Source organism: Streptomyces sp. NPDC005811 (assembly GCF_040630405.1).
In the GTDB taxonomy this organism is placed as follows: domain Bacteria; phylum Actinomycetota; class Actinomycetes; order Streptomycetales; family Streptomycetaceae; genus Streptomyces.
The window spans coordinates 1-45,018 of the sequence record NZ_JBEXXK010000081.1; the positions used below are offsets into that span (position 1 = coordinate 1).

Genomic DNA, 45,018 nt, shown 5'->3' on the forward strand with positions numbered 1-45,018 from the left:
TGTTCGAGCAGGATCCAGGGGGCGCCGCCCGCGACGGAGCGGGTGAGGTGGGCGGCCCTCCTGAGCGGCTCCGGACGCGCGCTCGCCGGTATCGCCAGCCTCACGATGGTGCTGCGCTCCACCTTCGCGCAGCGCGCCGGACGCTCCGCCGACCGGGCCGTGGGCGGTGCGCCGGTCCGGGTCTTCGGCGGTACGTTCACCGCGCCGCGAAGTGGCCGCTGCGCGCCACGCGTTCCTCGACTTCACCTTCGCCCCCGACGGAGGCATCAAGGGCAGGTCCGGCACCCTTTCCATGAGCCTCGCCGGCCGACCAGTCCGGTGGCCCGGGCGGTGGTCCGGGCGGCGGCGGAGGAGGCATGGGCGGTCAGCTGGCCCGTCACCCGCGCAAGTTGTCGGTGTGGGGTCTGGACGTCCAGTCGCTGTCCACCGCCGGCAAGTGGAACTTCACCTTCACCATCCAGGGCTCCCAGGGGACGGGCACGGGCACGCTGAAGAACATCACGGTCCCTGGACCGCGTCCACCCTGCCGCCCGTCGGTGGCCTGATCGCCCTCCTGGCCGTGGCCTGGCGCCGCCACCGCGCGGGCCGCGACGCCGGGGCACTGACCTACTGACGAGCTGATGTCCAAGGGGCGTACAGCCGACCGGCGAGGGTGCGGCCGGACCCTCGCCGGTCGTTCTTCCAGCTTCGTGGGACGGGTCTCAGGTGAGGGTCCACTGCTGGTTGCTCTGGCCGTTGCAGGTCCACAGGATCAGTTTGGTTCCGTTGGCGGTCGCCGCGCCCGAGGCGTCCAGGCACAGACCGGACAGGTTGTTGGTGAGGGTGCCGTCCGCGTGCACGGTCCACTTCTGGTTGGTGGCGTCCGTGCAGTCCCAGATGATGACCTTGGTGCCGTTGGTGGTGCCGTTGTTGTCGGCGTCCAGGCACTTGGTGCCGTAGACCATCAGTTCCCCGCGTGAGGTCTGCTGGAGCGTCTGGTTGCGGCCACCTGAGCAGTCCCAGATCTGTGCCTGGGTGGCATTGACGTAGGTGTTCTTCTCGATGTCCACGCAGCGGCCCGAGGCGGAGCCGACGAGGGCCGCCCCGTCGGTGCCGGGGACTCCCTGGACGCGGAGGGCGTCGATGTCGGGCGCGGTGCCGTCGGAGACCGCGGCGAACTTCACGCTGTTCACGCCCTTGGCCAGATGGGCGAGCACGGAGACGGTGCGGTAGGTGGTGGCCGAGCCGGTCGGCGGGAAGGCCACGACGTACTTGAACTGGTTGTTCACCTGGATGGTGGCCTTGCGGGCGGTGGTGCCGCCGTTGGCGTAGGTGATGTCCACCAGCTTCGTGCCCGCTGCGGATGCGGTGACGCTGCCGAAGGCCGGCGTGGTGGCGGTGGTGGTGTCCTCGTAGGTCGTGCCGGAGGCCTCGGTGCCGGAGACGGTGAGCAGCACCGCGTCGTTCGCCGGTACGGACGTGGTGTAACCGGTGGCGAAGGATCCGGCGTCGGTGCGGGTCCAGGCGTTGCGTACGGTCGCGGTGGCCGCGGTCAGGCCGAGGTCGGCCCAGCGGACGGTGATGTTCGCGGCGGAGCCGGTGCGGTTGAACAGCATCACCGCGCGCTTGCCGGTGCCGGCGAGGACTTTGCCGTACACCTGCAGATTGCGGGTGTCCTCGGCGACCTTGACGCCTTGCAGGCCGCGTGGGTCCTGGTCGATGGCGAGGACCTCGGGGTTGGTGAGGATGTCGCGGGTCTCGGTGGTCATGGCGGCGATGTTGTTGCCGGCCAGCAGGGGGGCGCCGGCGATGGACCAGAGGCTCATGTGGAGTCGGTTGCGGGCGGCGGTCATGCCGTTGAGGCCGACCATGAGCATGTCGGGGTCGTTGGAGTAGCCGGTGTGCTGGGCAGCGGGTTGCAGGGCCTCGTCGAAGTTGCGGTACATCTTCGTCAGGCCCGGCGTCTCCTGGTACAGGAGCACGTCGTGGCTCGTGCGCCACAGGTCGCCGTAGCCCGTGGCCCAGTTCCACGGTGATCCGGTGCCCCATTCGCAGAAGGACAGCACCAGGTCGCGGCCGGTGACGGCGGTCGCGGCCTCGTTGGCGGCGGCGATCTGCTTGTACTGCGTCTCCTGGTCCAGGCCCTCCGCCTGCCCGCCGCACCAGTCGATCTTGACGTAGTCGAAGCCCCAGCGCTGGAAGGTCTCCAGGTCCTGCTGGTAGTGCCCCTCCATACCGGTGTTCGGCGCCGCCGGGCGGGTGGTCGGATAGTAGTAACCACAGCCCTGCTTGCCCGCGTCGGTGTAGATGCCGGCCTTCAGCCCTTTGCTGTGGATGTAGTCGGCGATCGCTTGCATGCCGCCCGGCCACAGGGCCTCGTCGACGACGATGGTGCCGTCCGCGTCCCGGTCGCCCTGCCACCAGCCGTCGTCGAGATTGACGTACTTGTACCCGGCGTCCGCCATGCCTGACGACACCAGGGCGTCGGCCTGCTGCTTGATGACGCTGGCATCGATGCTGCTGAAGAAGCTGTTCCAGGACGCCCAGCCCATCGGCGGCGGTGTGACACCGATCTGGTTCGTGCTCACGGCAGTTGGTTCGGAGGACAGGGGCACCGAAGGCTCCTGCCGGTCGAGGCTCGCCAGGCCCGTGACCGCGAGAGCGGCGGCCAGTGCCTGGGTGGCAACGCGTCTGGCCCATTTTCGTACAGCGGTGCGTGGCATGCGGCTCTCCTGGGGGAAGGAGGGGGAAGAACACTGGCCGTGCGAGGCTCCGGGCGGACACCACCCTGATGACCCTGATGGACACGCCCTCGCGGTCATCACCCTCCCTGTCCGGTATATCGGACAGAGGTCGACGAGCCGGTCAAAAAGTAGAGCTGAGATGGTGTCAGGTCAATGGTTCTGTCGTTTCTCGTTGGATTCTGTGTGACTGGGGAGCCGTGAGAGAAGCCGTGAGGTCGATGTCCGGCATGCTTCGGGTCAGACCGCCTTGAGGAGAGCGTGGCCTTGCCCGCGCGCCTCGGGTGCTGTGCAGACGGCGCTGATCTCGGTCCACCCCTGAGGTCGCAGCCGTTCACCCGCCATGGCCACCAGCCTGCCGCTGTCGCGGATGCCGAGGTAGGTGCCGAGTTCGTGAGTGCGCGGCCAGAACGGTCCCGGTTGAGTCCGCGTGACGAGGTCGAGCATGTCGGGCACGTCGGCCGCACCCAGTTCGACGACGTCGGCGCCGATCACGGCTCGGGCCTGTACGGGGCGGTCACCGCGCCGGATCATCTGTCGGCCTTCCAGGACGAGAAGGTTGCGACGTCCGGCAGGTAGGTCATGGCCCGACCGGGACGGCGGGCGAGTCCCGCGTGATGGCCGCGCAGCGACTCGCCCACCCGGTCGTCGAGTACGGCGGTGTCCCTGCTCGTCATCGTGTCGCACCTTTCTCGCCAGGCGTGCGATAGGTCATAACTTCCTTTTATGTCCTCATTCTCCATGATCCTCTACTGAGATCCACGGGGACGTCCTACGGTTCAGGCGACGTCGTGCACGCGGTATGCGAAAGCCCCGCCGACACCGAACAGGCCACGCGCAGCAGAGCAGAGAAAGAGAGCCGTACATGCTCCAGCAGGACGGCCATGACGTGGTCGTGATCGGTGCCGGGATCGCCGGACTGACCGCGACCGCCACCCTGGCGGCTGCCGGGCGTGACACCGTCTGCCTGGAGGCGCGGGACCGCTGCGGCGGGCGACTGCTCAGCGCCGCGGCCCCGCCGGGCGCGCTCGACCTGGGGGCCACCTGGTTCTGGGACGGTGAGCGACGCGTCGCGGAGCTCGCCGCGCGGCTCGGCGTCGACACCTTCGAGCAGCATCTCGCGGGGGACACGATGCTTCAGGACTCCACCGGGGTACGCCGGCTGGCGGGCCATCCGATCGACGCCCCCGCCCGTCGCTTCGCGCGAGGAGCCGACAGCCTCGCGTGCGCTCTCGCGGCCGAGCTGCCGGCGGACGTCCTGCGGCTCGGCACCCCGGTCACCGCGATCCACCGCCGCGCCACCGGAGGGCTCGACGTCCGTACGCCGACCGTGGTGCTGCATGCCGAGCACGTCGTGCTCGCCGTACCGCCCGCGCTCGCCCTCTCACACATCGCGTTCGATCCGGAACCGCCCCCGGCCTTGGTCCGCCTCGCTCGGGCAACTCCGGTATGGATGGGCGCCGTTGCCAAGGTCGTCGCCCGCTACTCCACCGCCTTCTGGCGTCGCGAGGGGCTCGCCGGGGCGGCGTTCAGCAGAACCGGCCCGTTGCAGGAGCTGCACGACATGTCGGGGCCCGACGGGCGGCCCGCCGCACTGTTCGGCTTCGCCCCGGCCCAGGCCGTCGGCCCCGGTTTCGAGCAGGCGGTGACCGCGCAGCTCACGCAGCTCTTCGGCGCCGCCGCCGCGGAACCCGAGTCGCTCCATGTGCAGGACTGGAGCAGCGAGCGGTGGACCGCGCCGCCCGCCGTGCTTCGCCTCGCCGACCACTCCCTGTTCGGACACCCCCTCTACCAGCGGCCCGCCCTGGACGGCAGGCTGCACTGGGCCACGACCGAGACGGCCGACCAGTATGCCGGGCACATCGAGGGCGCTCTCGCGGCCGCCGAGCGAGCAGCGTATGCCGTTCTGTCCGCTTCATGATCCGTGACCTGACCGCGGCCGAGCCCGCATGGGCATGATCGCCGCCGGCCGGATCGGCAACGCTCTCGGGCACGCACTGCCGCCGGACCCGGACTGCGCACACGTCCGTCGCTTCGACGGCCGGCCCGTCGTCGACGGGCAGTGGCCGGCCGCCGACGCACCACGGCCGGCGGCCGGCTTCCGGCCCCTCACCCCCAGCCAGGCGCCGCCGCGGTTCCGGCATCGTCGGGCGATGCCGTCTCCTGTCGGCCTCGGCCGCGCCTCATCGGAAAGTGGAGTCCTCGTGACGAGTACCACCTTCGGCCGAACCGTCGGCAGCGCGGGCGTCATCGCCGCCGCAGTCGCCGACAACCCCCTTACTGCTCTTCGCCGCCCTGTGCGTCCACGGCGCCGGAACGGCCACCAGCCTCCAGGCCCTCCCGCACGTCCGGACGGCTCGCGCGGGGGCACCCCCGTCGTCGGCGCCGACCTCGCGGCCCCTGTCCACCGAGCCCGCGCCGTCTCCACCGTCCTGGCCGCCACGACCCTCGGCGGCGTGATCGGCCCCCACCTGGCCGCGCCCACCGGCACCCTCGCCGACCGTTTCGGCAGCCCCACCCTGGCCGGGCCGTTCCTCCTCGCCGGCGCCGCCTACGCGCCGGCCGCCCTCGCCGTAGCTGCTGCTCGCCCGCACCCTCGACCTCCAGCAGCCGCCGGAGGCCACCGTCGCGACAGCGGCGCGCACCCGTGGTCCGGGCCTGATGCCGGGCGCGCCGACGGTGATCCTCACGCAGCTCGTCATGACCGCCATGATGACGATGACGCCCGTACACATGCATGACCACGGCCACGGCACCGCCGCCCCCGGACTCACCCTCCCGGCCGCCGGCATCACCGCCGCCGCGGTGCCCGCGGACTCCGTCTCCTTGCTCGACCTGGCGCTCGCCCTGCTCGGCCTGGGCTGGAACCTCGGCCTCGTTTCCGGCACCGCGGTGATCGTCGCCGTCAGCGCGAGCCGCCGGTGAGCCGGCCCGCCCCGTCCGCCGATGCCGATCTCACCGTGGACGGCACCGGCCTGCTCTGTGTCACCCTTCTGCTGCGCCTGCGCCGGGCCATCGACGGGGCCGCACCAGGCACCCTCGTCCACGTCGTCGCCAACGACCCGGCCGCACCGCTCGACCTGCCCGCCTGGTGCCATATGACCGGGCACACCTACCTGGGGCCTGTCCCGGGCACCGACCGGGCGGTGTACGCGCTGCGGCTCGCCGCCGACGCGTACCCCACCCGTCCGGACGCCCCGTGGCGGCGGGCCGAACACTGAGGTGCGGCGCAGCACAGACCACCAGCACGCGGTTCACAGACCCTCGACGGCCGTGATCAGCCGCCGGACCGCCTCGTCGACCGTCGAGCGCGGGCAGCCCAGGTTCACGCGCATGTAGCCGTGGCCCTCGATCCCGAACTTCTGGCCCTTGTCCAGCCACAGACGTGCCTTGGTCAGCATGAACTTGTCCAGGGACTCCGCGTCCATCCCGAGGCCCCGGCAGTCCAGCCACGCCAGGTAGAGGGAGTCGGCCGGCAGCACCCGCACCTTCGACGTGGCACGGTTGACGGCCTCCGCGAAGTGCCTGTGATTGCCCCGCAGGTAGGCGAGTTGCTCTTCGAGCCATGGCTCACCGTGGGTGTAGGCGGCCTCGGCCGCGACCATCCCCAGGACATTGACCAGAGGGAACAGATTGCGCTCGTACTGGCGGGACAGTTCCGCGCGCAGCCGGGGATCGGGGACGAAGAGATGCGCGGTCTGCAGCCCCGGCAGGTTGAACGTCTTGCTCGGGGCCGTGCACGTGATGCTGTTCTGCGCGAACGCCTCCCCGAGGGAGGCGAACGGGACGTGCTTCTTGCCCGGGTCGATGACGAGGTCCTGGTGGATCTCGTCGGAGACGACGAGGACACCGTGCCGGGCGCAGATCTCGCCCATGGTCCTCAGCTCGTCCTCGGACCAGACGTTGCCGGTCGGGTTGTGGGGGTTGCTCAGGATGAACAGCTTGGTGTCCGGGCGGATGGCGGCCTCGAAGGTCCGGGCGTCGAACCGGTAGCCGTCCTCCGTGCGCTGCAGGGGGGCGAGGGCGAGGTGGCGGCCGTTGAGCAGGACGTCGTCGTGGAAGTGCGCGTACACCGGCGGCTGGATGAGGACCGAGTCGCCCGGCGCGGAGAACGCCTGCACCGCCGTCTTGAGCGAGGTGATGATTCCGGCGGTCTGCAGCACCCACTCTCGCGGTATCTCCCAGCCGAACCGGCGGGCCTGCCAACCGGTCACGGCGTCGAGACAGCTGTCGGTCGCGCCCCCGGGATATCCGAAGACACCGTGGTTCACGGCTTCGTGGAGGGCGTCGAGCACGGCCCGGGGCGCCTTGAAGTCGGTGTCGGCGACCCACATCGGGAGCGGTTCGGCCGCGGCCTCGTCGGGAGCCAGGAAGCCCTCGGCGCAGGACCACTTCATGGAGTTCGAGTGCCTGCGGTCGACGAGTTCGTCGAAGGGCGAGTGGGGTGCGGTGGGAAGGGGCGTGTCGTTGGCCATGCCGGGAGGCTAGCCGCGAAAGGGGGCAAAATGTTCGCGAACTTTGCCCGCAAGGGGGCTGATGGGGCATAGATTTCAGCCATGGACGCCGTGGACCGCGAAATTCTTGCCACCCTGCAGACCGAGGGGCGCATCACCCTCACGGAGCTGGCCGACCGGGTCCGGCTCAGCGTGTCCCGGTGTCAGCGGCGGGTCCGGGAACTGGAGGCGGAGGGCGTCATCCGCGGCTACCGCGCCCTCGTCGACGGCTCGAGCCTGGGATACGGCTTCGAGGTCCTGCTCTTCGCCACGCTCAGCCGGCCCGACGCGGTGGAGGAGTTCGACGCCGCTCTCGCCGGGGTCCCCGAAGTCATCGAGGCACAGCGGCTGTTCGGCGAACCGGACTACCTGATCCGGGTCGTCAGCGCCGACCTGCCGTCGTACCAGCGCCTGTACGAGACCGTCCTCGTCCGCCTCCCCGGCGTACGCGGCCTCAACTCGACCATCGTCATGAAACAGGTGGTCAGCCCCCGCCCGTTCCCCGGCCGCCCGGCACGCGAAGGCTCACCCAAGGGCTGACGACTTCGATCGCCGGCGCTGGGTGGCTTCGGGCAGGGCACGTCACCGTCCGCGGCTGCCGGGTCGGGCAGCGTGACGGTCCCGGACGTAGACGGTGACTCGGGCCCCGTTGACGTGCCTTGTTCCGTACTCACGGAAGTAGCGCCGCAGGGTGCTCGTCTTCGCTTCCTCCTGCGGGTCGGACAGCGGGTGCGCACCCGCCGCGCGGACCACGACGATCCGGTCGAAGTCCAGCATGCGTGCCGCTATGTCCCGGGCGGGAAGCTCGACACCTGCAAGGGTGTTCGACGACACGGGGTCCTGTGCCAGGGCGAGATCCGTCAGGGAACGGGTGTCCTCGGGGTTGGCCGCGGTCAGGATCCGGTGCTGGCCGGCGAGATAGAGCAGTCCGTCGCCCGGACGGCCTTCCTCGCGTACGGCGGCGCCGATGGCGGTGACGTCATTGCTCCGGCTCTGGGGCGTCCTCAGTGAAAGGCTCGGCTGGACGAGCGCGGTCAGTACGGCAACCGCCGCGATCCACGTCGTACGGGAAGAAAACCTCCGCCGCCGGTGGAAGTAGTCCATCCAGGCACCCAGCAGCAAGGCGATTCCGATGTTGCTGTAGAGCACATACCGGTCGACGAACAGGGGCTTGACCACCGAGGCCATCAGCAGCAGAAGGCCCGGCAGCACCAGCATCGGCACAGCCAGCGCCGAGAGCCGCACCGGCCCCCGCACCCCCAGGGGCGCTCGGGCACACATCACCCCCACGACCGCCACCACCAGGAGATATCGGAACCGCACCGGTCCGCCGATCCAGGACACCTGCCCCGACTGCCCCGCACTGCGGATCGCCAGCGGCAGCAGCCCGGCCACCACGCCCGCGGCAGTCACACCCCACGCTCTCAGCGCCGGTCCCGGAACACGGGAGACGACCAGGGTGACGCCGTGTGCGACCAGGGCGAGGACCGCGAACTCATGGAGCAGACAGGCCAGCAGCACGGTGGAGCCATAGACCACCCACCGCCACCGGGCGCGATGCGGGACGGCGACCACGAGCGCATAGGTGGCCCAGGTGACCAGGGCACAGACCATGGCGTACGAGCGGCCTTCCTGCGCGTACTTCTGCACCTGGGGAAGGAGCGCGAACACCAGGCCGGCCAGCAGCCCGGCACGGGGTCCCGCCAGGCGCAGCGCCAGCAGCCCGACTCCGCTCGCCGCCACGGACATCGCCAGCACGGACGGCAGCCGCAACGTCAGCAGCCCTCCGCCGAAGAGACCGAAGATCTCATGCATCACGGCGTAGTAGAGGGCATGGACCAGATCGATATGCCCGGTGGTCGTGAGCCATATCTGCGAAAGATCGCGGTGCGCGAGCTGATAGGTGACGGACTCGTCGCCCCACAGGGTGTTCTCCCTGCGGATGCCCCAGAGCCCCAGAGCGACGGTCAGCGACGAGGGCGCGATGACGACGACCGCTTCGGCCGGGCCCGGTGAGGGGCGGCGGCCGGGTACGGGAGGGGACACCGTCCTGGCCAGGACAAGGGCATGTTCATCGACGGACATCTGCGGCAGGGCCTTTCAGCAGTGGCGGAAACACTCCGCCAGCGTGCTTGGACCTCGTTGACCGGTTGCTGATCCAACCTGACCGGACGATCAGGAAGGCGGACCGGCGCTGTGCGAGGCTGCACCGCATGCGCATCCTGGTGGTCGAAGACGAGGTGGACCTTGCCCGCACCCTGCACACCGGCCTGTCCGCCGAGGGCTACAGCGTCGACCTCGCCCATGACGGCCGACAGGGGCTGTGGATGGCCCGGACCGGTGAGTACGCCCTGGTCGTACTGGACTTGATGCTGCCCGGACTCAACGGCTACAAGGTCTGCGCCCAGCTGCGGCGGGAGGGCAACGCGACCCCCATCCTGGTGCTCACCGCCAAGGACGGGGACTGGGACCAGGCGGAGGCCCTCGACACGGGGGCCGACGACTACCTGGCCAAACCCTTCTCCTACATGGTCCTGGTCGCACGGCTGCGGGCGCTGGTCAGACGAGCCGCGACGGTCGCCCCGCCCGTCCTCGCCGTGGGTGACCTCTCGTTGGACGTGGCCGGCCGGGTCTGCCGCCGGGCCGGGACGCGGGTGGACCTCACGCCCCGGGAGTTCGCCGTGCTGGAGCTGCTGGCCCGCCGGGCGGGCCAGGCGGTCCCCAAATCGGATCTGCTCTATCACGCGTGGCCCGACGAAGCCCTGGACCCCAACCTGGTGGAGGCGCGCGTCAGCGCACTGCGCAAGAAGGTGGACGCCGCGTTCGACCGGCAGTCCCTGCAGACCGTACGGGGTACCGGCTACCGACTGGTGGACGACCGTGAACGCGACTGAGCCGCGACGCCGTTGGTGGCCGCGTTCGGTACGAGCCGTCGCGGGGCTGGCCGCCGCCTCGGCTGCCGCCGTCATCCTGGTCGGCATCGGCTGGTGGGTACACCACGATGTCCACCGCCAGAGCACGCAGATCGCGGAAGATCAAGCCAAGGAACAACTCTGGTCTCTCTGCGCGAAGTTGGAGCAGGGCGTCATTCCCGACTCCATAAGCACTGTGCCGTACGAGGTCGTCGCGACCGGCCGACGCCCCGCTGTCGCCTACGGCGGAGGCATGGACGACTTCGCTCCCGGCACTCATCACGTGATGCCCGCCCCGCCGAAAGCCTTGACGGCCGCACCCATCACTACCGTCCGTCTACCTGCGAACCCCCACTATGACCCCAGTGACAAATTCTCTGTGGCCGGCGGCGTCAATCGGGTCATCACATCTGAATTCCAGGCCGATCGGCTGGGCAAGGACAAAGCCGCCGCTCTCGGCGTCGCCACCGACGCCCGCCTGCGGGTCTACGTGGTGGTGCTCCCGCACACGGCCGACGCCATCACCGAGACCATCGACCGCCTGATGCTGTGGGCCGGGCTCGTCAGCCTCGTACTGATCGCCGCAGTCACCTACTTCGCCGTTCGCATCGCGCTGCGGCCCGTCGAGGCCATCCGCGTCCTCACCGCCTCGGTCACCGCGAGCGACCCCCGCGAACGCGTCACCGTCCCCGCCACGGGACACGAGATCGCCGCCCTGGCCACGACCATCAACGCCACCCTCCAGCGCCTCGACAACGCCGCCGCCCAGCAGCGCCGCTTCGTCGCGGACGCCGCCCACGAACTGCGCAGCCCCCTCACCACACTGCTGGCCAGCCTGGAAGTCGCGCTCGCCTACCCGGAACGCACCGACTGGCCCGCCGCGGCCACCACCGCCGCACGACAGACCCGCCGCCTCCAGGCCCTCGCCGAAGACCTGCTGCTCCTCGCCCGCCTCGACACCCGCACCCCCACGGCCGGCCCCGAAACCGTCGACCTCGCAGCTCTCGCCTCCCGGCTCACCGAGCAACACCCCGTCACCGAAAGACCGTTGACCCTCAGCTGCGACAGCCCCGCCCCCGCACCCGTACACGGAACCCCCGACGCATACGAACGGCTGCTGCGCAACCTCATCGACAACGCCGCCCGCCACGCCGCACACCGCATCCAGATCACCGTCCGAAACGAGGACGCCTGGGTCGTGCTCACGGTGCACGACGACGGACCGGGTGTGCCCACCGAGGACGCCGAGCGCATCTTCGAACGCTTCGTCCGACTCGACGACGCCCGCTCCCGCGACCACGGCGGCACCGGCCTGGGCCTCGCCATCGCCCGCGATCTGGCCCACCGCCACCGAGGCACCCTCACCCTCGCCCCCCGGACCCTTGGAGCATGCTTCCAGCTACGCGTCCCGCGAGCCCCCGCCCCATCGGACGGCCAGAGGGCAGACAATCAGCGTTCGCTTGAGTGAATGCCGTGCGGGTTGTACCGGGCTCCTGCTCCGGCGCACGGTGAGGAACCCTCCGGCGCGCCGCCTCGCACGGTGGGCGCGGGCTCGCCACGATGTGTACAACGCGAGCACCGCACTTCTGGACGGCGGGCCCTGGAAAGTCGCAGATCCGGCAATTTTCCGGTGGCCGAAACATGATGGACCCCCGGGGCAGGGCGGGAACCCTGGTCTACGTTGCCGATATGAATCACTCGACAGCTGGCGGCACACGGATCGACCGACGTGCCCTGGTGGCGGCTTCGATAACCGTGGCCCTCTGGGCCTCTGCCTTCGTTTCCATCCGAGGTGTGGCCGATTACTTCAGCCCCGGCGCACTGGCCCTCGGGCGACTTCTGACAGGGTCCGCCATCATGGGTGTGTTACTCCTGGTCAAAGGCATCGGTTTCCCGCCACGCGAGGCATGGCGGGGCATTCTCATATCCGGCGTGTTCTGGTTCGGCGCGTACATGGTGTTGTTGAACTGGGGCGAGCAGAAGGTCGACGCCGGTACCGCCGCGATGATCGTGAATGTGGGACCGCTGGTGATCGCACTGCTCGGGGGATGGCTGCTGCGGGAGGGATTTCCCCGCATGCTGGTCATGGGAATGGTGGTCTCGTTCGCCGGCGCGATCGTCGTCGGGATTTCCACTTCGAGCGGAGGACACGCGTCCCTCGGCGGAGTTCTGTTGTGCCTGCTCGCGGCGCTCTGCTACGCCGTGGGTGTCGTCGGCCAGAAACCCGCTCTGCGTCATGCGTCGGCTTTGCAGGTCACGGCGTTCGCGTGTTTCACCGGCACGATCGCCTGTCTGCCTTTCGCGGGCCAGTTGGTGTCCCAGGTTTCCCGGGCGCCCTTGTCGGCGAGCTGGAACATCGTCTACCTCGGGGCGTTTCCGACCGCCCTCGCTTTCACCACCTGGGCCTATGCCCTGGCCCGTACCACTGCGGGCAAGCTGGGCGCGACCACCTACGCCGTGCCGGCCCTGGTGGTCGTGATGTCCTGGATCTTCCTCGGGGAGGTCCCCGCATGGCTGGCCGTGGCGGGCGGCGCGCTGTGTCTGGGCGGGGTCGCGGTCTCGCGGCTGGGAGGTCCCGCTTCCGCGCCCACGCCCGCCTCCGCTTCCGCTTCCGTTTCCTCCGCGCCCGCTTCCGCCCCGGCGTCCCGCACCGTCGACGGCGGGTCGATGAAGGGGCGGGCGGCTGAGGCCTCCTCGGCCGGCTCGGACTGAACTTCCGCCGGTCGGAGCGGGCCGGGACGAGATGCTGCCGCCCCGCTCGGTGACCTCACCCGTCCGGGAGGTACCACCCCGTCGGTGGTACCTCCCGGACGAGTTCACGCATCCGCTTCCGGGCGGCTAGAGAACGTATACGGTCTCATTGCGGCCCAGCAGATATCCGAGATGCAGTCGGTTGTGTGCCTCCAGTTGTTTCTTCATGGAGGCCACATGCGCCTGGAGTGATCGCTCGCTGATGCCCAGCCGCCGGGCGATGTGCCGGTCCGAATGTCCCTCGATGAGCATCCGCCGGATCGACTCCCGAATGGCGGGGATCACTTCCCGGGCCGCCTCGGTGGCAGCCGCCGGAATGAACGGAAAGGGTTCGGCGCGAACCCAGGCACGTTCGAAAACATCACACAGAAACCTCACCACGGCGGGTTCCTGGATGGCGACCGCGGCAGTGCGCTCGTCGTTCTCGGATATGAATGCCGTCTTCCTGTCGATAATGATCAGCCGGTCGAAGAACTCCTCCAGGGTCCGGACCTCGGCACCGTGCTCGGAAATTCTGCGGACGTAGTCCTTGGTCGCCTCGTCGAAGCGTGCCGTGTGCTGGTAGAGCGTCCGCATGCGTATCCCGCTGGAGATCTGGTCGCGCACCGATTCCAGGGCGTTCTCCAGCACCGGTCCCGGCCGGGGACCATCCGGCTGAGCTGTGAGGATCTCGTCGTCCGCTTCTTCGATGGCGGCTCCGATGGCCTCATTGATCTCCCGGACGTCCCGTAGATGGGAGACCGACGAGGGCATTTCACCGTTGCCCGAAGGGGCACCCCAGGTGGCCAGAAGGGCGGCCTGGTCGAGTGTGCGGCGCGATAATTCAGCCAGCTTCTCGCCGATATCGCGCAGTTCAGATGATGTGTGCGTCTGCGGTTCCGTCGAACGCCTCGGCGTTACGGGCAAAACACTCTCACGAATGTCCGATTTGTCGTCTTTTTTGATGTTTGCCATGAAAGTCATACCACCGGTTTCCGCATTGCTGATACCCGAACCACCCTAGAACCTTTCCTCCGTCGATGACGTAGAAGAAAGTGGATTCGCAGAAGAGATCGCCAACTCCTCCTCCGTCAGGCGAACATCACCCGATCCGGTTATGGAAAGAAGGCGCAAAGACCGTGCAGAGCACCATCGAAAGCAGTTTTTTCTCTTCGTTGGCTTCGCTGAAAATCTGGATCCCCTCCCCATCGCTCGTGGGGGAGCCGCCCCTGTCACCCGACGATCCGCGTGCCGACGACGTCGGCTGGAACACCAGCAAGTCCGGGTCCGGCCGCCACCGGGCTGCTTCGCGCAGGTGAAGATCGGAGACACCCCTTGCCCCCCTCTCAGCCGTTCCTGACGTTCGCGGCCTCCGGGCCGGACGCCCGCCCCCGCACCCGCGTCTTCTGCTTCCCGCACGCCGGCGGCAGCCCCCGGGCCTTCCTCCGCTGGCAGAGCTCACTCGGTGAGGACATCGAGGTGACCGCGTTCTGCCCGCCGGGCCGGGAGCAACGGCACCGAGAGCCGCGGGCCGCCTCGGTGGCGGAGCTGGCCGCCGGCGCCGCCGAAGCCGTACGGGCCGTCGCCGACGGGCCGTTCCTGCTCTTCGGGCACAGCCTGGGCGCGGTGGTGGCCTTCGAGACGGCTCGGCTGCTGCGCGGCCACCCGCACCTGCGTCATCTGATCGCCTCCGGTTGTTCGGCACCGTCCCTGCTGCCGACGCGCCGGGTCGTGGAGACGGCCCGGCTGGAAGGGAAGACGTTCACGGAGGCCGTCGGGTTCTTCGGCGGGCTGCCCCCCGAAGTGGTCGCCGACGAGGAGCTCGCCCAGCTGCTCCTCCCGGCCCTGCGGGCCGACTTCCGCATGGTGGCGGGGTACCGCTACCTCCCCGCCCCGCCGCTGGACATCCCGGTGACGCTGGTCAACGGGCGGGACGACCCCCACGTCGACGCCGCCGCGCTGCGGCCCTGGGCACGGGAGTCCGTCCGGCCGCCGGAGCTGCACTGGGTCGACGGCGGCCACTTCCACTTCGACCCCGACCCCACCGCTGTGACGACCGTTCTGCGATCCGTGGCATCAGGGACCGAGGACGCGGACGGCGAGCGGTGGGACCACGTGGAGGTCATCTGAGCCCGCCGTCGGCCCGGCCCCGGCCGACACCGTGCGACTACGAGAACAGAAGGGCGGTCCCCGTGTCTTCGGAGGCCAAGCTGGACACCGCGACGCACCCCACCGACCAGTACAGCAGAGGCGCCCTGTTCCGGGCGCTGCACGAGCGGCAGGAAGCCTTCGTCGTTCCGAACCCGTGGGACGCGGGGACGGCACGCCTGCTGACCGGCCTCGGCTTCGCCGCCCTGGCCACCACCAGCGCGGGCCTCGCCCACACGCTGGGCCGCAGCGACGGAACCGGCTCGGTGGGCCGCGACGAGACCGTGGCCAACGCCAGGGCGATCGTCGAGGCGACCACGCTGCCGGTCTCCGCCGACCTGGAGAACGGCTTCGGCTCCACCCCCGACGACGTCGCCGCCACCATCCGGCTCGCCGCCGCGACCGGCCTGGTCGGCGGCTCGATCGAGGACTCCACCGGCCGCCCCGACGACCCGATCCTTCCCTTCGAGGCCGCGGTCGAGCGGGTGGCCGCGGCGGTCGAGGCGGCGAAGTCCCTGGACTTCCCCTTCACGCTCACCGCCCGCGCCGAGAACCACTTCGTCGGCCGCCACGACCTCGCCGACACCATCCGCCGGCTCCAGGCCTACGAGGCCGCGGGCGCCGATGTGCTCTTCGCCCCCGCCCTGCCGGACGCCGACGCCGTCCGGGCGGTGGTCGACGCCGTCTCCCGGCCGGTGAACGTCCTCGCCGGCGGCCCCGGTCAGTCGTCCGTGGCCGCGTTGCAGGCGCTCGGCGTACGGCGGATCAGCCTGGGCTCCTCCCTTTCCCGGGCCGCTCTGGGCGCGTTCCTGCGCGCCGCCGGGGAGGTGGTCGAGCACGGCACGTTCGCCTACGTGGCCGACGCCGTACCGTACGCCCGGGCCAACTCCCTCCTGCGGGCGGACGATCCGGCGGGAGACCAGGTATGACGGCGTCCTCCCGTGTCCTGCTCGGCGGCGCCGCCTACGTCCTGGGCGAGACGGAGCTGCACCACTCGAGGATCAAGGGCCTGGCGGAACGGGCCCGCGCACTGGCCATGGTGCCCAACGCGGAGCTCTGGGGCTGGGGCAACGTCCGGCGGACGGAACGGACCCTTCAGGACCTGGCCACCGAGGCCGGCCGCGCCTGTCTGACCGCCGCAGGTGTCGCCCCGGCGGACGTCGACGCGCTGATCCTGTGCTCCACCCGCTTTCCGGGCGGACCGCGTACCCACGGCGCCTTCACCGACGACATCCTCACGGGCATCGGCCTGACGGCCGCCACCTGCACCGGTATCACCCTGAACCGCTGTACGAACCTTCTGGTGGGAGTGGGGATCGCCCACGCCCTCGTGGCGGCCGGCCAGCACCGCAGAGTCCTGGTCGTCACGACCGACCGGATCACCGACGAGGGCGCGCGGATGGAGAACTTCGCCCTGTTCAGCGACGGCGCGGCCGCCTGTCTGGTCGGCACGGCCGCGGCCGGCCCCCTGGGCGATGCCCATGAGATCGTCGCCTGCGCCCATCTCCAGCGGCCCGGCACGCTGGACTGGTCCCACGAGATCAGCCCGGACCTGGCCCGCGAGGTCAACGACCGGATCCTCACGCCGCTGGGCATGAAGACCGGCGACCTCGACCTCGTGGTCCACCCGAACCTCTACACCCCCGTCGTGGTGCTCAAGGAACGCCAGGCGGGCTTCGCCCCGCAGCAGCTGTTCACCGACAACATCACCCGGATCGGCCACTGCTTCGCCGCCGACCCGCTGATCAACCTCGCCGATCTGCAGACCGCCGGACGACTGCGGGCCGGGGGCCACCATCTGCTGGCCTCCAGCGTGCCCGGGGCCCGTGCGGCCGTACTCCTGCGCAAGCCGGGTGCCGAGGACGAACCCGGCGACGACGAAAGGCAACCGCGATGACCGCCCCCGCCGGATTCCCGCTCCCCGACCTGACGACATCCCTGCCGCGGCTGCCCTTCACCGGCGACCCCGAGTCGATCGCCGAGGCGGCGGCCCTGCGCACGGCGGCCCCCGCCGAGATCTTCCACCGCCTTCTCCGCGACCAGGAGTCGCCCACCACGCTCCTGCTGGCCCGCCATGTCCTGTCCGCGTTCCTGCCCGAGCCGAGCGAGCCGAGCGAGCCGAGCGGGCCGAGCGGGCCGTCGCCGGCAACCGCCGCGCCCGGCGCCGGCGACCCGGCCGCCGACATCACCCACATCACCGCGACCGTGGCCCGTGCACGGGACGAACTCGCCGCGCCCATCGCCCGGTTACGGAACACCACCCCCGAGACCTACGAAGCCGTCGTACGGCAGCGGGCCCCGCTCGCCCTGCTGGCCGGCTGCTGGCTGGACACCGTGTCACAGCCCGCGACCCAGCCCTCCGTGGTCGTCAACCGGCTGTTCGGACAGCACTTCCGCCTGCTGGGCGCCGGGCACCCCGAGCGCGGGCTACCGCGGCTGCGCCGGCGCCGGCTGGAGGACCTCGGGGTGTACCTGCCCGAGATCGAGACCGCCGACTTCCTCCACCGGGCCGAGGCCCGCCCGCTCACCCAGTGGCACGCCTGCTTCCACCTGGCGCTGTCCCGGCTGCCCGCCGCCTTCCTCCCCGAGGTCGTCGGGGTGCACTGCGCGATGCTCGCGCTCGGCGTCGACGACCTCCTCACCGGCACGCAGCCCGCCCTGCCGGAGGCCGAGCCGGGCGAGACCCTCGCCGAGTACCTGGAGTTCACCCGCAGCTCGCCGACCGGAGCGGAGGACCGCCGCAGGCTGCTCGCCGCCGTGACGCTCGTCCTGCGCCTGGAGCGCGAACACGTCACCGCCCTCACCGAGTTCGCCACCTGGCACGACGGGCTCTCCCCGGACGCCAGGGTCGCCGCCATCGTGGCCCGGCACGCCCCCTTCGCCGGACGCCAGCACCGCGGCGTCCGGATCGGCCGGCAGCGGCTCACCGACTGGTTCGCCGGGCCGCCCGGAGAACTCGATCTCCCCTCGTTCATGCGGGAGTTCCGCGCCTCACCCCAGCTGCGCCCCACCGCCGACGGCAGCTGCCGCTTCCTGCAGTCCATCAAGTTCGGGGGGCCGATGTTCGGCATCTTCGACGAGCGGGAGGCCGCCGTCCTCACCGCCTGGGCCGCCTCCGTCGCGGCCGGTGACCCGCCCGACCCGGACCTCACGCCCTGCACCGCGGGCGACGCGCAGGCCGCCGTATGGAGTGCCGCGCTCGCCGGCTCCGCGCCACCGGACATCGTCACCGTCGCGGCCACGCCGACGGCCCTGGACGACCGGGAGTTCTTCCACCGCCTCGTCAACATCGAGCACTTCCCGCACCTGCTGCCGTACGCCCGCGAGCGCGCCGAGGCCGGACTCGCCCTGGCGGAGGAGCTGTTCGTGCACGGAGCGGAAGGTCTGCACACGGACGCCTCCTGGTTCGAGTACACCCCCGAGGCGCTGCTGGAGCGGGTCGACCGCATCTACTGGGACAAGCTCGTCGACCCCTACGAGCCGCTGAAGGAGATCCCGGACCGCGACGAGGTCGTCTTCGGCCAGAAGACCTTCGCGCTCGGCAGCCTGATCGACGGCACCTGGGCCTACCGGATCGGCAACCTGGGCCGCCGCCACCGCGAGGGCGACACCATGCTCTTCTCCATCTACGCCGACGAGATGGGCCGCGGCGACCTCGCCAAGAACCACATCACGATCATCCACCAGGTGCTGGCCAGCATGGACGTCCACCTGCCGCACATCCGCCAGGCCGCCTTCCTGGACCAGGACGAACTCCCCGACCACCTCTACGGGTTCTCCCTCCACCAGATCAGCCTGGCCCTGTTCCCCGACTCGCTCTACAACGAGATCCTCGGCTACAACCTCGGCATCGAGATGTTCGGGCTCGGCCGGATGCGCCTGCACGAGATCCAGAAGCTGCGCCGCCACCACTTCGACATCTCCTACGAGGAGGCGCACCTGTCGATCGACAACCTCTCGGCGGGACACGCCCGCCAGTCCGCGGACATCATCATCGGCCACCTCGACGGCGTACACCGTGACGCCGGCCCCGAGGCCGTGCAACGGGAGTGGCGCCGTATCTGGCGCGGGTACGCGTCCTTCGCCCACTTCGTCGAGCACGATCTCGTCCAACGGATCCGCACCCCCCGGCCGGCCACCGCCGACCTGGTCATCTGAGGCGGCTGCCATGACACTCCACCATCTCGACCCCGATGTCCTGCAGTTGCCGTTCTACGACGACGACCACCGCCGCCTCGCCCAGGACCTCGACGCCTGGTGCGCCGAGCGCGGCGCACGCTGGACGGCCGAAGCCCTGCGCGACACCCCCGACAGGACCGGCGTACGGCTGACCCGTGAACTCGGTGCCGACGGCTGGCTCGGCTTCCTCGATCCCACCGCGCCGCGTGCCGACGGCCGCCCCGGCGACCTGCGGGCCGTGTGCCTGATGCGCGAGACCCTCGCCCACACCGAGGACCTGGCCGACTTCGCCTTCTCCATCCAGGCGCTCGCCGCCACCCCGCTGCTGCGGCACGGCAGCGAGGAGCAGCGGCACCGGTACCTGCCCGGCATGGCCGACGGCACCCTGATCGGCGCCTTCGCGATCTCGGAGGAGGGGGCCGGCTCCGACGTCGGCGCCCTCACCCTGGCCGCCCACCGCGACAGCGACGGCGGGTATGTGCTCGACGGCGGCAAGGCATGGATCGCCAACGGCCCGATCGCCGACCTCTGCACCGTCGTCGCGCGGACCGGGGAGGGCGCGGGACCCCTCGGTCTGACCGCCTTCCTCGTCCCGGCGGACACCCCGGGGCTGAAGGTCGCCGAGAGCGTCGACGCCATCGCCCCGAGGGCCTTCGCCCATCTCGCGTTCGAGAACTGCCGGGTGCCCGCGGACAGTGTCCTCGGCCGGCCGGGCGGCGGCTTCGTCATCGCCATGGACCTGCTCGAACGGTTCCGGATGACCGTCGGCGCCGCCGCGCTGGGCTTCGCCCGCAGAGCCGCCGACACCGCCCTGGCCCGGGCCCGCGACCGGCCCGCCTACGGCGGCAGGCTGCTCGATCTGCAGCTGGTCAAGGCGTCGCTGGCCGACATGGAGGTACGGCTCAACGCCGGATCCCTGCTGGTGGCCCGCGCCGCCTGGGAGGCCGACCGGGGCAGCCGTAACTTCGCCAAGCACTCCAGCATCGCCAAGCTGTACGCCACCGAGACCGCCCAGGAGACCGTCGACGCGGCCGTCCAGGTCATGGGAGCGGCCGGACTGGTCAAGGACAGCGTCACCGAGCGGCTGTACCGCCAGATCAGGTCGCTGCGGGTGTACGAGGGAACGTCGGAGGTGCAGCGGCTCACCATCGCGGGCGCACTGGACAACCGCCGTGCACACCTCGTTGGCTGACTCCGTACCCGCGCACGCCGCGCCCGACTCCCTTCTGGAGAACGTGACTTGACTCCCTCGACCTCCCCCGTGTCAGCCGTCCGCGAGCCGGACCCGTACCCCTACTACGCCACCCTGGTCGCCGAACGGCCCTTCGCCCACGACGAGACCCTGTCCGCCTGGGTGGCCGCCGACGCCGAGGCGGTGAGCGCGGTCCTGCGGGCCGAGGAGCTGCGGGTGCGCCCGCCCGCCGAACCGGTGCCGGCCGGAATCGCCGGCACCCCCGCGGGGGAGGTCTTCGGCCGTCTGGTGCGGATGACCGACGGCACGCTCCAGCGGCACCTGAAACAGGTGGTCGTCGAGGCGCTGGGCCGGCCCGACCCCGGCGCCACCGCCCGGCTGGCGTCCGCCCGCACCCGGGCCGTGCTGGACAGGGGCGGCGAAGTCCCGTACGAGGAACTGATGTTCTCGGTGCCCGCCCGGGTGGTGGCCGGGCTGTGCGGTCTGGACGACGGCGCCGACGACGAGGCCGCCCGCCTGATCGGCGACTTCGTCCAGTGCATCCCCGCGACCGCGACGCCCGAGCAGCAGCGGGTCGCCGCCGAGGCCGCCGACCGGCTGCAGAAGCTGCTCGGCCCCGGAATCGAGCAGGGCGGGCAGGGCCTGCTGGGCGACCTGGTACGGGCGGCCCGGGCCGCCGACTGGGCGGACACCGCCCCGCTGCTGGCCAACGCGATCGGCTTCCTGTCCCAGACCTACGACGCCACGGCCGGGCTGATCGGCAACACCCTGGTCGCCCTCGCCCGCGGGGAGGCCGTACCGCCGGGCGCCGACGGGCTGGAGCTCCTGGTCCGCGAGGTCGTCCGGCACGACGCCCCGATCCAGAACACCCGGCGCTTCGCCGCCCGGCCCTTCCGGCACCGGGGCGCCGAGGTGCTCCCCGGTCAGCAGGTGCTGGTTGTGCTGGCCGCCGCCAACCGTGACCCGGCCGCCAACGCCGACCCGCACACCTTCCTGCCCGGCCGGACCGACCCGGCCGTGTTCACCTTCGGCGCCGACGCCCACCACTGCCCCGGCCGGGAGCTCGCCGTCGCCATCGCCACCGGCACCGTGGGTGCTCTCCTGGACGCGGGCGTACAGCCGGCCACCCTGCCCACCAGCCCCGACTACCGGCCGCTGGCCAACGCCCGCATCCCCGTCCTCTGACGACCCGGACCCGGCCCGCCGGATCCCACGGAACAGCCCGACCGCACAGCCCGACCGCACTGCCCGACAGAACTGGGAGCACCATCAGCATGTCCGACGCACCGCGCCTGTGGATGCGGCACGAGAGCCGCTCCAGCGAGCGCCGCGCACCCCTCACGCCCGAGGACGCCGCCGTCCTGGTGGCGCACGGCGTCCCGGTCACGGTCGAGGAGTCGCCGCAGCGGGCCTTCCCGCTCGGCGACTACCGGGCCGCGGGCTGTGCGACCGCCCCGGCGGGCTCCTGGACCGGCGCACCCGCCGACACGTACGTCCTCGGCCTCAAGGAACTTCCGGAGGACCCAGGCCGACTGATCCACCGGCACATCTTCTTCGGGCACGCCTACAAGGGCCAGTCCGGCGCCGCGGAACTGCTGGGCCGCTTCACGGCCGGCGGCGGCTCGCTGCTCGACCTGGAGTACCTCACCGACGAGGACGGCCGCCGCCTCGCCGCCTTCGGCCACTGGGCCGGATACGTCGGCGCCGCGCTCGCCGTCCTGCACCGCAGGGACCGCCTGACCGTCCCCCTCGCCCCGCTCGGCCGCGCCGAACTGGACGCCGCCCTGCGGGACTCCCGTACCGACGACGGACTGCGCGCGCTGGTGACCGGCGCCCTCGGCCGCTGCGGCAGCGGCGCCCGCGAGGCGTTCGCCACCGCCGGCATCGAACCCACCTGCTGGGACCTCGCCGAGACCCGCCGCCTCGACCGCGCGGCACTGCTCGACCACGACATCCTGGTCAACGCGGTCCTCACCAGCCGTCCGGTACCGCCGTTCCTGACCGCCGAGCACCTGGACACGCCCGGCCGCCGGCTCTCCGTCGTCAGCGACGTCACCTGCGACGTCACGTCCGACTGCAACGTGCTGCCGCTCAACGACCGCCCCACCACCTGGGAGCAGCCGGTCCGCCGGCTGCCCGGACTGGACGTGATCGCCATCGACAACCTGCCCTCCCTGCTGCCCGCCGAGGCCAGCCGCTCGTTCTCCGCCGACCTGCTGCCGCACCTGCTCGACCTGGGCGGCCCGCCCTGGGAACGCTGCCTGCGCACCTTCCACGCCGCCCAGCGGTCCGTCCAGGAGTCCGCCCATGCCTGAGGCCACCGTGCACTGGATCGGCACCGGCCTGTCCACCGGCCGCGGGGGACTGGGTCTGCTGTGCGAACACGCCGGCCGGGTCGTGCTGTGGGGGCGCACCGAGGAGCGCGCCGCCGCCCGGCTCGCCGAACTGGGCCTGACCGGCCGGGTCCGGCCCCGCGCGTTCGGCCCGGAGGCGCTCGCCGCCGAGGTGCGGCCCGGCGACGTCGTCGTGTCGATGCTGCCCGCCGCCGAGCACGCCGGACTGCTGCGGCTCTGTCTCGACGCGGGTGCCCACTTCGCCTGCTCCAGCTATGTATCCGACCCGATCCGGGACGGCGCCGAGGCCGCCGCCCGCGCCGGGCTGGTCGTCCTCACCGAGGCCGGGCTCGACCCGGGCATCGACCATCTGCTGGCGCACCGGCTGGTCGCCGCCGCCCGTGCCGACCTCGGCGACACCGCCGAGGACGTCGTCCTGACCTCGTACTGCGGCGGTGTCCCCGCCGTACCCAACGACTTCCGCTACCGCTTCAGCTGGGCCCCGTACGGCGTGCTCGCCGCCCTCGGCTCGCCCGCGCGGTACGTCGAGGACGGCACCGAGCGCCTCGCGGCACACCCCTGGGAGGCCACCCGCACGCTCCGGCTGGGCGGCGAGGACTTCGAGGTCTACCCCAACCGCGACAGCCTTCCGTTCCTCGCCCAGTACGGCATCCCGGACGGCTGGCGCATGGGCACCTTCGTCCGTGGCACCCTGCGCAACGCGGGCTGGCGGCAGGCGTGGGAACCGGTCTTCGCCACCGTGCGCGAAGGCGACCCGGCCCGGATCGCCGCGCTGGCCAAGGAACTCGCCGACCGCTATCCGACGACCCCTGCCGACCGCGACCGTGTCGTCCTCGCCGTCGCGCTGCGGGCCCGGACGGCGTCGGGGCCGGGCGGGGGCCGCAGCTGGCAGGGGGAGTACCTGCTCGACCTGACCGGCACCGCCGAGGAGAGCGCCATGGCCCGGTGCGTCTCCCTGCCGCTCGCCCTCGGTGTCACCCGGATCCTCGCCGGCGCGCTGCCCGCCGGCCTCAACCGGGCCGCCGAGGACCCCGCGGAGGCCGCCGGCTGGCTCGACGCCCTGGCCGCCCACGGAGTGCGGCCCACCTTCCACCCCTAGGGGTGTCCGCCGTCTCCGCGGCCCGTCCCCCCGTACGGGCCGCGGAGACTCCGCACCACCTCACCACCCGCGGCACATCGCCGTACCCCCGCATGCCTCGGAACGAGGGAGAAACGCACCGCCATAGCAGCAAAAAACATGGTGAAACACCCGGAAGAAAGGGAGTCCCGGACATGGGACAGCAGAGTTTCCCGCACGATCCCCCGCACCCCTCGACGCACTACCGCTGTGTCGGGGTCGGGGTGGGCCCCGCAAACCTGAGCCTCGCATCTCTCCTGCACCGCTACCCGGACGTGCCGAACCTCTTCCTCGATCGCCGCGCGGCCTTCGGCTGGCACGACGGCCAGCAGATACCCGGCACCACCCTCCAGGTGTCCCTGTTCAAGGACCTCGTCAGCCTCTCCGACCCGACGAACGCCTTCTCGTTCCTGTCCTACCTCCACGACCAGGGGCGGGTGTACCACTACCTCAACGCCCAGTTCTCCAGCGTGCCGCGCAGGGAGTTCCGCAACTACCTGGAGTGGGCCAGCAGGCGCAACGAGAACATCGTGTTCGGCGAGACCGTCACCGAGGTCGGCTTCACGGACGGCGTCTTCACCGTGCGCACCGACCGCCGCCGGGTGACCGCCGACAACGTGGTCATCGGCGTCGGCAGCAGCCCCTGGGTGCCGCCCCAGGCCGAGCGGCTGCTCGGGACGACCCAGTTCCACGTCAGCGAGTACCTGGCGCGGGCGGACGACCTCGCCGGGAAGCGCATCGTGGTGGTCGGCGGCGGCCAGTCGGGGGCGGAGGCGGTGCTCGACCTGGTCTCCCGCGAGCAGAACCGGCTGCCGCAACGGGTCTGCTGGCTCTCCCGGCGGCGCACCTACTTCCCCATCGACGACTCGCCGTTCACCAACGACTTCTACATGCCCAGCCACTCCGACTACTTCTACGGCCTGCCCGCCGAGACCCGCAGCACCTTCAACACCGAGCACATCCTCAGCAGCGACGGCATCTCCGAGGCCACGCTCCGCGACCTCTACCAGCGGATCTACGTGCATCGCTTCGTCGAGGGAAATCAGCACCTGGTGCGGCTCCAGCCCAACCGCGAGGTGACAGGGGTGAGCGGCGGCGGCAGCGGTCCGTGGGACCTCACGGTCCGGCACAACGACGACGCGGGCTCGGTCGAACACCACGAGGCCGACGTCGTCATCTGGGCCACCGGCTTCCGTCCGGCGCCCATGGACTTCCTCGCCCCGATCGCCGGCCGGCTGGAGCGCGAGGGCGACGAACTCCGCGTCGACCAGGACTTCGCCGTGCAGTGGGACGGCCCTCTGGACCGCAACATCTTCGTGCAGAACGCCGTACGCGGACAGCGCGGCCTCGCCGACCCCAACCTCAGCCTCAACGCCTGGCGCAGCAGCCGGATCGCCGACCGGTTGCGCGGGGTGCCCGACGACGAGCAGCTGCCGTCGTTCATCGAGTGGTCCGCCAAGACCGCCAAAGAGTCGTGGAGCGCGTCATGACCGAAGGCCCCGGGAACGCGCGGACCACGAGCACGAGCACGAGTACGGGCACGAGTACGGGCACGGACACGGACGTGGCGGTCGTCGGAGCCGGCGTGCTCGGCTGTATGACGGCCCTGGAGATCCTCGCCCGCGACCCCGCCGCCCGTGTCACCGTCATCGACCGGGACATCGCCGGCAGCGGAGCCACCCGCCGGTCGGCCGGTCTGCACTTCCCGCGCGGCGTCACCGAACGGGTGCGCCGGATGACCGCCCACAGCCAGGACCACTACGCCAAGCTCCTCGCCGACCGGCCCGAACTGCCCATCCACCCGGTGCCGATGACCGTGGTGGCGGCCGACGCCTCCGAGGCCGGGGTGCGCGAGGTCTACCTGGACAGCGCCGGACTCACCCCCGTCGACGCCGTGCCCGGGGTACGGCTTCCGGAGGGCCACCGCGCCTGGCACGTGCGGGGCGGACAGTACGCCGACGTGCACGCCCTCACCCAACTGCTCGCCCGGGACCTGCGCGGCCGCGCCGTGCTGCGCGAGGGCACCAGGGTGACGACTCTCGAACCGGGGCCCGAAGGCGTCCGGTTGGGGCTCGCGACGGGGGAGACGCTGACCGCCGGCCGGGTCGTGCTCGCCCCGGGCCCCTGGCTCGCCGACCCCGCCTGGCGGGAGCTGGTGGCGCCGCTCGGGGCCCGCGTCAAGAAGATCGTGGCCCTGCACCTCGACCTGGCCCCCGCCCCCGACGACGGGGTGACCGTCTTCCACGACGAGGACGCCTTCCTGCTGCCGTTCTCCCACCGCGGCCACTGGCTGTTCAGCTACACCTGCCAGGACTGGGACGTCGATCCGGACACCGTCGGCGACGGCGGACTGTCCGCCGCCGACCTGCGGGAGGCCCTGGCCGTCCTCGACCGCTACCTCCCCGCTCGGTCGGACCCCTCCCGGGTCTCCGGACGGGTCTTCTGCGACGCCTACGGACCGGCCGGCGAACCCCTGGTCACCGCCCTGACCGCCGACCACCGCGTGGTGTTCGCGGGCGCCGCCAACGGCTCGGGCTACCGGCTGGCCCCCGCCCTCGCCGCCGAGGCGGCCGACCTGCTGGACCTTCCCTTGGCCCTTTCCCTGGACCATTCCCAAGAGAGGCGCGAGCCGTGATCATCGACAGCTACGACGAGAGCGCCCTGAAGGACGCCTTCGGCATCGACATGAGCGAGATCGAAGGGCTCGGCACGGGCGCCGGCTGGGGCCGGGTCGCCCCGGGCCGCGCCTCGGACAGCCACCAGCACGACGAGACCGAGATGTTCGTGATCGTGGCCGGCGAGGGCGAGTTCGTCGTCGACGGCCGCCGCCACCCGGCACGGCCCGGCACCGTGGCGCTGTTCGAACCCTTCGAGTCCCATGTGCTGGAGAACACCGGCACCACCGACGTGGTCTTCCTGACCCAGTACTGGCGCGACCCGGACCGCGCGCTGCGCTCGGCCGGGGACACGGCGCGCAAGAGCCTCGCGGACCGCCCGGTGTTCGTCTTCTCCACCCCGCCGACGCCCAACGGCGACCTGCACCTCGGCCATCTGTCCGGCCCCTACCTCGGGGCCGACGCCTACACCCGCTTCCAGCGGATGAACGGCGCCCGGGTCTGGCACCTCACCGGCAGCGACGACTTCCAGAGCTACGTCACCGCCGCCGCCCAGGCCGAGAACCGCTCCCCGGCCGAGACCGCCGCCCACTACAGCGCGGAGATCGCCGAGACGCTGCGGCTGATGGACATCACACTGGACCAGTACACGGTCACGGACACCGCGCCCGGCTACCGGGACGGCCTGCGGGCCTTCTTCTCCCGGCTGGCCGGATCGGGATCCGTCGCCCCGACGGCCGGGGACGCGCTGTTCGACCCGGAGACCGGACAGTACCTCTACGAGGTCGACGTCAAGGGCGGCTGCCCCGGCTGCTCCCACGGCACCAGCGGCAACATCTGCGAGGAGTGCGGCGAACCCAACACCGTCGCCGACCTCACCGACCCGGTCACCACCCGCGCCGCGGCCGCCCCCCGGCGGGGCACCGCCACCCGGTTCTCGCTGCCCCTGCACGAGTTCCGGGACACGGTGGCCGCACACCACCGGCTCGGCCGCGCCCCCGCCCGGCTGCGCGAACTCGCCGACCGGATCTTCGCCCGGCCCCGTCTGGACATCCCCGTCACCCACCCCTCGTCCTGGGGCGTCGGCCCCGCCGAGCCGGCCGGCGAGGGCCAGGTGATCTGGGTCTGGCCGGAGATGAGCCACGGCTTCCTGCACGGCATCGAGGCGCTCGGCGCCCGGCTCGGCGAGCGGTGGCGGGCGGCGGAACCGGAACAGGACTGGAAGATCGTCCACTTCTTCGGCTACGACAACAGCTTCTACCACGGGGTGCTGTACCCGGTGCTGTACCGGCTGGCGTTCCCCGGCTGGTCGCCCGACATCGACTACCACGTCAACGAGTTCTACCTCCTGGAGGGCGCCAAGTTCTCCACCAGCAGGCGGCACGCCATCTGGGGCAAGGAGATCCTCGGCCCCGACACGGTCGACGCCGTCCGCTACTTCCTGTCCAGCACCCGCCCCGAGGGCGAGCGGACCAACTTCCGGCGCGCCGACTACGAGACGGTGCTCCGCGACACCCTGGCCGGCACCTGGCAGACCTGGCTGAACGACCTGGGCACCCGGGTCGCGAAGACCTACGACGGCAGCGCACCGGACGCCGGCACCTGGACGCCCGAGCAGTCGGCCTTCCTCGGCCGGCTCGGCGGCCGCCTCACGGCCCTCACCGCGAGCCTCGGACCGGACGGCTTCTCGCTGCGCGAGGCTGCCGCCGAACTCGCCGGACTCGTGGAGGACACCGTACGGTTCAGCCGCCGCGAGGCCGCCCTGCTCGCCGACCGCCCGGACTGGCACAGCGAACTGCGCACGGCCACCGCCCTGGAACTGGCCGCCGCCCGGCTGCTGGCGCACGGTGCCGCACCCGTCATGCCGCGCTTCGCCGCCCGGCTCGCCGACGCGCTCGGCCTGCCCGAACCCACCGAGTGGCCGCGCACCGTCGAACTCCTCGCCCCCGGCACCCGGGTGCGGCTCGCCGACGCGGTGTTCTTCACCCTGCCCGAGCAGGCGACGGCGTCCCCGCTGCAGGCCTGGTTCGACGGTCTCGTCCGGGAACTCCTCGGCCTGCCGCAGGACGAGAACCTCACCGGCCGCACGCTCAGTGAACTCGGCACCACCTCGCTGTCCGCGGTCACCCTCCAGTACAAGATCCTCGACCACCTCGATGTGGACGTCACCCTGGAGGAGCTCCTCGGCGAGCTGGACCTCGCCGCGCTCGCCGCGCTCCTGGCCGGGCGGGCAGGGGACCGGGCGGCCCTCCCGGAGGCCGAGCCGGCCGGGCCGGCCGAGCGGACCGAGCCGGAAGGGGCCCGGTCGTGAGTTCCCGTCCCGACCACCTCGACCTTCTCCGGGAGACGGAGCAGCGGGGTCTGGCGATCACCCTGGAAGGCGGTGACCTGCGACTCCAGGGCGTACGCGAGCGCATGGACGCCGAGTTCGTGGCCCGGATCAGGGCCGCGAAGGAAGACCTGGTCGCCCATCTGGCCGACGAGCAGCGCCGCACCCGAGGGTTCCCGCTGACCCCCCTCCAGCGCGGCTACCTGCTCGGCCGGGACGGCCTCTTCGAGATCGGCGACGTGGCCAGCCACGTCTACCACGAGATCGAAGGCGCCTGGGACCTGGACCGGCTGCAGCACGCGCTCGCCTCCGTCGTCGACCGGCACAGCGCACTGCGCTCCCGTTTCCCCGCCGACGACCGGCAGACCGAGCAGCCGGCCGGCGACCCGTACCGGATCGCCCGGCTGGATCTGCGCGGCGAGAACCCCCAGCGGCAGCAGGAGATCCGTGCGGCGCTGCGCGCCGAACGCTCGCACCGGGTGCTGCCCGCCGACGGCCCGCTACTCGCCGTGGAGGTCACCCTCCTCGCCGACGACCGGATGGTGCTGCACGTCAGCCACGACGGGCTGGTGATGGACGGGATCAGCATGTTCCTGTTCTTCCGGGCCTGGTGGGAGGCGTACGAGCAGGGGCCGGCCGACGACACCCCCGAGGAGCTCCGCTTCGCCGACCACGTGGCCGTCCTGGAGAAGGCGGGCGGCCGTGAACCGGCCCGCCGCTCCCGGGCGTACTGGCTCGACCGGCTCGACGACCTCGCACCCCACCCGGATCTGCCGCTGCGGGTCAGTCCCGCGTCGGTCATCGGGGCGCGGTTCGTCCCCCGGGAGGTCCGGCTCGACGCGCAGCGGTGGCAGCACGTGCGCGGGCACGCCGCCGAGGCGGGGCTCACCCCGTCCGCGCTCCTGCTGGCGGCGTACGCGGAGACCCTCGCCACCTGGGGCGCGGGTCCCGCGTTCACCCTCAACACCACGGTGGCCAACCGCCCGCCGGTGCATCCCCGGGCCTTCGACGCCATCGGCCAGTTCTCCGACACCATGCTGGTGGAAGTGGCCGTGGACCGCCGGATGCCCTTCGTGGAGCGGGCCCGCTCGGTACAGGCACGGCTGCGGGCCGACCTGGACCACCGGCACTTCTCCGGCCTGGACGTGCTGCGCGAGCTGGCGCGCAGCAGGGGCGGTGTGGCCGGGGCGCGGATGCCGTTCACGTTCAACAGCGCCATCGGACACGTACGGGACGGGGCGGACGGCTCCGCGCTGGAACTGTTCGGACCGGAGACGTACTCGGTGAGCCAGACCCCGCAGGTGTGGCTCAACGTGTTCGCCATGGAGCAGCACGGAGGCCTCGTCGTCCAGTTCGACGGCGTGGACGAGCTCTTCCCCGAAGGCCTCCTCGACGACCTCACCCACGGCTACCGGACCCTGCTGGAGACCCTCACCGAGGAACACGCCTGGCAGGCGACGGACTTCGACCTGCTGCCCCCGGCACAGGTGGCCAGGCGGCGCACCGCCAACGACACCGCCGTGCCACGGCCGGACACCCTGCTCGGCGATGCCTTCGTCGCACAGGCCCGCCGGGCACCGGACGCGCCCGCCGTCATCACGTCGACCGGCACGGTCCGCTACGGCGAACTCCTCGCCCGCGCCACCGGCGCCGCCCACTGGTTGCGCGAACGGGGCCTGGCCCGGGACGAGTTGGTCGGCCTGGTGGCGACGCGCGGCCCGGAGCAGATCACCGGCATCCTCGCCACCGTCCTGGCCGGCGGCGCCTATCTGCCGGTCGACGCGGCGCTGCCCGCCGCGCGGCGCGACTACATGCTGCGCGACGGACGGGTCCGGCTCGTCCTCGCCAACACCGGCTACCAGGACGCGGACCGGGAGGTCCTCGACCTGACCGCGGGCCCGGCGGATCCGGCGGCCCCGCCGCCCGCCCCGCTGCCGGGCGCCGGCCCCGACGACCTGGCGTACGTCCTCTACACCTCGGGGACCACCGGGGAACCCAAGGGCGTCATGGTCAGCCACCGCAGCGTGGCCAACGTCGTCGCCGACTGCGCGGAGCGCTTCCGCATCGGCCCCGCCGACCGGTTCATGGCCGTCAGCGCGTTCAACTTCGACCTGTCCGTGTGGGACGTCTTCGGAGCCCTGTCGGCAGGGGCGGCCCTCGTGATGCCCGACGCGGAGCGGGCCGCCGACCCCGCGCACTGGCTGGACCTGTGTGCGTCGGCCGGCGTCACGGTGTGGAACTCGGTGCCCGCCATCGTCTCCCTCATGCACGAGGAGGCGGTCGCCGGCGGCACCGCACCGCCCGCGCTGCGGCTGGTCATGATGAGCGGCGACCGCATCCCGCCCACGCTGCCCGCCGCGCTGCGCCGGACCATGCCGGAGCTGGACGTGGTCTCGCTCGGCGGCCCGACCGAGACGACGATCTGGAACATCCTGCACCCCGTGGGCCCCGAGGAGGACGGCAGCGAGTCCATCCCGTACGGGCGGCCCAACGCCAACAACCGGGCGTACGTCCTGGATCCGGACGGCCTGGACACCCCGGACTGGGTGACCGGCGAGATCTGCGCCGCAGGCACGGGTCTCGCCCGGGGCTACTGGGGCGACGACCGGCGCACCGCCGAGCGGTTCCGCCACGACCCCCGGCGCGGTGAACGGCTCTACCGCACCGGTGACCTGGGGCGCTATCTGCCCGACGGGTCCCTCCAGATCCTCGGCCGGGGCGACTTCCAGATCAAGGTCAACGGCTACCGTATCGAGGCGGGCGAGGTGGAGACCCGGCTGGTGGCGCTGGACGCCGTACGGCAGGCGGTGGTCGCGGCCCGGGCCGGCGCCCGCGGCGACCGGCTGGTGGCCCACCTCGTGCCGGCCGGCGACGCCCGACCGGCGGTGCCCGAGCTGCGCGAGGCGCTCCGCCGTGATCTGCCCGACTACATGATCCCTTCGGTGGTGGTCTGGCACGCGGAACTGCCGCTGACCCGCAACGGCAAGGTCGACCGCAAGGCACTGGCCGCCGCCGATCCGCAGGAGGACGCCGACGCGCCCCCCGGGTCCGCCGGGTCCGCGTCCGGCTCCGCCTCCGGGCCCGTGGCCTTCGCCGACGAGACCGAGAAGACCCTCGCCGGTATCTGGGCGAAGGTCCTGCGCACCGAGGTCTCCCCGACCGACAGCCTCTACGACCTGGGCGGGGACTCCCTCGCCGCCGCCCGCATCGTCACCGCCGTGCGCAAGGAGTTCCGGATCACCATCCCGCTGGAGCGGATGGCCGAGCTGGAGACGCTGCGCGCCATGGCCGCACACCTCACCACCACCCGGACCGCGAAAGGGGCGGACGCATGACGGACGGACGCATGCCGGACAGCCCGGACACGTCGGTCACCTCACCGGACTCGTACCTGAACCGGATCGTCTCCGCCCCGCCCGCGCACGGCGGCCGGATCTCCTTCGCCCGTCTCGTCGGCACGGAGACGCTGACCCTCGCCGAGCTGTACGAACGGTCCGGGCGGCTGGCGGCCCGGCTCCGGGAACGCGGTGTGGGCCCCGGCGACCGGATCGGGATCATCGCCGCGAACAGCCTGGAGTGGGTCCTGCTCGACCTGGCCGCGCTGCGCCTGAAGGCGGAGACCGCGGGCCTCGAACCCGGCAAGTTCGAGCCCTCCGCCGAGCTGATGGCCCGCTACGGCATCACGCTGCTCTTCACCGACCGTCCGTGCGACGCCCCGGGGGCGATACCCCTCACCGAGGTACGGCCGATGGCCGAGAAGCCGCTGGAGGAGAAGCCGCTGGAGGAGAGCGCGCCCCTGCCGCCCGTGCACTACGGGCCGCTGGACACCACCACCGTCAAGTTCACCTCGGGCAGCACCGGCGTACCCAAGGGCCTGGCGGCGACGGCGGGCAGTGTCGACGGCTCGCTGCGAGCCGTACGGCAGTTGTTCGCGCACGGCCCGGGCGACGACGTGTTCGTGTTCCTGCCGCTGTCCCTGCTCCAGCAGCGTTACTGGATCTACTCGGCGCTCGTCGACGGCCATGACATCACCGTCAGCACGTACGAGGCGGCCTTCGCCGTGCTGCCCAGGACGCGGCCCACCGTCGTCATGGGCGTACCGGCCTTCTACGAGAGCGCCCGCCGGCACATCGAGGCCCGCGCCCGCCGGGCCGGCGAGGGTGCGGGAACGGCTGCCGTACGGGAGGCGGCACAGCAGCTGTTCGGCGACCGGATCCGCTATCTGTGGACGGGCTCCGCCCCGGCGAGCCCCGCCGTCCTGAGCTTCTTCTCCGACGAGGCCGGACTGCCCCTCTACGAGGGCTACGGGCTCAACGAGACCTGCATCGTCACCAAGAACCACCCCGGTGCGCACCGTCGGGGCAGCGTCGGACAGGTGCTGCCCGGCAAGGAGGTGATCATCGGCGAGGACGGGGTGATCAGCGTCCGCAGCGACCATCCGGTCAACGTGCGTTACGCCTACGCCGCGCCCGGGGACTCCGAGCGGATCTTCGGCGTGGACGGCACCGTGCGCACCGGGGACCTCGGCCATCTGGACGAGGACGGCTTCCTCTTCGTGCACGGCCGGGCCGACGACGTGATCGTGCTGGACAACGGACGCAAGATCGTCGTCAGGCCGATCGAGGAACAGGTGCGGTCGAGCGGCGGGGCGATCGGGGAGTGCGTGCTGTACTGCCCCGGACAGACGGAACTGGTCGCCGTCGTCTCCCCGGCCGCCCTGCCCGCCGACCACGAGGCGATCGCCGCCCAGTTGCGACTGGCCAACAGCGGCCTGGAGCCGGACGAACAGATCCGCCGCGCCGTCGTCGCGCGGGAACCGTTCAGCATCGAGAACGGTCTGCTCACCTCGCAGTTCAAGCCCCGTCGGGCGCAGATCCTCGACGCCCACCGACACGAGATCCACGACAACAGGGAGGGAATCCATGTCCGACACCTCTGATTCTTTCGCGTTCCCCGAGATCGAGCAGGCCGCACGGGAGAACCTGGCGGCCGTCCTGCTCACCGACCCCGCCCCGGCCCCCGACAGCCTGGACCCGGACGCCGACATGACCGGCGTCTACGGGCTGACCTCGCTCAACAAGGTGCTCTTCCTCACCTCGGTGTGCCAGGACACCGGCGTCGACCTGGGCAGCTTCACCGAACACGACCTCGCCGACATGCACACCCTGCGCGATGTCGTCGCGGCCCTCTCCCGGCACTTCACCAAGGCGGTGTGATCACGATGACCTGGTCCGCACTCAAGAGCCCCACGCTGGAGAACGCACACGTCCGGCTCACCCCCCTCACTCCCGGGGACCGGGAGGCCATCCGGGCCGTCGCCATGGCCCCGGAGATCTGGCGCTACTTCGTCAGCCTCATCGAGACCGACGCCGACTTCGAGGCCTTCTTCGACGCCACCCTCGCCGACCACGCGGCCGGCCGCCGCGCCGTGCACGTCATCACCGACCTGCGCACCGGCCGTGTCGCCGGCAGCATGAGCTACGGCAACCTGGCCGAGGCCGACGCCCGGCTGGAGATCGGCTGGTCCTGGCTGGGCGTCGACTTCCAGGGACAGGGCGTCAACCGCTGGGCGAAGTACCTGCTTCTTGAACACGCCTTCGAACGGATGGGCGCCGAGCGCGTCGAGTTCAAGACCGACGAACTGAACCTCCAGGCCCGGCAGGGGCTGCGGAACATCGGCGCGACGGAGGAGGGCACCCTGCGCAGCTTCAACTTCATGCCCGGCGGCCGCCGCAGGGACGCCGTCTTCTACAGCATCCTGCGCCCCGAATGGCCCGAGGTGAAGCGGCAGTTGGCGGCCGGGCCGCGGGTGTCCCGGCTGGACGCCGTCCGGTGACCGGCGGCGCGGGCATTCCCCTCGTACGCGTCCACGGAGAGCCGTTCGCCGCAGGACACGCGCACGGTGAACGCCTCGCCGCCCCCCTGCGCTCGTTCCTCGGCGACTCCCTCGCCCGGCTGGGCAGGGTCATGGCGGGCCCCGTCACCCTGGCCGGGCTGCGGCCGGCGATCGCCGCCCACCGGGCGGCGGTCACGGCGGCCGCGCCGGAACTGGCCGAGGAAGTCCGGGGAATCGCGGCAGGCGCGGGCATCGAGGAGTCCGAGGCATGGCTGCTCCAACTGCGCCGGGAGATCATGGGGTACCGCAAGGTCCCGGTCCCCGTCATGGGCGACTGCACCACCTACGCCCGGAGCGGACCGGCCGCCGACGGACACCCCGTCCTCGCCCAGACCGTCGACCTCAACGGTGACCTCGACGACCACCTCGCCGTACTGGACGTCGCCCGGCCCCGCACCGGCCGCCGCTCGCTGGTCCTCAGCTTCGGCGGACTGCTGGGATATCTCGGCCTCAACAGCGACGGCCTCGCCGTCGGCATCAACCTGGTCCTCGGCGGGGACTGGCACACCGACGGCCTGCCGCCCTACCTCGCCGTCCGTCATCTGCTCGACACGGCGGCCAGTGTGGAGGAGGCCCTGGAGATACTGACCGGCCTACGCCTGACCAGCTCCCGGGTCCTGACGCTCTGCGACCCCCGGCGGTCGGTGTGGGTGGAGCACCTGGACGGCGCCTACCGGCTGGGCGAGGCCGCGACGCCGGTCGTCCACACGAACCACTATCTGCATCCCGACTTCACCGCGGCCGACGAGATCAACGTCTTCGCCCGCAACTCCTCACTGCGGCGACTCGACGCCGGCACGGCGGGGCTCGGTGCCCTGCCCGCCGACGCCGGTCCCGAGGAGTACTTCGGCGTGCTGTCCGAGCCCCCGATCCGGGTTCCGGACAGCGGCGACATCCGACGCGAACGGACGGTCGCCGCGGTGGTCATGCTGCCGGACCGCGGAGAACTCCACGTCCGCCCGGGCGACCCGGCACTGTCGACCACCCAGGTCTTCCGCCTCTGACGACCCGGCCTGGCCCGGCCTCGGCCGAGGGGGCCGGGCCGGGGCCCGGCCTCCTCGTCTCCGCACTCGTACGCGTGTCCGATGCGGGGGTGATGCCCCTCCCGGTCGCGCGGGCGCGAGCAGCAGGATGGTCGCCGTGGCGAGGAGGAGCAGGGCGGCGGCGGTCGGGAGGCGGGCATCATCGCCTGCGACCCGACCGGGCTGCGGCTCTTCACGGGCATGCCGACTGGCCCGCGGCAAGGCGCAACGTGGTGCGCTGTATCTTCCTCGAGGCCCTCGGCAAACGCGTCGCCGAGGGCGTGCGAGCCAAGTCTCGTGACAAGGCAAGGACCCGAAGGCGGAGGAGCAGGGGAGTCCCGCGCGCCGTGCCATGCGGCGCAAGGCGTAGGACGCGTCAGCGGGCGATCACGCCCCGACCGGTCGGAAACCTGCCCGCAGGCCCGCGGGCGCGAGTCGGCCGACGAAGCGCGGGACCACGGACGCGGCGTTCGGCGAATCGATGGTGAAGCGCTGCGCGATCCGCGAGGTCGCGAGCGTGAGCTGCCGCAGGGCCAGGGGCGAGCCCAGGCAGACCCGCGGCCCGGCACCGAACGGAAGGTAGGCCGCGCCGGGTGCCGATCGCCCGTCCAACCACCGCGCGGGGTCGAACGCGTCCGGCCGCTGCCACCACCGGGGATCCCGGTGGATCAGGTAGGCGTTGAGCAGGACGTCGTCACCGGGGCCCACCGACCAGTCGCCCAGGGCGGCTGTCGTACGGGCGGTGCGCGTCATCAACCACGCGGGCGGATGGAGGCGCAGTGTCTCCCGGACCACGGCCTCGGCCAGCGGCAGGGCCGGTGTCAGGGACGCCGCCCGAGGGCCGTTCGCCTCGTCACGAAGGTCGCCGACGAGCCGCGGTCGGCGGGCGAGTTCCCATACGACGGAGGTCAGCGCGGCGGCGGGCACGCCGTGGCCGCCCATGAGGATGCTGTGGAGCGTCGACGTCACGGTGTCGTCGGGCAGGTCCGGATCGGCGTCGAGCAGCAGCCCGAGCAGGTCCCTCCGGGGCTCCACGGCGTTCGAGGCGCGCCGCTGCCGGACGATCCCGGTCAGCCCGTCGGTCAGCCGCCGGTACGACCGGAAGAAGTCCCGGTGACGAGGGATCGGCAGCCACGCGGGGAACTCGTAGGACGAGTCCGTGAACGGCCGGGTGGCGCGGATGATGTCGTGGAGCAGTCCCGTGACGTCGGCGGCGTCCGTGCCGAAGCAGTGGTCGGCGATCGCCCGGGCGCTGAACACGCGCATGGTGGTGAGTACGTCGCCCTCGGGGTCGGCGCCGTCGGCCAGGACCGCGTCGAGGATCTCGACGGTACGGTCGTCGGACGCGGCCACCGCCGTGCGGTTGAGCCCCGGCCACGCGGCACGGCGCGCGGACATCCATGCCGTGGCCTGGGCGGCGGCCTGATCGAGGTCCCGCCGCATGTCGAACGGCGCGAGCTCGGTCACGAAGCTCTGGCCGGTGCGGGCGAGCACCTCGTGGGTGACATCCGGGTCGATGACGAACACCGTTCGTTCGTCGAAGGAGAAGACGTCACCGTATGCGCGGTGACAGCGCCGCAGGAATCCGATCCGGTCGGCCTCGTACGCGCGCGTGTTGCCCGTCAGCAGGCGCCCGCGCGGGCCCGGCGGCCGTCTGGGCTGTTCGTGGCGTGCCATCGGGCCTCCCCAAGCGATCGCAGGACCCCGCGAAGGGGACCCTGCGATCGGCGTGTGGCACGGTGTCGGGCTACCGGAGCTGGTAGGGCCAGTACGGGTATCGTCCGCTGACCCGCTTGCGGCCGACCAGGAGAGCTACCAGGCGTCGTGTCCGTTTCATGAACACCCCACTGCCGACTGGGCGAATATTTGTCCCGAGCGTGGCACGGCCGTGCAGAGGAAGCAATATGTCGACTTGGGGATAAGTGTCGAACCCTCAGGCGGCGGTCCACTCGCGGAGTTGACGGGCGATCCGGGCGACGCCGAGCGCTCCGGAGGCGGCGTCGCGCACGAGGGCCACGGCGGCCTTGGGCGGGTACGCGAGTTCGCGCGAGTGGAGGATCAGATACGCCTCGGTCGCGTGCCAGGCGAACGCTTCGTTCGAGTGTTCCAGGCTCGGCAGTCTCGCCAGGGTCTGCAACAGGGCCGCGGCCTTGAGGTGGACCGATCCGTAGACATCGCGGTCCATGGCCTTGGCGTTGACCCTGGCGACCGCCGCGAAGAGGGGGCCGTAGTCGTCGACCTGCGGGTCGTCGGCGAGCAGTTCTGCGGCGTGGAGCAGGAAGGTGACGTCGAGCGGGTGGGCGTCCGGCTGGGTCACGCGGCGTGGCCCCGCTCCTCGCGCTCGAGCTCCCGCAGCGCCTTCTGCTCGGCCGCCCGCTGTTCGGCGCCGGGATCCGTGGCTCCGCGTTCGGCCGCGAATGCCGCGCCGCTGCGGGCCATGGAGGCGCTGAAGCCCTCCAGGAACCGTCGCTCGACGGCTGTCGCGCGGTCGTAGGCGGCCGAGAGGATGTACTCCTGCATGCTGACCCCGGCCTGCTTCGCGGCTGCCGCGATGGCGGCCCGCTGCGCGGGGTCGGGAAAGCGCAGGCTCATTGCTTTGGGGTCCGACATGGTATCGATGGTATCAGCGGTACCTCGACGCCGTCGGGAGAAATCCTCCGGGGAAAACGGAGGCCGCTGTACTCGCCGGCGGCCGGGGGTGATTGTCTGGTCCCGGCCATCGCACCCCGACCCGGCTCGGCCGGCAGGAGGACCCCGTCATGAGCAGCCCCCACGTCTACGAGTACAAGGTCGTCACGTTCCGGGAATCGCTGATCGGCGACGCCCTGGACAGCGACAAGCTGGAGAAGGTCCTGAACAAGCACGCCGAGGACGGCTGGGGCCTCAAGGCCATCACCTCCGCCGACGTCAAGGGCCGTATCGGACCCGGCGCCGTCGAGGGCCTCCTGCTGACCTTCGAGCGTCCGCGCGGCTGACGGAACCCCAGCCCCCCCGCCTCCCCTTCATACCGGCACAGCGAGCCGGCAGGTCTCCGGAGGACGACCTGCCGGCTCGCGGCCGTCCGCGGCGGGAATATCAAGATCGCCACCTGGGTTGCCGCCCGCACGCGGCCGACACCGGGGACGGCCGTCACGACGAGGGGAGTGCGTGATGCGCGCGGTCGGGTTCCGGATCAACGGCGGCATCGAGGTACTGGAGGAGCTGGAGGTGCCCGAGCCGGTGCCCGCTCCGGGCCAGGTCGCCGTGCGGGTCGCCTTCGCGGGCGTCAACTTCGCCGAGATCCAGCACCGCCGGGGCGAGTTCGGCGCCCCGGACGGGCCCGGCGGAGTGGACATCCCCGGACTGGAGGTGTCGGGGACGGTCGTCGCGCTCGGCGCGGGGGTGAGCGGGCCGGCGGTCGGTCAGCCGGTGGCGGCGTATCTGCCGGCCTTCGGCGGATACGCCGAGACGGTGGCCGTCGACACCCGGTTCGTGAGGCCGTTGCACACGGCGGCGGGAGAGGCCGACCCGGCCCGGGCGGCGGCGTTGCCCTGCGTCTATCCGACGGCCTTCGGCGTGCTCAAGGACGCCGGACGGCTGCGGGAGGGGGAGGACGTGCTGATCCACTCCGCGGCGGGAGGCGTCGGCTCCGCGGCCGCGCAGCTGGCCCGGGACATGGGAGCCGGCCGCGTGTACGGCACGGTCGGCTCGGTGGAGAAGATCCCGTACGCCGCCGGGCTCGGCTACGACGCGGTGTTCCTGCGTGAGGGATTCGCGGAGCACCTGGCCGAGGCGACCGGTGGACGCGGCGTGGACCTGGTGCTCGATCCGGTCGGCGGGCCGGTCCGGGAGCAGAGCCTGACCGCGCTGGCGCCGTTCGGCCGCGTGGTGGCCTATGGAGACCTCGGCCGGCACGAGCAGTGGACGGCTTCGGTGTGGGACCTGTGGAAGGGCAACCGGACCATCGCCGGGTTCAACATCGGCGACCTCGCCCGTCGGGCCCCCGACCGGATCGGCGCCTACCTCGACGAGGCCCTCCGCCTGCTCGCGGCGGGCCGGATCAGCGCCGGGGTGACCCAGACCCTGCCCCTGGCCGAGGCGGCAAAGGCCCATGAGCTCCTGGAGACGGGCACCGGCCGAGGCAAGATCCTTCTCTCGCTCGCCTGACACCGGCTCAAGGGGCCTGCGCCACGCGGTCGTCCAGGCGTCCAGGCGTCCAGGCGTCCAGGCGTCCAGGCGTCCAGGCCCCTGGCCGAGGTGCCGCATCATGGCCTACATGACGAACGCACTGTCCGGGACCGGGGCGGCGATGCGCCCGGGGCCGCCTCACCTGGTCGGCCTGACAGGGCCGGCCGACCGTCCCGGCAACGTGTCCGAGCGCTTCCGGGCGGGACTGCTGGAGGTCGGCTGAGCCGCGCGGCTGCGATCCGAGGACGGCTCGACCCGTCTGCTGTTCGGCGGTGCCGTGCACGGCTGCGACGCCTCACCGCCACGAACGCCCGGGGCCGGGCCACCGAGGTCGTGACGGAAGAGCTGGCCCAGGCGGTCCACTTCACGGCGGGAGTGACCACAGCGGCAACAGCGGCATCGGCCTGCGGGCCGCCCAGGACCTCCTCGCCGACGGCCACCGCCTCCGTCCTGCCCGGCCGCGACCCATCAAGGCCGGCCCCAAGGGCCAAGCAGTTCTGCCACACCGGCCACCCGGTCTGCGCCCACGGCTTCGGCACCGCCGCGCACCGACGGTCCGGGCCGCTCAGCCGGACGGGCGGAGGGTGGCGCCGGCCACGACCGAGTGGTCGGCCGCGAGCAGGCGCACCTTGGTCACGGGCGCCGAGCCGTCGGGGTAGGGGGCGCCCCAGCGGGCGTAGCCGGACGCAGGGGAGAAGGTGCCGACGGTCGTGGTGGAGCCGTCCGCCCGAACGATCTGGCAGGTGAGCGTGGCGTGCAGGGTCGTCCGGGCCCGTGCCGGCAGGTCGTCGGCATCCACCGACATGTAGATCCACCGCGGCCCGTCCGTGTGGGCGACGACCTGTCCGACGTCCCGGCCGTGGGAGGTGAGCTCGGCGCTGACCAGCCGATCCGGGGCGGTGGCGGAGGGCGAGGGCACGGAGGTGACGCCGATCGCCCATCCGCCCGCGGTCAGTGCCGCGGCCGCCCCGCAGGCCGCGAAGGCGAGGGCGAACCGCCGGTGCCGGGTCCGCCGGCGGTGTGGGGGCGGTATGCCGATGCGCTGGAGCACGCGGGTCTCGAACCCCACCGGTGGCTCGCGTCCGGGAATCAGATGGATCAGTTCGTCGGCGGTGCTCGTCAGTTCCCGCACATCCTCGCGGCAGGCGGGGCAACGCTGGAGGTGGGCCAGGGCGACGGCTCGCTCCCGGGCGGGCAGGATGCCCAGGGCCAGTTCGGCGGCGGCGTCCCGCAGCCATTGGCACGCGAACACGTCATCGCCGGTCATGACGGTGTGTCCTGCCGAAGCGTCAGCGACTTGCGCAGTTTGGCCAGCGCCGTCCTGATCCGGGTCTTGGCGGTGCCGAGCGGCACCCGTTCCAGGTCCGCCACCTGCTGCGCGGTCATTTCGTAGACGCCGGCCATGACGACGGCGCGGGCCTGGCTCGGGGGCAGCTCGGCGATCGCCCGCCGCAACTCGGCCGAGTCCTCGTCGGCCACCGCCAGCCGCTCGGGGGTGTCGGTGGCCGCCTCCAGCAGCGGTGCCATGCGGGTGGGGTCGACGGGGACGGTCCTGCGGGAGCGCACGGCGTCGATCGCCAGGTTGTGGGCGATGGCCGTCACCCACGTACGGACCGACCCGCGGCGTGGGTCGTAGACCTGGGCGTGGCGCCAGGCCTGTTCGAAGGTCTGCTGGGCCACGTCCTCGGCGAGCTGGGCGTCGCCGGTGACCGTCATGGCCACCCCGTAGACCTTGTGCTGGAACCGGCGGACGAACGCCACCGCGAACTCGGGGTCGTCGGTGGTCAGCCCCGCCAGCAGCGCGTCATCGGGCATCCACTCAGGAGAAAGCCCCATGGGGTGCTCACTCATGCGCGGCCTCCTTCGCCGGGGGAGGGTCCGGGGGCCGGGGCGGACGAGGCCGGTTCCACGTCCTTGCGGTGGGAGGGCAGCAGCGCGTCGAACGCCGCGGCGAGGGAAGCGAGGTCCGGCCGGGCGGCGGGGTCCGGTGCCAGGCAGGCGTCGACGGCGGCGGCGAGCGTACGCGGCAGTCGGCGCAGGGTGCCCACGGGTGCTGCCCTGCCTTCCAGCTGCGGGTAGCGGCCCGGCCGGTCGTAGGTGCCGCTGTCGCCCGTGCTCACGGAGGCGGACGGGGTGCCGGCGTCGGCGTCACCGGACGGCTCCCCGTCCGTCGTGGTGGTGGTGATCTCGGGGAAGGGAAGGTCGCCGGTGGCGACCTCGTAGAGGGTGATGCCCACGCCCCAGACATCCGCGGCGGCGGACAGGCCCGCACCGCTTGCCTGCTCGGGCGCGAGATAGCAGGGGGTTCCGATACCGGGGGGCGCGGGCCCCGGCGGGCGGGCGACGCTGAGGTCGAGGAGTTTCGCACGCCGGCAGTCGATGATCACGTTCGAGGGCTTCACGTCCAGGTGCAGCAGGTCCCGGCCGTGCAGATAGTGCAGTGCGGAGCACAGGTGCAGGCCCAGGAAGGCAATGTCCTGGGCGGGGAGACGGCGGCGCAGGCGGCCGATGAGATGGGCGACCGTCTCGCCGGCCAGCGTCTCCAGGACGACGAGGGGTTCGGGCGCCTCGACGGTCTCGTAGGCGCGGACCAGATGCGGATGGCTGAACGCCTGCAGCCAGCGGCCCTCGCGCAGGAGACGTTCCCGCAGCCGCGGTTCGTGCCGGCGGTCCGGGCGCAGCGTCTTCAGCAGACAGCGGCAGTCCCGCTCGTCGCTCCACGCGTCGTACACGTCGAGCCAGCCGGTCCTGGTCAGATGGGCGAGGATCTCGTAGCCGGCCACCGGTCTCGCCCTGGGCGGCAGGGGAGTGAGGGGCGGGGTGGTCCGGTGGCGGGGGCCCGCTCGCGGCGGGGCGAGGTGCGCGGGGCTGATCGGAAGGCTCATGGGAATGCCTTGGTCGTGGAAGCGGCGAAGACCGTGGCGGCGGGCTCCGCGGGAGCGTGCAGTCGGTGCAGCCGGGCGTAGGCCTTGCCGCTCCGCAGGAGGTCGTGGTGGGTTCCCTGCTCGACGACCCGGCCGTGGTCCAGCACCAGGATCGAGGTGGCGTCGTGGACGGTGAGCAGATTGTGGGAGATGAGGATGGTGGTGCGTCCGGCCATGAGCCGGCGCAGCGGCTCCATGACCCGTCGGCCCGACGCGGCGTCCAGCCCGGTGGTCGGCTCGTCCAGAACGAGGACGGGCGCGTCGCGGATCATGGCCCGGGCGATCGCCAGACGCTGGCGCTGGCCTCCGGACAGCAGCCTGCCCCGCTGGCCCACGACGGTGTCGTAGCCCTCGGGCAGAGCGGTGACGAAACCGTGCGCGTCCGCGGCGCGGGCCGCCGCGACGACCTCCCGGTCACCGGCGTCCGGACGGCCGTAGAGGATGTTCTCGCGCACGGTGCCGTGCAGGACCAGGGTCTCCTGGAGCACCACGGCCACGTTGTCCCGGACATCGGAGAGCCCCAGGGTCCGCAGGTCCACGCCGTCCAGCCGGACGGTGCCCCGCTCGGGGTCGTAGAAGCGCAGCAGGAGCTTGGCGACGGTGGACTTCCCCGCGCCGCTGGCCCCGACCAGCGCCAGGGTCTGCCCGGGCTCCACACGGAACGACACATCGCACAGCGCGGGCCGCTCCGTTCCCGGATAGGTGAAGCCGACCGCGTCGAACTCCACGTGCCCGCGAGCGCGCCCGAGCCGGGCCGGACGGGAGGCCTCAGCGACCAGCGGGCGCTGGTCGAGCAGCTCCACGATCCGCTCCGCGGCGGCGGAAGCCGCGTAGAAGGTGCTGGTCAGGTGGGACATACCGCGGATCGGGCTGTACAGCTTGCCGAGCAGGGCCAGGAAGACCAGCAGCTCGCCCAGGGTGAGACGGCCGCGGGCCAGTTGCCAGGTGCCCAGACCCATCACCAGCAGGGCCCCGCTCAGCTCGACCAGGTCCACCAGCGGCCCGAAGACGGCACGGATCCTGGTCGAGGCCATGGTGGCGCGGTAGCGTCCGAGGATCTCGCGCTGGAACCTGCCCTGCTCCCACTCCTGGCGGTTGTACGCCTGGACCAGGGCGATGTTGCCCAGGACCTCCTCGGCGACCGCGCTGACCGAACCGCTGCGGCGGCGGCGTTCCCGGGAGGCGGCCTTCACCAGCCGGGAGAAGTAGCGGGCCGCGCACCAGAACAGGGGGACGATGACGAGGGCGAACAGCGTCAGCTCCCAGCTCAGATAGAAGAGCATGCCCAGGAAGATGCCCAGCCGCATCACGTACCACAGGGCCTGGGCCACGCCCGACAGCAGGAACGTCTCGACGGCGTCGACGTCTCCGGTCACCCGGGCCAGGACGTCGCCGAGCCTGCGCCGTTCGAAGAAGCCGAGGGACAGGCGCTGCACGTGCCGGAAGACGTCCGCCCGCAGGGCGAGCAGGAAACGCTCACCGACCCAGACGGAGGTCACGTCGTCGGCGAACGACAGGAGGCCCGAGGCGAGGTTGAGCCCGACGTACGCCAGCGCGATCGACGGGAACGCGCTCAGGTCGCGCTGGACGAGAACGTCGTCCACCACCACCTTGAACAGCCATATCTCGGCCGCGTCGAGGGCGGGGCCGACGACGCAGAAGGCGACGAGGGGCAGCAGCCACCTCCGCCCGCCGCGCGTGTAGGGCCAGAACCGCCGGAAGATCTGCCGCACCGGCAGTGCCGGCGCGGCGGCGACGAGCTGTTCGCCCTCCTGCTCGCCGACCGTGAACGACCGTCGCAGCGCCGCGAACGGGGCGGCGCTGCGGGCGGTCCGACGGCGGAGTTTCACGGAAACCGCGACGTTGCCGGATGTCGTCCCGGCATCACTTGTGCGTGCCGGTGCTGGAGGTACGACGGTGGTGCTTGCGGTGGTGGGACGTCCTTCCGTTCATGCTGGTCGTGGACTTGCGGTCCTTGGAGTGCCGCTTGGCGGGTGCCAGGTGACTGAAGAGGGACATGGTCTTTCCCTTCGTCTTGCGGGTTCACTAGGACATACGGGCGACCTCTGGCGGGAGATTGCGATTTCGGTAAGAAAATCTTGTTTCGGTCCGTGGCGGCGAGGGCGTGGGGAAACGGCGAAAGGCGGCGGCCCCCGGGGATCGGGGGCCGCCGCCTTGGTGGGTCATGCTGTGGGTGTGGCTCAGTACCAGCCGTTGGCC

At 71.8% G+C, this 45,018-nt stretch carries 40 protein-coding genes and 2 pseudogenes; 28 read left to right on the plus strand and 14 right to left on the minus strand.

Annotated features, from left to right (window positions below; all coding sequences use genetic code 11):
- On the minus strand, positions 1-200 hold a 200-nt coding region (locus tag ABZ490_RS48030), incomplete at its 3' end, for a hypothetical protein (RefSeq protein ID WP_359005880.1).
- 156 nt (positions 201-356) lie between these two features.
- Between ABZ490_RS48030 and ABZ490_RS48035 the strand changes: the two genes are divergently transcribed.
- Positions 357-545, plus strand: coding sequence for a hypothetical protein (locus ABZ490_RS48035; RefSeq protein ID WP_359005883.1), 189 nt, complete (start codon positions 357-359; stop codon positions 543-545).
- A 156-nt stretch (positions 546-701) separates the two neighbouring features.
- Here ABZ490_RS48035 and ABZ490_RS48040 read toward each other — a convergent pair whose 3' ends face one another.
- Together ABZ490_RS48040 and ABZ490_RS48045 are read right to left on the minus strand one after the other, a co-directional pair.
- Positions 702-2,702, minus strand: a complete 2,001-nt coding sequence (locus tag ABZ490_RS48040) for a ricin-type beta-trefoil lectin domain protein (protein WP_359005886.1) — start codon at positions 2,700-2,702, stop codon at positions 702-704.
- Positions 2,703-2,978: 276 nt separating this feature from the next.
- Positions 2,979-3,397: pseudogene (locus ABZ490_RS48045) on the minus strand (GNAT family N-acetyltransferase); the annotation flags it as partial.
- Positions 3,398-3,585: 188 nt separating this feature from the next.
- On the opposite strand from ABZ490_RS48045, the gene ABZ490_RS48050 reads away from it, so the two are divergent.
- From ABZ490_RS48050 to ABZ490_RS48060, 3 genes and pseudogenes are all read left to right on the plus strand, one after another.
- The gene (locus ABZ490_RS48050; protein ID WP_359005889.1) at positions 3,586-4,641 is read left to right on the plus strand and encodes an FAD-dependent oxidoreductase; all 1,056 of its coding nucleotides are present in this window, start codon (positions 3,586-3,588) and stop codon (positions 4,639-4,641) included.
- Between the two features lie 310 nt (positions 4,642-4,951).
- Positions 4,952-5,618: pseudogene (locus tag ABZ490_RS48055) on the plus strand (MFS transporter); the annotation flags it as partial.
- A gap of 23 nt (positions 5,619-5,641) precedes the next feature.
- A complete protein-coding gene (locus tag ABZ490_RS48060; RefSeq protein ID WP_359005892.1) occupies positions 5,642-5,941 on the plus strand; it encodes a sulfurtransferase TusA family protein in 300 nt (99 codons plus the stop codon).
- 33 nt (positions 5,942-5,974) lie between these two features.
- Here ABZ490_RS48060 and ABZ490_RS48065 read toward each other — a convergent pair whose 3' ends face one another.
- Positions 5,975-7,195: a MalY/PatB family protein gene (locus tag ABZ490_RS48065; protein ID WP_359005895.1), complete on the minus strand. Its 1,221-nt coding sequence runs from the start codon at positions 7,193-7,195 to the stop codon at positions 5,975-5,977.
- An 81-nt stretch (positions 7,196-7,276) separates the two neighbouring features.
- Between ABZ490_RS48065 and ABZ490_RS48070 the strand changes: the two genes are divergently transcribed.
- Positions 7,277-7,753, plus strand: a complete 477-nt coding sequence (locus tag ABZ490_RS48070; RefSeq protein ID WP_359005898.1) for an Lrp/AsnC family transcriptional regulator — start codon at positions 7,277-7,279, stop codon at positions 7,751-7,753.
- Positions 7,754-7,795: 42 nt separating this feature from the next.
- Here the strand turns inward: ABZ490_RS48070 and ABZ490_RS48075 are convergent, their stop codons facing one another.
- Entirely contained in the window at positions 7,796-9,298 is a 1,503-nt protein-coding gene (locus ABZ490_RS48075) for a glycosyltransferase family 39 protein (protein WP_359005901.1), read from the minus strand.
- A gap of 128 nt (positions 9,299-9,426) precedes the next feature.
- Here ABZ490_RS48075 and ABZ490_RS48080 point away from each other — a divergent pair, with 128 nt between their 5' ends.
- The 3 genes from ABZ490_RS48080 to ABZ490_RS48090 all read left to right on the plus strand — a co-directional run bounded on the left by ABZ490_RS48080 (position 9,427) and on the right by ABZ490_RS48090 (position 12,837).
- Positions 9,427-10,107: a response regulator transcription factor gene (locus ABZ490_RS48080; protein ID WP_359005902.1), complete on the plus strand. Its 681-nt coding sequence runs from the start codon at positions 9,427-9,429 to the stop codon at positions 10,105-10,107.
- Positions 10,094-11,593, plus strand: a complete 1,500-nt coding sequence (locus ABZ490_RS48085) for a HAMP domain-containing sensor histidine kinase (RefSeq protein ID WP_359005905.1) — start codon at positions 10,094-10,096, stop codon at positions 11,591-11,593. The genes ABZ490_RS48080 and ABZ490_RS48085 overlap by 14 nt, the downstream gene beginning before the upstream one ends.
- 221 nt (positions 11,594-11,814) lie before the next feature.
- Positions 11,815-12,837: a DMT family transporter gene (locus ABZ490_RS48090; protein ID WP_359005908.1), complete on the plus strand. Its 1,023-nt coding sequence runs from the start codon at positions 11,815-11,817 to the stop codon at positions 12,835-12,837.
- Between the two features lie 126 nt (positions 12,838-12,963).
- Here the strand turns inward: ABZ490_RS48090 and ABZ490_RS48095 are convergent, their stop codons facing one another.
- Entirely contained in the window at positions 12,964-13,830 is an 867-nt protein-coding gene (locus ABZ490_RS48095; protein ID WP_359005911.1) for a LuxR C-terminal-related transcriptional regulator, read from the minus strand.
- A gap of 164 nt (positions 13,831-13,994) precedes the next feature.
- Between ABZ490_RS48095 and ABZ490_RS48100 the strand changes: the two genes are divergently transcribed.
- The 17 genes from ABZ490_RS48100 (at position 13,995) to ABZ490_RS48180 (ending at position 35,689) form a co-directional block, all read left to right on the plus strand.
- Positions 13,995-14,174 carry a hypothetical protein gene (locus ABZ490_RS48100; RefSeq protein ID WP_359005914.1) on the plus strand — a complete coding sequence of 60 codons (180 nt, stop codon included), beginning with the start codon at positions 13,995-13,997 and terminating at the stop codon, positions 14,172-14,174.
- Between the two features lie 16 nt (positions 14,175-14,190).
- Positions 14,191-14,985, plus strand: a complete 795-nt coding sequence (locus tag ABZ490_RS48105) for an alpha/beta fold hydrolase (RefSeq protein ID WP_359005916.1) — start codon at positions 14,191-14,193, stop codon at positions 14,983-14,985.
- Positions 14,986-15,047: 62 nt separating this feature from the next.
- Complete coding sequence (locus ABZ490_RS48110; RefSeq protein ID WP_359005919.1) at positions 15,048-15,932, plus strand: isocitrate lyase/phosphoenolpyruvate mutase family protein; 885 nt, start codon at positions 15,048-15,050, stop codon at positions 15,930-15,932.
- Positions 15,929-16,900: a 3-oxoacyl-ACP synthase gene (locus tag ABZ490_RS48115; RefSeq protein ID WP_359005922.1), complete on the plus strand. Its 972-nt coding sequence runs from the start codon at positions 15,929-15,931 to the stop codon at positions 16,898-16,900. The genes ABZ490_RS48110 and ABZ490_RS48115 overlap by 4 nt, the downstream gene beginning before the upstream one ends.
- Entirely contained in the window at positions 16,897-19,161 is a 2,265-nt protein-coding gene (locus ABZ490_RS48120; RefSeq protein ID WP_359005925.1) for an iron-containing redox enzyme family protein, read from the plus strand. Before ABZ490_RS48115 ends, ABZ490_RS48120 begins: the two co-directional genes overlap by 4 nt.
- Before the next feature lie 10 nt (positions 19,162-19,171).
- The gene (locus ABZ490_RS48125; protein ID WP_359005928.1) at positions 19,172-20,374 is read left to right on the plus strand and encodes an acyl-CoA dehydrogenase family protein; all 1,203 of its coding nucleotides are present in this window, start codon (positions 19,172-19,174) and stop codon (positions 20,372-20,374) included.
- 48 nt (positions 20,375-20,422) lie between these two features.
- Positions 20,423-21,559: a hypothetical protein gene (locus tag ABZ490_RS48130; protein WP_359005930.1), complete on the plus strand. Its 1,137-nt coding sequence runs from the start codon at positions 20,423-20,425 to the stop codon at positions 21,557-21,559.
- Between the two features lie 89 nt (positions 21,560-21,648).
- The gene (locus tag ABZ490_RS48135; protein ID WP_359005933.1) at positions 21,649-22,689 is read left to right on the plus strand and encodes a saccharopine dehydrogenase; all 1,041 of its coding nucleotides are present in this window, start codon (positions 21,649-21,651) and stop codon (positions 22,687-22,689) included.
- Positions 22,682-23,827, plus strand: coding sequence for a saccharopine dehydrogenase family protein (locus ABZ490_RS48140; protein ID WP_359005936.1), 1,146 nt, complete (start codon positions 22,682-22,684; stop codon positions 23,825-23,827). The genes ABZ490_RS48135 and ABZ490_RS48140 overlap by 8 nt, the downstream gene beginning before the upstream one ends.
- Before the next feature lie 173 nt (positions 23,828-24,000).
- Positions 24,001-25,335, plus strand: a complete 1,335-nt coding sequence (locus tag ABZ490_RS48145; RefSeq protein ID WP_359005939.1) for a SidA/IucD/PvdA family monooxygenase — start codon at positions 24,001-24,003, stop codon at positions 25,333-25,335.
- Positions 25,332-26,480, plus strand: a complete 1,149-nt coding sequence (locus ABZ490_RS48150; RefSeq protein ID WP_359005942.1) for an FAD-dependent oxidoreductase — start codon at positions 25,332-25,334, stop codon at positions 26,478-26,480. The genes ABZ490_RS48145 and ABZ490_RS48150 overlap by 4 nt, the downstream gene beginning before the upstream one ends.
- Entirely contained in the window at positions 26,477-28,771 is a 2,295-nt protein-coding gene (locus ABZ490_RS48155) for a class I tRNA ligase family protein (protein WP_359005945.1), read from the plus strand. Before ABZ490_RS48150 ends, ABZ490_RS48155 begins: the two co-directional genes overlap by 4 nt.
- A complete protein-coding gene (locus tag ABZ490_RS48160) occupies positions 28,768-32,124 on the plus strand; it encodes an amino acid adenylation domain-containing protein (RefSeq protein WP_359005948.1) in 3,357 nt (1,118 codons plus the stop codon). The genes ABZ490_RS48155 and ABZ490_RS48160 overlap by 4 nt, the downstream gene beginning before the upstream one ends.
- Positions 32,121-33,728 carry an AMP-binding protein gene (locus ABZ490_RS48165; RefSeq protein WP_359005951.1) on the plus strand — a complete coding sequence of 536 codons (1,608 nt, stop codon included), beginning with the start codon at positions 32,121-32,123 and terminating at the stop codon, positions 33,726-33,728. Before ABZ490_RS48160 ends, ABZ490_RS48165 begins: the two co-directional genes overlap by 4 nt.
- On the plus strand, positions 33,712-34,005 hold the full coding sequence (locus ABZ490_RS48170; protein WP_359005954.1) for an acyl carrier protein: 294 nt from the start codon (positions 33,712-33,714) through the stop codon (positions 34,003-34,005). The genes ABZ490_RS48165 and ABZ490_RS48170 overlap by 17 nt, the downstream gene beginning before the upstream one ends.
- Before the next feature lie 5 nt (positions 34,006-34,010).
- The gene (locus ABZ490_RS48175) at positions 34,011-34,625 is read left to right on the plus strand and encodes a GNAT family protein (protein ID WP_359005957.1); all 615 of its coding nucleotides are present in this window, start codon (positions 34,011-34,013) and stop codon (positions 34,623-34,625) included.
- Entirely contained in the window at positions 34,622-35,689 is a 1,068-nt protein-coding gene (locus ABZ490_RS48180) for a C45 family peptidase (protein ID WP_359005960.1), read from the plus strand. The genes ABZ490_RS48175 and ABZ490_RS48180 overlap by 4 nt, the downstream gene beginning before the upstream one ends.
- Before the next feature lie 405 nt (positions 35,690-36,094).
- Here ABZ490_RS48180 and ABZ490_RS48185 read toward each other — a convergent pair whose 3' ends face one another.
- The 3 genes from ABZ490_RS48185 to ABZ490_RS48195 all read right to left on the minus strand — a co-directional run bounded on the left by ABZ490_RS48185 (position 36,095) and on the right by ABZ490_RS48195 (position 38,317).
- Positions 36,095-37,384 carry a cytochrome P450 gene (locus tag ABZ490_RS48185; protein WP_359005962.1) on the minus strand — a complete coding sequence of 430 codons (1,290 nt, stop codon included), beginning with the start codon at positions 37,382-37,384 and terminating at the stop codon, positions 36,095-36,097.
- Between the two features lie 256 nt (positions 37,385-37,640).
- A complete protein-coding gene (locus ABZ490_RS48190; protein WP_359005965.1) occupies positions 37,641-38,024 on the minus strand; it encodes a fic family toxin-antitoxin system, toxin component in 384 nt (127 codons plus the stop codon).
- Positions 38,021-38,317 (minus strand): DUF1778 domain-containing protein, encoded by a 297-nt coding sequence (locus tag ABZ490_RS48195; RefSeq protein ID WP_359005968.1) that lies wholly within the window; start codon positions 38,315-38,317, stop codon positions 38,021-38,023. Before ABZ490_RS48195 ends, ABZ490_RS48190 begins: the two co-directional genes overlap by 4 nt.
- 149 nt (positions 38,318-38,466) lie before the next feature.
- Between ABZ490_RS48195 and ABZ490_RS48200 the strand changes: the two genes are divergently transcribed.
- From ABZ490_RS48200 to ABZ490_RS48210, 3 genes are all read left to right on the plus strand, one after another.
- A complete protein-coding gene (locus ABZ490_RS48200) occupies positions 38,467-38,682 on the plus strand; it encodes a DUF4177 domain-containing protein (protein WP_067253445.1) in 216 nt (71 codons plus the stop codon).
- Between the two features lie 175 nt (positions 38,683-38,857).
- Positions 38,858-39,853, plus strand: coding sequence for a zinc-binding dehydrogenase (locus tag ABZ490_RS48205; protein ID WP_359005972.1), 996 nt, complete (start codon positions 38,858-38,860; stop codon positions 39,851-39,853).
- A 109-nt stretch (positions 39,854-39,962) separates the two neighbouring features.
- Positions 39,963-40,097, plus strand: a complete 135-nt coding sequence (locus ABZ490_RS48210; RefSeq protein WP_359005975.1) for a hypothetical protein — start codon at positions 39,963-39,965, stop codon at positions 40,095-40,097.
- Between the two features lie 342 nt (positions 40,098-40,439).
- On the opposite strand, the gene ABZ490_RS48215 is transcribed toward ABZ490_RS48210, so the two are convergent.
- Genes ABZ490_RS48215 through ABZ490_RS48235 form a run of 5 tightly spaced genes read right to left on the minus strand, consistent with a single transcriptional unit; the run spans position 40,440 to position 44,817 of the window.
- The gene (locus ABZ490_RS48215) at positions 40,440-41,141 is read right to left on the minus strand and encodes a zf-HC2 domain-containing protein (RefSeq protein WP_359005978.1); all 702 of its coding nucleotides are present in this window, start codon (positions 41,139-41,141) and stop codon (positions 40,440-40,442) included.
- A complete protein-coding gene (locus ABZ490_RS48220) occupies positions 41,138-41,725 on the minus strand; it encodes a sigma-70 family RNA polymerase sigma factor (protein ID WP_359005981.1) in 588 nt (195 codons plus the stop codon). Before ABZ490_RS48220 ends, ABZ490_RS48215 begins: the two co-directional genes overlap by 4 nt.
- Complete coding sequence (locus ABZ490_RS48225; protein WP_359005983.1) at positions 41,722-42,759, minus strand: serine/threonine-protein kinase; 1,038 nt, start codon at positions 42,757-42,759, stop codon at positions 41,722-41,724. The genes ABZ490_RS48220 and ABZ490_RS48225 overlap by 4 nt, the downstream gene beginning before the upstream one ends.
- On the minus strand, positions 42,756-44,648 hold the full coding sequence (locus ABZ490_RS48230; protein WP_359005986.1) for an ABC transporter ATP-binding protein: 1,893 nt from the start codon (positions 44,646-44,648) through the stop codon (positions 42,756-42,758). Before ABZ490_RS48230 ends, ABZ490_RS48225 begins: the two co-directional genes overlap by 4 nt.
- A 34-nt stretch (positions 44,649-44,682) precedes the next feature.
- Positions 44,683-44,817 (minus strand): hypothetical protein, encoded by a 135-nt coding sequence (locus ABZ490_RS48235; protein ID WP_359005989.1) that lies wholly within the window; start codon positions 44,815-44,817, stop codon positions 44,683-44,685.
- Positions 44,818-45,018 lie beyond the last annotated feature (201 nt).

Coding starts and splice junctions, on each gene's coding strand:
- ABZ490_RS48035 (WP_359005883.1), top strand. CDS start 357: ATGGGCGGTCAGCTGGCCCGTCACCCGCGCAAGTTGTCGGTGTGGGGT.
- ABZ490_RS48040 (WP_359005886.1), bottom strand. CDS start 2,702: ATGCCACGCACCGCTGTACGAAAATGGGCCAGACGCGTTGCCACCCAG.
- ABZ490_RS48050 (WP_359005889.1), top strand. CDS start 3,586: ATGCTCCAGCAGGACGGCCATGACGTGGTCGTGATCGGTGCCGGGATC.
- ABZ490_RS48065 (WP_359005895.1), bottom strand. CDS start 7,195: ATGGCCAACGACACGCCCCTTCCCACCGCACCCCACTCGCCCTTCGAC.
- ABZ490_RS48070 (WP_359005898.1), top strand. CDS start 7,277: ATGGACGCCGTGGACCGCGAAATTCTTGCCACCCTGCAGACCGAGGGG.
- ABZ490_RS48075 (WP_359005901.1), bottom strand. CDS start 9,298: ATGTCCGTCGATGAACATGCCCTTGTCCTGGCCAGGACGGTGTCCCCT.
- ABZ490_RS48080 (WP_359005902.1), top strand. CDS start 9,427: ATGCGCATCCTGGTGGTCGAAGACGAGGTGGACCTTGCCCGCACCCTG.
- ABZ490_RS48090 (WP_359005908.1), top strand. CDS start 11,815: ATGAATCACTCGACAGCTGGCGGCACACGGATCGACCGACGTGCCCTG.
- ABZ490_RS48095 (WP_359005911.1), bottom strand. CDS start 13,830: ATGGCAAACATCAAAAAAGACGACAAATCGGACATTCGTGAGAGTGTT.
- ABZ490_RS48115 (WP_359005922.1), top strand. CDS start 15,929: ATGACGGCGTCCTCCCGTGTCCTGCTCGGCGGCGCCGCCTACGTCCTG.
- ABZ490_RS48120 (WP_359005925.1), top strand. CDS start 16,897: ATGACCGCCCCCGCCGGATTCCCGCTCCCCGACCTGACGACATCCCTG.
- ABZ490_RS48125 (WP_359005928.1), top strand. CDS start 19,172: ATGACACTCCACCATCTCGACCCCGATGTCCTGCAGTTGCCGTTCTAC.
- ABZ490_RS48135 (WP_359005933.1), top strand. CDS start 21,649: ATGTCCGACGCACCGCGCCTGTGGATGCGGCACGAGAGCCGCTCCAGC.
- ABZ490_RS48140 (WP_359005936.1), top strand. CDS start 22,682: ATGCCTGAGGCCACCGTGCACTGGATCGGCACCGGCCTGTCCACCGGC.
- ABZ490_RS48145 (WP_359005939.1), top strand. CDS start 24,001: ATGGGACAGCAGAGTTTCCCGCACGATCCCCCGCACCCCTCGACGCAC.
- ABZ490_RS48150 (WP_359005942.1), top strand. CDS start 25,332: ATGACCGAAGGCCCCGGGAACGCGCGGACCACGAGCACGAGCACGAGT.
- ABZ490_RS48165 (WP_359005951.1), top strand. CDS start 32,121: ATGACGGACGGACGCATGCCGGACAGCCCGGACACGTCGGTCACCTCA.
- ABZ490_RS48170 (WP_359005954.1), top strand. CDS start 33,712: ATGTCCGACACCTCTGATTCTTTCGCGTTCCCCGAGATCGAGCAGGCC.
- ABZ490_RS48175 (WP_359005957.1), top strand. CDS start 34,011: ATGACCTGGTCCGCACTCAAGAGCCCCACGCTGGAGAACGCACACGTC.
- ABZ490_RS48185 (WP_359005962.1), bottom strand. CDS start 37,384: ATGGCACGCCACGAACAGCCCAGACGGCCGCCGGGCCCGCGCGGGCGC.
- ABZ490_RS48195 (WP_359005968.1), bottom strand. CDS start 38,317: ATGTCGGACCCCAAAGCAATGAGCCTGCGCTTTCCCGACCCCGCGCAG.
- ABZ490_RS48200 (WP_067253445.1), top strand. CDS start 38,467: ATGAGCAGCCCCCACGTCTACGAGTACAAGGTCGTCACGTTCCGGGAA.
- ABZ490_RS48205 (WP_359005972.1), top strand. CDS start 38,858: ATGCGCGCGGTCGGGTTCCGGATCAACGGCGGCATCGAGGTACTGGAG.
- ABZ490_RS48210 (WP_359005975.1), top strand. CDS start 39,963: ATGACGAACGCACTGTCCGGGACCGGGGCGGCGATGCGCCCGGGGCCG.
- ABZ490_RS48215 (WP_359005978.1), bottom strand. CDS start 41,141: ATGACCGGCGATGACGTGTTCGCGTGCCAATGGCTGCGGGACGCCGCC.
- ABZ490_RS48220 (WP_359005981.1), bottom strand. CDS start 41,725: ATGAGTGAGCACCCCATGGGGCTTTCTCCTGAGTGGATGCCCGATGAC.
- ABZ490_RS48225 (WP_359005983.1), bottom strand. CDS start 42,759: ATGAGCCTTCCGATCAGCCCCGCGCACCTCGCCCCGCCGCGAGCGGGC.
- ABZ490_RS48235 (WP_359005989.1), bottom strand. CDS start 44,817: ATGTCCCTCTTCAGTCACCTGGCACCCGCCAAGCGGCACTCCAAGGAC.